The 55,316-nt window shown below is 55.7% G+C and carries 38 protein-coding genes (1 of these 38 only partly in view); 20 read left to right on the top strand and 18 right to left on the bottom strand.

Going from position 1 to position 55,316, the window contains the following annotated elements; all coding sequences use genetic code 11:
• Positions 1-205 precede the first annotated feature (205 nt).
• On the top strand, positions 206-499 hold the full coding sequence (locus IE099_RS15300; RefSeq protein WP_189571637.1) for an SdpI family protein: 294 nt from the start codon (positions 206-208) through the stop codon (positions 497-499).
• Between the two features lie 443 nt (positions 500-942).
• Entirely contained in the window at positions 943-1,266 is a 324-nt protein-coding gene (locus tag IE099_RS15295; protein WP_189571634.1) for a hypothetical protein, read from the top strand.
• A 139-nt stretch (positions 1,267-1,405) separates the two neighbouring features.
• Here IE099_RS15295 and IE099_RS15290 read toward each other — a convergent pair whose 3' ends face one another.
• Positions 1,406-2,002: a tRNA-specific adenosine deaminase gene (locus IE099_RS15290; RefSeq protein WP_189571631.1), complete on the bottom strand. Its 597-nt coding sequence runs from the start codon at positions 2,000-2,002 to the stop codon at positions 1,406-1,408.
• 165 nt (positions 2,003-2,167) lie between these two features.
• Between IE099_RS15290 and IE099_RS15285 the strand changes: the two genes are divergently transcribed.
• From IE099_RS15285 to IE099_RS15275, 3 genes are all read left to right on the top strand, one after another.
• Positions 2,168-5,875, top strand: a complete 3,708-nt coding sequence (locus IE099_RS15285) for a glycoside hydrolase family 2 TIM barrel-domain containing protein (protein WP_189571628.1) — start codon at positions 2,168-2,170, stop codon at positions 5,873-5,875.
• On the top strand, positions 5,872-7,047 hold the full coding sequence (gene galK / locus IE099_RS15280) for a galactokinase (protein ID WP_189571625.1): 1,176 nt from the start codon (positions 5,872-5,874) through the stop codon (positions 7,045-7,047). Before IE099_RS15285 ends, galK begins: the two co-directional genes overlap by 4 nt.
• Before the next feature lie 484 nt (positions 7,048-7,531).
• On the top strand, positions 7,532-8,497 hold the full coding sequence (locus tag IE099_RS15275) for a 6-phosphofructokinase (protein ID WP_189571621.1): 966 nt from the start codon (positions 7,532-7,534) through the stop codon (positions 8,495-8,497).
• A gap of 711 nt (positions 8,498-9,208) precedes the next feature.
• Here IE099_RS15275 and IE099_RS15270 read toward each other — a convergent pair.
• From IE099_RS15270 to IE099_RS15245, 6 genes are all read right to left on the bottom strand, one after another.
• Positions 9,209-9,913 carry a 3-keto-disaccharide hydrolase gene (locus IE099_RS15270; RefSeq protein ID WP_189571618.1) on the bottom strand — a complete coding sequence of 235 codons (705 nt, stop codon included), beginning with the start codon at positions 9,911-9,913 and terminating at the stop codon, positions 9,209-9,211.
• Between the two features lie 50 nt (positions 9,914-9,963).
• Positions 9,964-10,812, bottom strand: coding sequence for an aldehyde dehydrogenase family protein (locus IE099_RS15265; protein ID WP_189571615.1), 849 nt, complete (start codon positions 10,810-10,812; stop codon positions 9,964-9,966).
• Positions 10,813-10,905: 93 nt separating this feature from the next.
• Positions 10,906-11,148 carry a hypothetical protein gene (locus tag IE099_RS15260; RefSeq protein ID WP_189571613.1) on the bottom strand — a complete coding sequence of 81 codons (243 nt, stop codon included), beginning with the start codon at positions 11,146-11,148 and terminating at the stop codon, positions 10,906-10,908.
• Between the two features lie 68 nt (positions 11,149-11,216).
• Positions 11,217-12,665, bottom strand: coding sequence for an aldehyde dehydrogenase family protein (locus IE099_RS15255; RefSeq protein ID WP_189571610.1), 1,449 nt, complete (start codon positions 12,663-12,665; stop codon positions 11,217-11,219).
• Between the two features lie 206 nt (positions 12,666-12,871).
• Entirely contained in the window at positions 12,872-13,771 is a 900-nt protein-coding gene (deoC, locus tag IE099_RS15250; protein WP_189571648.1) for a deoxyribose-phosphate aldolase, read from the bottom strand.
• A 76-nt stretch (positions 13,772-13,847) separates the two neighbouring features.
• Positions 13,848-14,051: a hypothetical protein gene (locus tag IE099_RS15245; RefSeq protein WP_189571608.1), complete on the bottom strand. Its 204-nt coding sequence runs from the start codon at positions 14,049-14,051 to the stop codon at positions 13,848-13,850.
• Between the two features lie 104 nt (positions 14,052-14,155).
• On the opposite strand from IE099_RS15245, the gene IE099_RS15240 reads away from it, so the two are divergent.
• A complete protein-coding gene (locus IE099_RS15240; protein WP_189571606.1) occupies positions 14,156-15,523 on the top strand; it encodes an SEC-C metal-binding domain-containing protein in 1,368 nt (455 codons plus the stop codon).
• Here the strand turns inward: IE099_RS15240 and IE099_RS15235 are convergent, their stop codons facing one another.
• The 4 genes from IE099_RS15235 to IE099_RS15220 form a co-directional block, all read right to left on the bottom strand.
• Positions 15,524-16,531 carry a YihY/virulence factor BrkB family protein gene (locus IE099_RS15235; RefSeq protein ID WP_189571604.1) on the bottom strand — a complete coding sequence of 336 codons (1,008 nt, stop codon included), beginning with the start codon at positions 16,529-16,531 and terminating at the stop codon, positions 15,524-15,526.
• 355 nt (positions 16,532-16,886) lie between these two features.
• Positions 16,887-18,119, bottom strand: a complete 1,233-nt coding sequence (locus tag IE099_RS15230) for a peptidylprolyl isomerase (protein WP_189571602.1) — start codon at positions 18,117-18,119, stop codon at positions 16,887-16,889.
• 20 nt (positions 18,120-18,139) lie between these two features.
• A complete protein-coding gene (locus tag IE099_RS15225; protein WP_189571599.1) occupies positions 18,140-20,917 on the bottom strand; it encodes a NosD domain-containing protein in 2,778 nt (925 codons plus the stop codon).
• A gap of 147 nt (positions 20,918-21,064) precedes the next feature.
• Positions 21,065-21,751: a PEP-CTERM sorting domain-containing protein gene (locus IE099_RS15220; RefSeq protein WP_189571596.1), complete on the bottom strand. Its 687-nt coding sequence runs from the start codon at positions 21,749-21,751 to the stop codon at positions 21,065-21,067.
• On the opposite strand from IE099_RS15220, the gene IE099_RS21030 reads away from it, so the two are divergent.
• Entirely contained in the window at positions 21,750-21,884 is a 135-nt protein-coding gene (locus IE099_RS21030) for a hypothetical protein (protein WP_268244927.1), read from the top strand. The two genes, IE099_RS15220 and IE099_RS21030, sit on opposite strands and share 2 nt — an antisense overlap.
• Here the strand turns inward: IE099_RS21030 and IE099_RS15215 are convergent.
• The 3 genes from IE099_RS15215 to IE099_RS15205 all read right to left on the bottom strand — a co-directional run bounded on the left by IE099_RS15215 (position 21,862) and on the right by IE099_RS15205 (position 29,362).
• A complete protein-coding gene (locus tag IE099_RS15215; RefSeq protein WP_229809540.1) occupies positions 21,862-26,451 on the bottom strand; it encodes a right-handed parallel beta-helix repeat-containing protein in 4,590 nt (1,529 codons plus the stop codon). The genes IE099_RS21030 and IE099_RS15215 overlap by 23 nt on opposite strands.
• Before the next feature lie 302 nt (positions 26,452-26,753).
• Complete coding sequence (locus tag IE099_RS15210; RefSeq protein ID WP_189571590.1) at positions 26,754-27,449, bottom strand: LytR/AlgR family response regulator transcription factor; 696 nt, start codon at positions 27,447-27,449, stop codon at positions 26,754-26,756.
• Positions 27,446-29,362: a histidine kinase gene (locus IE099_RS15205; protein WP_189571587.1), complete on the bottom strand. Its 1,917-nt coding sequence runs from the start codon at positions 29,360-29,362 to the stop codon at positions 27,446-27,448. Before IE099_RS15205 ends, IE099_RS15210 begins: the two co-directional genes overlap by 4 nt.
• Before the next feature lie 357 nt (positions 29,363-29,719).
• Here IE099_RS15205 and IE099_RS15200 point away from each other — a divergent pair, with 357 nt between their 5' ends.
• The 4 genes from IE099_RS15200 to IE099_RS15185 are packed head-to-tail and all read left to right on the top strand — an operon-like array spanning position 29,720 to position 32,956.
• A complete protein-coding gene (locus IE099_RS15200) occupies positions 29,720-31,492 on the top strand; it encodes a 2-oxoacid:acceptor oxidoreductase subunit alpha (RefSeq protein WP_189571584.1) in 1,773 nt (590 codons plus the stop codon).
• 24 nt (positions 31,493-31,516) lie between these two features.
• A complete protein-coding gene (locus IE099_RS15195) occupies positions 31,517-31,732 on the top strand; it encodes an addiction module protein (protein ID WP_189571581.1) in 216 nt (71 codons plus the stop codon).
• Between the two features lie 7 nt (positions 31,733-31,739).
• Positions 31,740-32,039 carry a type II toxin-antitoxin system RelE/ParE family toxin gene (locus IE099_RS15190; protein WP_189571578.1) on the top strand — a complete coding sequence of 100 codons (300 nt, stop codon included), beginning with the start codon at positions 31,740-31,742 and terminating at the stop codon, positions 32,037-32,039.
• 26 nt (positions 32,040-32,065) lie between these two features.
• Complete coding sequence (locus IE099_RS15185; protein ID WP_189571576.1) at positions 32,066-32,956, top strand: thiamine pyrophosphate-dependent enzyme; 891 nt, start codon at positions 32,066-32,068, stop codon at positions 32,954-32,956.
• Positions 32,957-33,346: 390 nt separating this feature from the next.
• Here the strand turns inward: IE099_RS15185 and IE099_RS15180 are convergent, their stop codons facing one another.
• The gene (locus IE099_RS15180) at positions 33,347-34,753 is read right to left on the bottom strand and encodes a DUF4139 domain-containing protein (protein ID WP_189571574.1); all 1,407 of its coding nucleotides are present in this window, start codon (positions 34,751-34,753) and stop codon (positions 33,347-33,349) included.
• A 110-nt stretch (positions 34,754-34,863) separates the two neighbouring features.
• A complete protein-coding gene (locus IE099_RS15175; protein ID WP_189571572.1) occupies positions 34,864-35,931 on the bottom strand; it encodes an MlaD family protein in 1,068 nt (355 codons plus the stop codon).
• A 105-nt stretch (positions 35,932-36,036) separates the two neighbouring features.
• Here IE099_RS15175 and IE099_RS15170 point away from each other — a divergent pair, with 105 nt between their 5' ends.
• From IE099_RS15170 to IE099_RS15135, 8 genes are all read left to right on the top strand, one after another.
• A complete protein-coding gene (locus IE099_RS15170) occupies positions 36,037-38,724 on the top strand; it encodes an MGH1-like glycoside hydrolase domain-containing protein (RefSeq protein WP_189571570.1) in 2,688 nt (895 codons plus the stop codon).
• The gene (locus IE099_RS15165) at positions 38,711-39,052 is read left to right on the top strand and encodes a (2Fe-2S) ferredoxin domain-containing protein (protein ID WP_189571568.1); all 342 of its coding nucleotides are present in this window, start codon (positions 38,711-38,713) and stop codon (positions 39,050-39,052) included. Before IE099_RS15170 ends, IE099_RS15165 begins: the two co-directional genes overlap by 14 nt.
• A 96-nt stretch (positions 39,053-39,148) precedes the next feature.
• Positions 39,149-39,844 (top strand): AraC family transcriptional regulator, encoded by a 696-nt coding sequence (locus tag IE099_RS15160; protein ID WP_189571566.1) that lies wholly within the window; start codon positions 39,149-39,151, stop codon positions 39,842-39,844.
• Between the two features lie 63 nt (positions 39,845-39,907).
• Positions 39,908-40,912 carry an AhpC/TSA family protein gene (locus tag IE099_RS15155; RefSeq protein ID WP_189571563.1) on the top strand — a complete coding sequence of 335 codons (1,005 nt, stop codon included), beginning with the start codon at positions 39,908-39,910 and terminating at the stop codon, positions 40,910-40,912.
• A gap of 25 nt (positions 40,913-40,937) precedes the next feature.
• A complete protein-coding gene (locus IE099_RS15150; protein WP_189571560.1) occupies positions 40,938-42,026 on the top strand; it encodes a tetratricopeptide repeat protein in 1,089 nt (362 codons plus the stop codon).
• Between the two features lie 100 nt (positions 42,027-42,126).
• Positions 42,127-43,581 (top strand): SUMF1/EgtB/PvdO family nonheme iron enzyme, encoded by a 1,455-nt coding sequence (locus IE099_RS15145; RefSeq protein ID WP_189571555.1) that lies wholly within the window; start codon positions 42,127-42,129, stop codon positions 43,579-43,581.
• Between the two features lie 102 nt (positions 43,582-43,683).
• On the top strand, positions 43,684-44,505 hold the full coding sequence (locus tag IE099_RS15140; protein ID WP_189571551.1) for a hypothetical protein: 822 nt from the start codon (positions 43,684-43,686) through the stop codon (positions 44,503-44,505).
• A gap of 65 nt (positions 44,506-44,570) precedes the next feature.
• Complete coding sequence (locus IE099_RS15135; protein WP_189571548.1) at positions 44,571-45,170, top strand: N-acetylmuramoyl-L-alanine amidase family protein; 600 nt, start codon at positions 44,571-44,573, stop codon at positions 45,168-45,170.
• 4 nt (positions 45,171-45,174) lie between these two features.
• Here the strand turns inward: IE099_RS15135 and IE099_RS15130 are convergent, their stop codons facing one another.
• Positions 45,175-45,672, bottom strand: a complete 498-nt coding sequence (locus IE099_RS15130; RefSeq protein WP_229809539.1) for a hypothetical protein — start codon at positions 45,670-45,672, stop codon at positions 45,175-45,177.
• A 27-nt stretch (positions 45,673-45,699) separates the two neighbouring features.
• Between IE099_RS15130 and pabB the strand changes: the two genes are divergently transcribed.
• The gene (pabB, locus tag IE099_RS15125; RefSeq protein WP_189571542.1) at positions 45,700-47,091 is read left to right on the top strand and encodes an aminodeoxychorismate synthase component I; all 1,392 of its coding nucleotides are present in this window, start codon (positions 45,700-45,702) and stop codon (positions 47,089-47,091) included.
• Positions 47,092-47,168: 77 nt separating this feature from the next.
• On the opposite strand, the gene IE099_RS15120 is transcribed toward pabB, so the two are convergent.
• Positions 47,169-55,316 carry the 3' portion of an SdrD B-like domain-containing protein gene (locus tag IE099_RS15120; protein WP_189571539.1) on the bottom strand. Its footprint extends 6,492 nt past the window's final position, so 8,148 of the gene's 14,640 nt are visible here — the last part of the coding sequence; its start codon lies off the right edge, out of view; its stop codon occupies positions 47,169-47,171.

Below are 55,316 nucleotides of genomic sequence, written 5' to 3'. Positions count from 1 at the left end.
CTGATAAAGCACGTCCGGCATCTCTGTCGTTTTATTCTTCAAAGCAGCGACAGAGTGCCGGAATTTACTGATTTTGAAAAGCTTCCAATTTGTCCACACGGCCTAGACCTTCTACAAAGATATGATCGCACTCAGTTTCACATTCCTAATCTCGGGTGTTCTTATTTTTCTAGCTTGTCTCCCTCTTGTTCATAACAAGGTTCCGATGAATCGCTTCTTCGGTATGAGAACAAATCGAACATTTCAGTCTGACGATTCGTGGTATCATCTCAATGAAATTGGGGGCATGATTTTCGCCATGATTGGATTCCCTTTGATTCTCGCAGGCGTTTTTGGATTTTTCGTTCCTGAATCGTTACTCAACCAGTTCTCTTGGTCGGTTGCTGCTGTGAATCTTGCTTCACTCAGTGCTGCAATTTATTTCATGGTTCGATATTCTGCGCGTTATACTTCAAATCTTGGACCACTTTCCGATGGGCATTCAGTAGGCGATGAGTAGCAAGATTGGAAAGGGCCACAAAGATTCAATCGGCTAACTCAACTGGTGCTCCATTACCCTGGCGACGGCTACGACCTGTAGAACAATGCGCAGCACCACAAATCCGACCACGCTGGCGGGTTGGAGGATTGACTGGAGGAAGGTGCGAGGTAGAAGTATTGAAAGCGCGCTGAGTCGGCGCGGATTGGGGCTGCTGCGACGTTCGCTCTGGAATCATTGTCCCAAAATTAACCATGCTAGAGTTTATCCTCAACTTATTCGGTTTATCCCGCAGAGAGAAGCCACACTTGAAGGAGGCTCTAGCCTCTGAGCCATCGCCTGAGAATTTTGTAGGGGTCTATTTACTCGATACTTCGGAAGGGACGCCCGCTAACGAGCTTGGGTATGCGTCGATTAGTTCGGAAATTGAAATTCAGCCGGATGGTTCTTTTCAAGCGAGAGATGTGCCTGCTTCCGCAATGCTTGGACTGGACGAGAGACTGCGGGAAGTCGTTCTCGAACCCAACGCTTATCATCTTCATGGAAAGTGGGAACTCGGACAGCAGCTGAGCTCTGCGAGTCTTATCCTGACAATCGATGGCGCCAGTCACTCTTCGGGGCCTCGCAATCCAGATGTCAAACTGGAATCAGAAATGCCAGGCGTCATTCCATTCAATCACGCATTGGTTTTCAGAAACACCGAGCCGTTGACTCTTGGCTTTGCCTTGATGATGAGCGCTGAATTCGAGACCCCGGCTTTTCTCATCTACAAACCGAAGCCGTTGTAGGGACAAACAACTCTCTGCACTCAAACCCTGCGCGTGCGACGGGTGGGTTGTGGGCGCTGCTTCTTTGCGGGCAGGATTTGAGCGTTTGAGAGCGTTTGGGGTTGTCCGGCCAGAATGAATGCGTGGGTTCGCCGATTGGCTACTCCCCTCCCGCATTGTAGACCATGCCGCCGGAGTCGCGGTAGAGGGCGAGCACGGCGCGGGCTTCTTCGCGGAGAAGGTCGCGGGTCACCGAGACGTTGGGAAGAGGTTCGGGGCGGTTTTCTAACAAGTCGGGCCAACCGTCGGGCAACGGTCCTTCGTGGAAGCCGACGATGGACTCCACATCATCCGCGCGCGCGCCGATGACGAGCCCCTTGACCCCCGACCACCAGGTGTTGCCGAAGCATTGGATGCAAGGTTGCGCGGAGGCGACGAGTTCCATCGCAGGCAGACCGGCGGCGGCGAGGTCGTGGGTCTTGAGCTTTTGCTGCGCCAGCGCGAGGGCGACGGTTTCCGCATGGGCGATGGAGGTGTAGGCCGGAATCACGCGATTGACCCCTGCGGCGACCAGACGGCCGGACTCTTTCTCGAAAACCGCGGCGGCGAACGGTCCGCCAGACTCCTCCTCAATATTGCGGCGCGCCAGGGAGAGAACCCACGCCATCCTCTCTTCTCCCGCGGCCCAGGACTGCTCTTCATCGAGGGCGGCGACATCAGCCAGCAACCATGAGGGTAAAGAAATCTCGATTTTCATCGTTTAAAGAAGAGCAAGAAGCATTCCCGTTACCAGCCAATTCGCTGCCGGCCCCGGTGAGTCACCGCAACATTTCTGTCGAAAAGAGACTATCGGGGACGTCGGTTTGGCGATTACCTTTGCGGGACTGCTTGTCCTTCGCTAGCAATTTGGAATCTTATTTGAATGAAAGTCTTACCTCTGACCCTCCTCACCGCGCTGACCTTGCCCGCCTTTTCCCAGAACAAGGCGGATGAGAAAAAATCCCCTGACTGGGAGAACGAAAAGGTCTTCCGCATCAACAAGGAGGCGCCTTCCGCCACCAGAATGCCTTTCCCTTCGGCCGCCGATGCGGTGGCGAAAAAGCGCTTGGAATCTCCCTACTGCCAGCTGCTGAATGGCACTTGGAAATTCCATCACGTCGGGCATCCCGATCAGCGGCCCAAGGACTTTTTCAAGCCGGACTTCGACGTTTCCAGTTGGGACGACATTACGGTCCCCTCCAACTGGCAAATCGAGGGATACGGGACCCTCAACTACTCGAATGCGACCTATCCTTTCGAAAAAAATCCTCCCTACGTGATGGGAACGCCTCCCGGGAACTTCCTGACCTACCCCGAGGAAAACCGCAATCAGGTGGGCTCCTACCGCCGCTCCTTCACCGTCCCCGCAGAGTGGGCCGACCGCGAAACGTTCATCTCCTTCGAGGGGGTCGACTCCGCCTTCTACCTCTGGGTCAATGGCGAGAAAGTCGGCTACTCGCAGGACTCGCGCACCACGGCCAAGTTTCACATTACTGAATTCCTCGTGGAGGGCGACAACACCCTCGCGGTCGAGGTCTATCAGCACTGTGATGGCTCTTACCTGGAGGATCAGGACATGTGGCGACTTTCGGGGATTTTTCGCGATGTTTTTATCCATTCCACTGCGCCCACCGATTTGGCGGACCTCGAAGTCAACGCCACTGTCGCCGACGACTATGAAACCGGCCAACTGAGCCCGAAGCTGACCTTCCGCAACTTTTCCGATGAAGCCACGACCGCGAGCTACACCATCTGGCTGAATCAGCAGAAGCGGGTGGAATCCAAGGTCCGCGTGCCCGCGAAAGACACCGTCACAGTTGGGGGGGACAAGGTCATCTCTCTTCCCAAAGTCTCTCTCTGGACTGCGGAGACCCCCAACCTCCACCAGCTCACCATCCGGGTGCAAGCCGAGGGACAGGAGCCGACCTTTTACAATCATCAAATCGGCTTCAAACGCCAGGAGATCAAGAACGGACAGTTCCTCGTCAATGGTCAGCCCGTCCTCTTCAAGGGCGTCAATCGCCACGACCATCACCCCGAGACCGGCCACTATGTGACGGAGGAGAACATGCGCGCCGACATTCTCGCGATGAAGCGGCTCAATATGAACTCGGTGCGTTGCTCCCATTACCCCAACGATCCGCGCTTCCTCGAGCTCTGTGATGAACTCGGTCTCTACGTCATCGACGAGGCCAACCTGGAAGCGCACGGCACGGGCTGGGGTCACTGGGCGAAGGACTCCTTGGCCAAAGTTCCCTCCTGGAAAGAAGCGCACCTCGACCGCATGAAGAACATGTTGGAGCGCGATAAGAACCACGCCTCCATCGTGATGTGGTCCATCGGCAACGAGTCCGGCGACGGCGTCAACACCAAGGCCTGCTCCGCCTATTTCCGCGAGCGCGACCCCTCCCGCCCCGTCCACTATGAGCAAGCCGCGGACTTCCCGCACGTGGACCTCATCACCCCCATGTACAAGCCCCTCCCCAGCCTCAATGAATGGTGCCGCAAGGAGGAGAAGAAGCCCCTCGATAAGCAGCGCCCCATGATCCAGTGCGAGTATTCCCACGCCATGGGCAACTCCTCCGGCAACCTCGCGGACTACTGGGATATGTGGAGAAAGGAGCGACTGCTGCAGGGTGGCTTCATCTGGGACTGGATCGACCAGGGACTCAGCGCCAAGAAGCATGCCATCGACGTGTGTGGTCCCGATACCCGCCTGATGGGTGTCCTGACCAAGCCCCAGGGTCTTCCGGTCGGCGGCGTGATCATTGACTCCAAGCCCGGGCACACTCCCAAGAAGTCGCTCAAAATCACCGCCAAGGTGCGCGGCAACAAGGCCCCGCAAGTTGGAACGGAAAACAACAACCGCAACGAGTCCGATGGCTACCCCATCGTCACCAAGGGCGACACCGCCTACTCGCTAAAGATCGACGCCTCGAACAAGAACCTCGAGTTCTTCGTCTTCATCAACGGCTGGCAGAGCATCTCCTCTCCCCTGCCCAAGAATTGGCAGAGCGAATTCCATGAAGTGACCGGAACCTACGACGGGGAAAAATTGGTCCTCATCGTCGATGGCCAGGAAGTAGCCAGCAAGCCCGTCACCGGCGAAATCCAAGACAACGGTTTCGACGTCGCGGTTGGGCTGAATACCGAGAAACCTTCCCGCCGCTTCGACGGCTCCATCAAGTCGGCCAGCCTCGTCATTGACGAAAAGCCGGTCTTTGACTTCGACTTCTCGAAACTGGCCGAACAACCCAAGACCCGCGAGTTCTTTGCCTACGGAGGAGACTTTGGCGACCAGCCGAATGACCGCAGCTTTTGCCTCAACGGCATTGTTCGCCCCGACCTCTCCTGGAGCCCGCAGGCCTACGAAGTGCACAAGGTCCACGAGCCCGTGCATGTTTTTCATGACGGCAAAGTCGGCGACTACGGACAGCTCAATCTGAAGTTGAAGAATGAGTACGACTTCATCGACCTTTCCCACCTGCAGGCCGAACTGGAGATTCGCATCGACGGCGAGCTGAAGAGCACCGCCCCGGTCGAAATCCCCGCGTGCGCACCCGGCAAGATGGTTGACTGGACGGTCACCGCCCTTCCCCTCTCCGGCATCGACGCCCAGTCCGATTGTCACGTGCGTGTGGTCTTCAAGCTGAAAGAGGACACCGTCTGGGCCAAGGCCGGCTACATGATCGCCAACAAGGAGTTCCAGCTCCAAGCGCCCAAGGCCAGCCCCGCTCCGGCAGCGGTTCCGGTCGAGTGGAGCGAAAGCGACGGAATGATCACCGCCACCGCCGGCAAGGTGAAGGCCACTTTCCAAAAGCAAAATGGCTCGCTCCTTTCCTATCAAATCGATGGCAAAGAGCAGTTCGCCGGGCCCTTGAATCTCAACTTCTGGCGTCCGCCCGTCAACAACGACGAGGGTGCCAAGCTCCCCTTCAACCTCGCCCCCTGGTATGATGTCTCCAGCACCTCGAAGCCCAAGAAAGTCGAGTTTCAGGACAATCACCTTCACTTCGACCTCAGTCTGGGAGTTGGCAACAGCGACGCCACCATCGACTACCTTTTCCAAGAAAACGGTCAATTGGAGGTCACGGTGAAGCTCTGGCCGCGCGAGGCGCCCATGATGCCCCGATTCGGCATGCAGGTTCAGCTCGCAGCCAGCAATTGGGAGTGGTTCGGCCAGGGACCGCAGGAAAACTATCAGGATCGCCGTCGCTCGGCTTGGACCGGTATTCACTCCGGCAGCATCGCGGAGCTCTTTGACTACTACCTCGACCCGCAGGAATCCAGCAACCGCACCGAGGTGCGCTGGAGCCGCTTTGGCGACCTGACCTTCGAGGCCACTGGCGACCGCCTGCTGGAGGTTTCTGCCTATCCCCACTCCCCCCTCGATGTCGAGTTGGCCCGTCATCCCATCGACTTGAAAACCAAGGAAGAAAGCGGTTCGACCACTTTCGTGAATATTGATTATGGGCAAATGGGCGTCGGTGGCACAAACTCTTGGGGTCAGCTTCCGCTTGAAAAATACCGCCTACCCGCTAAAGGCCAGTATCAATACAGCTTCCGCATTAGCCCCAAGATTGCCAAATGACCCTGCATCCCAACGAACCACTCGCCGACCTCGCCTCCGACGCCAAGTCCCAGCTCAAGCACTTCTTCGGGAGTGAAGCGAGCTTCATCGCGGCAGCGCCAGGGCGAGTGAACCTCATTGGGGAGCACATCGACTATTGCGACGGGTTCGTTTTGCCACTGGCGATTGAGCGCTACATCGTGATCGCGGCGGCTCCCAATGGCCGCGACGAGGTGCGCTTGCGCTCGGTTGGTCAGCCCGAGGCCGTGATTCCTTTGGGTGAAAAGGTCGGCCTTGGAGAGCCCAAGTGGGGCAACTACGTGCGGGGAGTGATCGCGGGCTTTCAGGCACGCGGCCACCAGATTCCAGGCTTCGACGCCTGCTTCGTCTCCAGCGTGCCCAGTGGAGGCGGGCTTTCCTCCTCGGCCGCGCTCGAGTGTGCGGTCGCGACCCTCTTGGAAGGCCTGCTCGACACCACTCTGGACACCAAGGAAAAGGCGCTTTTGGCCCAAAAGGCCGAGCATGAATTCGCGGGTGTTCCCTGCGGCATCATGGACCAGTTCGCTTCTGCCTTTGGGAAAAAGGATCAGCTCATCCTCATCGATTGCCAGAGCGGAGAACCGGAATTGGTGCCCTTCATCAATCCCGACCTCGAGATTCTCGTCGCCAACACCTGCGTCTCGCACGACCTCTCGGACGGAGGCTACGCCGCCCGCCGCAAGGACACCGAAGACGGCTTGGCCGCGATTGGGAAGGACAGCTGGCGCGACGCCACCATGGCCGATGTGGAGGCTGCCAAGGAAGCCATGGGCGACCGCGTCTATCGTCGCTCCCGCCACGTGGTGGGAGAGATCGAGCGCACCATCACCGCCGCCGAATGCTTTAAAAACAACGACTACGCGGATATCGGGCGTCTCATGAAGGCTTCCCACGACTCTTTGCGCGACGACTTCAATGTCTCCTGCCCCGAGCTCGACCTGATGGTCAGCATCGCGGAGGAAATCGGCATTGGCGGAGGCGTCCTCGGTAGTCGGATGACGGGCGGAGGCTTCGGCGGCTCGACGGTGACTCTTTGCCGCCGCGAAGAGGCGCGCGAAATCGCGACCGCGATGCACGAGCGCTATCTGGCCAAGACCAACATTACTCCCGAGATTTTCGCCACCCGCCCGGCCCAGGGTGCGCATTTGCTGTAGAGGCGCTGGAGGGAGTCGAGGCAGGCTTGGTTTTTTGGGGGTCTTCGCTCTTTGGTTCGAAGAGTCCTTGATGTCGAGCACGCAAGCTTTGCTCTTCCAGGTGGACGCGAAAGAACCTTCCTCATCCCCTCCCAGAGCGGCAGCAAGCGGCGCGCACTCCAGAAGATCGAGAGGTGACCGCGAGACTTTGAGTCATTCCGCCCTCTCCTCTTTGATATTGTCTCCCCCCTCTCTCCGACTATCTTTCCCCCAATGGACAAGAAATTCCAATGCTAGGATCGGGTCGGTCGCCTAGCTGTCCGCGGCGTACTCATCATCGGAATTTCCGTCTTTGCCATCGCGCTCATCCTCAATTTTCAGCTCGTGATGGCTTGGATGATGGCCTTTGTAATCCTCGCATTACTCGGGGCTTCCGCCAAAGTGATGTAGCGGAAAAGGCCATCACAGGCTTGCACGTGGTTCACAGACTGCTACCAACAGCGCCATGAGCGAACGGGTAGCCATCATGACTTCTGGCGGAGATTCAGCGGGAATGAATCCCGCAATCAAGTGTGCAACGGACTACGCCATTGCCAACGGAATGGAACCCTACCTAGTCTACGACGGTCTGCGCGGCCTCATTGACGACAAGATCAAGAAGGCTGAGCCCGAGGATGTCTCGGGCATTCTTCACCGTGGCGGCACTGTCTTGCGTTCTTCCCGCTCCAAGCGCTTCTTCGACTACGACATGCGGGCCGTGGCCTACAAGAACCTGAAGGACAAAGGGATTGGCAAGCTCGTGGTCATCGGTGGCGACGGCTCCTTTAATGCCCTCAACCAGTTTCACGCCGATTTCGACATCCCCTTTGCGGGCGTGCCCGCCACCATCGACAACGACATTCCCGGCACCGACTACTGTCTCGGCGTCGACACTGCGCTGAATGTCATTCTCAACTCGGTCGATTCCATTCGCGACACCGCGACTTCCTTCTCCCGCGCCTTCGTCATCGAGGTCATGGGACGCCATTGCGGCTATCTCGCCATGGTCAGCTCCCTCGCTTGCGGAGCGGAAATTTGTCTCGTTCCCGAGATCGATTACGACCTGGATCAGATGGGTGAGCGTATGCGCTTGGAGAAAGAAAACGGCCGCACCTACCTCATCGCCATCGTGGCGGAAGGGGTCAAGATGGGCGACTACCTGACGCGATGGATTGGCGACACCTTGAAAATGGACGCCCGCCTCACCGTTCTCGGCCACACCCAGCGTGGAGGCTCCCCGACCGTGCGCGACCGCATCATGGCCTACCACTTTGCCACCAACGCGATTGACTCCCTGCAACGGGGCGAAACCAGCCGCATCATGACCTATCAGGACGGCGTCTACGGCACCACCAGCGTGCGCGAAGTCGCGGAGGGTAAAGCGGTGATGGGTGAAAAGCTCCTCAAGCTCTGCAGCCCTCTTTGCCGATAAGCAAAGCTCTCTGTGAACTCGTTTCAGTCTTCGCATTCCTCCCAATAATCGATTATTGGCATCCTCACCGCGGCCTTAGTCTCGAGGGCGAGACCAAGGCCATCGGAAGAGGAAGAAGAGAATCGCCAAAGGGCTTTTCCCTGAAGCCATCGCGCGAGTGGAGAGGACGTTTCGTCCACCCGACAATCGAAATGAGAGGACGAGACGTCCACTCCACCAACCCCTTCGCCAATCTAGTATCAAGCTAGCTCGCGTGGCATTCTTCAGACGGCCTCTTGGAGAATTCTCCCCTTTTTCTCATGTTTCTGGAAAAGGCGAAAAGCCATTCCGGTTGGAGGGTTCAACGCGGATTCACCACGTGCGATGGACTCGGAGAAGAGAATTTTTCCATTCCGGTCCCTGCTACCGAATGGCAACGCGCATCGCTTCCCCCAACTAAAAAAGGCCTCTGTCGCTGGCGAGCGGCAGAGGTTCTTTTTCCTAATCCTTGCCTGCTTCCAGCCCTCGACGGGTTACCCCAAGTTTCACCCCGTGCTCGTTGCGAAATCCTTCCAGGGTCCGCTCAAACTCTCCGTTGTCAAAGGCCCGGAGCCTGCCAGGCATTCGACAGCGCGACCAAGGCCAAGCTCAAAAGGGAGGCCCGGTTTTTAAGAACCCAATCTCACTTCGAATCAGATCACTTTCCTTGGGTGGCGCTAGGAGATTCATGTTCTAGGGCAGAACTCGAATTTTCAGATTTCGAAAATCAATTGGCGAGCCCTCAGATTCGAGACAAATCTGCCCGGTCGCGGGCTCCGCCTGATTGCCGCCCGAGACCTCTACCCCGTTCACCCAGAGACGGACTTCACCATTGATGCAGCGGATGTAGTAGTGGTTCCACTCGCCATGACCCTTGGTGGTCTCGGCAGTGGGAAAGGAGCGATTTTTGTTGGGAGAAAGAGGGGCAAAAGGAGTGAGCTTGGCCTCCGCAACCGGAAAGACATCTCCATGGCAAGTGAACCAATCGGCGACCTTGCCGTCCTTCTCGTAGTTGGTCTTGTAGTCGAGGTCGAGAACCTGCACCTCAATTCCGGCAGGAAGGGCGCGCTTGTCCTCACCCTCTTTCATCGCGGTCAGGATGCTCGGAATGCCCCAAACGAAGACTCCCGAATTCCCGGCTGGCTTGTGGTGGCACCACTCCACAATGAGCTCGAAGTTGGTGTAATTTTCCTTGGTGGCAATCACCCCCACCGGTTGGCCAGTGCAAGAAACCGAGTTGCCCTTCCACGACCAGGTGTCCTCCGCGCAATTGATGTTTACGAAGTCCTCGCTGGTCAGATCCACCCACCCCGGACCGGTGCCATCGATTGTGGGAAGAGCGGGCTCCGCAGAAAGCATCCCCCATGTGAGACCAAGAAGTAGGGCAATCGATTTCATGTTCACATGGCATACGGGGCGGAAGAACCCGAAGCTATCGAAAATCTCTGTTACACCCCAATGGGATGCCAGGTGGTCTTGGTCTCTTGCAGGTCCAGGATGTGATAGGGACTGCCTTCCAAAGGCCGATCCGGGTGATTGACGACCCGCTTGAGATTCTCGGCCGCCTCGAGGTCGACTGCCTTTTTCGCAGCCTTATCACCGGAACAAAGAACCACCGCATTGACGTCCATGTGGCTGGCGAAGGGCACCTGGAGTTCATCGCGCTTGCCGGTCAAAATATTGACCACTCCCCCAGGCACATCCGAAGTGGCGAGAACCTCGGCAAAGGAAATCGCGGTGAGCGGAAACTTCTCCGAGGCGAGCAGCACCACGGTATTGCCCCCCACGATGGCAGGAGCCAGCACGGAGACCAAACCTAACAGGCCTCCCTTGGTGGGAGCGATGAGCCCGACCACACCAGTCGGTTCGGGGACGGAAAAGTTGAAGTGCGAGCTCGCCACGGGATTCACCGAGGAGAAGAGCGCGCTGTATTTGTCACTCCATCCCGCGTAGTGCACCAGGAGGTCAATCGCTTCCGCGACTTCTTCGCCCGCCACGTCGGCTGTTAGACCTTGCGCCACCAGTTCGCTGACGAACTGCTCACTCCGGCCATCGAGGACCTCGGCGATGCGATAGAGAATCTGACCCTTGAGATAAGCGGAAGCACCCGCCCAACCCGCCTGAGCAGAGCGCGCGGCCACGATGGCATTGCGCAGATCCTTTTTACTGCCCCAAGAGACATTGGCGAGGAAGTCCCCCTTGCTGTCGTTGAATTCGATAAAGCGACCGGATTCCGTGCGAGGGAATTTGCCGCCGATGAAGAGCTTGTAGGTTTTCTTGATTCCGAGTCGAGACATGGGATTGGTTGTTAGTAATTTGTTAGTCGTCCAATTTAGTCCTCAATTCCTTGCAGAAATTCGGAGGGAGTCACGCTCGGGACTGGAGCGTTTTTAAAGTCTTTCAGATTCCAAGTTACGATTTGCTTTGCGGAGATGATCTCCCTCGCCCTTGCCTGCAATTCGCTCGGCCCAAGTTCGTGCCCCCGGAGCGGGTTTCGACCGCGTGGAAGGAGTGAAAGTGACGTGTGCGATACCATCAGTCACGCTCTCCACCTTGATCTGTCCAAAAATGACTTCCCCCGCATTGGCTGAGGGAAGGTCTTTCGTTGGGATATCAAAGAGTGTTTCGGACATAATCGGAAGAGTTTACGATGGCGGAAGAATGCTGTCAAAGAGAGGAGAGGAGCATTCCTCAGAAGTTTCTAAAGATCCAAGTAGGCTGCCAAGCCGTGGACGCCTCCTTCGCGGCCTATGCCGGATTCTTTGTAGCCGCCGAAGGGTGAGGTCGGGTCGAACTTGTTGAAGGTGTTGGCCCAGACCACGCCCGCGCGGAGGGCTCCGGTCATTTTGAAGACCTTGGCGCCTTTGTCAGACCAGACTCCACCGCTGAGACCGTAAGGAGTGTTGTTGGCCTTCTCAATGGCTTCCTTGGGAGTGCGGAAAGTCTGAATCGCGAGAACCGGCCCGAAGACTTCTTCCTGCACGATGCGATGGCTCTGCGCACATTCGGTGAAAAGCGTGGGCTTGAACCAGTTGCCTTTGCGAGGAAGTTTGCCCTCGGTCTGCCACATGCAGGCCCCTTCCTTCTGACCGGCATCGACGAGCACTTTGATGCGCTCGAGTTGTTCGGCCGAATTGATGGCACCGATGTCGGTGTTCTTGTCGAGGGGGTCTCCGACCACGAGGGTTTCCATGCGCTTCTGCAGCTTGCGGATGACCTGTGGAGCGATGCTTTCCTGCACAAAGAGACGGGACCCGGCGCAACAGACGTGGCCCTGATTGAAGAAGATGCCGTTGACGATGCCCTCAACCGCCTCGTTGATCGCGGCATCTTCAAAGACGATATTGGCAGCCTTGCCGCCGAGCTCGAGGGTGAACTTCTTGTCGGTTCCTGCGACCGCGCGGCGGATATTTTTTCCCACCGCGGTCGACCCCGTAAAGGCGACTTTGTTGACATCGGGATGTTCGACAAGCGCTTGGCCGGTTTCCCCCGCTCCGGTGATGATGTTGACCACCCCAGGCGGCAGTCCGGCATCTTGAAAAAGCTCCGCCAGCTTGAGAGCGGTGAGCGGAGTAGTCTCGGCGGGCTTGAGAACGACGGTGTTGCCACAAGCCAAAGCGGGCGCGATTTTCCACGCCGCCATCAGAAGAGGAAAGTTCCAGGGAATGACCTGTCCCACGACCCCCAGGGGCTTGGGCTTCTTCCCGGGGAACGCATAGTCGAGCTTGTCCGCCCAACCGGCGTGGTAAAAGAAGTGCGCGGCGACGAGCGGGATATCGACATCACGGCTTTCGCGAATGGGCTTGCCGCCGTCCATGGTCTCGATGATGGCGAACTCGCGGGCGCGCTCCTGGATGAGACGGGCGATGCGGAAAAGATACTTGCCGCGCTCGGCCCCGGTCATCTTTCCCCAAGGTCCTTCGAAGGCCTTGCGAGCCGCCTTGACCGCGAGGTTGACTTCCTTCTTCCCGGCCAAGCCGACTTCAGCAAGCACCTCGCTCGTAGCCGGGTTGGTGGTCTCGAAACGCGAGGAGGCCTTGACCCACTTGCCGTCGATGAAGAGGTCATACTGCTTTTCGAGCAGGACGTGATCGGATGATTCAGGAGCGGGAGCGAAGCCGCCGGATAGGAAAGGATGGGAGCCGGGCATAGGGAAAATGGGGTGCTATCTTTTTAGACAGGATGAACTGGATGGAACAGGATTGACGGGGTTTTGGAAGATTTGGACGGAATGAGACAGAATTTCGAGGAAGAGCTTGGACGGAACGTTTGGTTTTGAGTTTTCGTTTTTCCGCTTTTGCTGGGGCGAGTGAGGGCACCTGCGGTCCATGGCTTTTCGTTTTTGAAACGACGCTTCTAGTCTTTAGTGAAGTAGTCACCGCTCTGGTAGCGGCCGGTTTCTTGTTTGCGAATTTGCATGAGCAGGTCGTTGGTCAAGGAGCTGGCGCCGAAACGGAACCACTCGTTATTGAGCCACTTCTCGCCGAGAACTTCGCGCACCATGACGAGGTATTGCAGCGCGAGCTTGGCGTTACTGATTCCGCCCGCAGGCTTCATCCCGACCATGCGGCCGGTGCGTTCGTAGAAATCTTCGATGGCCTGCAGCATCACCAGCGTGACGGGCAGGGTGGCGGCGGGACTGACTTTCCCGGTGGAGGTTTTGATGAAGTCGGCTCCGGCGGCCATGGAGATGTCGCTCGCCCAGCGAACCTGGTCGTAGGTCGCAAGCTCACCGGTCTCGAGGATGACTTTCAGATGCGCTTCGCCACAGGCTTCCTTGCACTTGGCGACTTCGTCGAAGATGGCGCGGTATTCGCCTTGCAGGAACTGGCCGCGCGAAATAACCATGTCGATCTCGTCGGCGCCTTCGTTCACACAGTAGCGGATTTCCGCCAAACGCTCCTTGAGCCTCATCTGCCCGCTAGGGAATGCGGTGGCGACGCTGGCGACCTTCACTCCGCTGCCCTCGACCGCTTTGGCCGCTACTTTGACCATGCGGGGATAGACGCAGACTGCAGCAGCGGGTCCGACGGAAGGGTCTTCGGGAAGCGGGCGCATCGCCTTGGCGCACATCTGGCGCACCTTGCCCACCGAGTCCGCCCCCTCCAGGGTGGTGACGTCCAACATGGTGACCGCCAGACGCAGGCCGGATAGCTTGGTCTCCTTTTTCAGGCTACGGGTGCAAAAGCGTGCCGCCCGTTCCTCCACCCCCACTTGGTCGATGGCTGGGGAAAGCCGCCTGTCAGGGAAAGTCATTACCGCATTACTCACGCTCGGACCTTACGGGATTTTCCGCCGGGCCGAAAGAGGAAAGGTTGACCCCAAGGCCAGCTCAATACTCGTAACCCGGATCGTAGTAGGTATCGCTCGGCTGCGCGTCCCGGGTTATGGGCTTTTGAAAGCGCACCCCATCATCCCGCAGCATGTAGCCCCCCACCGCTCCCACTGCCAAGGGCACGCAGGACGTGGAAACCAACGCCAATCCGACCAACAGGAGAAAGCCCGGAAGCGATTTTCTCAACCTCTGAATTCTCATCACCGGATTAGACACCCTTCCCCCTCCCCCGTTCAAGTCGAGAGTCACCCCCACGGTTTTTGATTTGCTTTGAACCTGACAAAAACAGCCGATAGGCTCGCGCCATGACCGACGAAGAAATCAATGTCAAGCTGGCAAGCCTCCCCGAGCCGGAGTTCCTCAATCCCGATTGGCCGGACTACGCCGCGCTTGGATTTGGCGATGAGGACGTGGAACACCTTCTCGACCTGACCGCCGACTTCTATCTCAACTTCGAACAAAGCGACGAAGAATCAGCCGCCTCCATCCACGCCTGGCGCGCCCTGGCCCTGCGGGGCGACCTCGAGCTGCTGCCGGAGTTTCTTTCCCTTTTGATGGAGACAGATGACATTGAGGATGACTGGTTCGTGGAGGATTTCCCCCGTCTGGTCAGCTACATGGGAATGCCAGCCTTGCCGAATCTGCTGGACGCCCTCGAGCTCCATTCGGACTACCAATGTGTCACCAGCGGAATTCTGGAAGCGCTCCCCAAATTGAGCCAAGACCCCGCGGAACAAAAGGTAATCAAAGAAGCGCTCGCGAATCTGCTTACCAATGAAGACATCAGCCGCGAGGGCAAAGGCATGGCCGTGAATGGTCTCATTGAGATGAACGACAAGGATCATCACGAACAAATCAAAGAGGCCTACCAAACGAACAAGGTCGACCTCACCATCGCGGGCGATCTGGAGGAGGTCGAAATCAGCCTCGGCATCCGAACAAAGCGAAGCAACCCAAAGCCAAATTTTTTCGCGCTGGAAACCAAACTGGCGGTGCAGGAACGTCGGGATACTCTGGGAGAATTCCCAGCAGACGCTTCTGCCGAAAGCCAGATGCAGTACTTCCTCTCCCTTTACGAGCAGGACTCTTCAATCAACCGAATCGACACGCTGGATGGCTTTCTCCTTTCGGCTTCTCTTTGCCGGATTCCTCTTTCCAAAGTCGCACATTTCGTCTGGGACTTGTCGGGGGAAGCCCGGGACATTGCCCGACTCTTTGAGACCAAAAAGGAATTCGAAAAGTGGCACTCCCTCCTACGCACCCTTTACTCCCGCACGGAAGAAAGTCTCCGCGAGGGCGAGTATCAGCCGACCCTGTTAGTCTGGCCCGATGCGGACGAATCCTTGGACCCCGAGACCCCCTTCCTCACCCCATGGGTCGAGGGATTCATGCAGGGAGAAATGACCTTCAACGAGAACCCCACAAAGGAGGAGCTCTTCGAAATCGCCCGCTTGACCGAGACTGTCTTTGAAGTCGAAGGCGAAGGCACCCGCCTCTTGGAAGACGCGGAAGACAACCCCATGTATCAATTCATGGGCTACATCGTCAAACGCCACGCCGAAGACCGCTTCAGCAAGGAGTCTCCCGGCAAAGCAGGAAAAGGCAAAATCGATCGCAACGCCCCCTGCCCCTGTGGAAGCGGGCAGAAGTATAAGAAGTGCTGTCTGAACTGATCAAAGACCGCTCAGCGGATTTCCTTCTTGGTCAGGCTCCTCGCCCTCGGCCACTTCATCAGCTGAAGCCGCCCCCCGTTGCCCCCGGGCACGGGGTGGCCCAATCGTGGTATCGCGTCGTGTTTGCCGCTCGCTTTCGCAGTTGATTTCCGCCCCTAACAACACGACGAAGGCAGTGAGAAAGAACCACAGCAACAGGGAAACTACCGCTGCAAAGCTGCCATAGGTTTTCCCCATGGTGTCGTATTGGTCGACGTAGTAGGAAAAGGCCGCCGAACCCAGAAGCCAAAAGATCATCCCGAAGATCGACCCCGGGCTAATCCACTGCCAACGCGGGGTCGCCCGATTGGGAGCCCAGCGATACAGACAGGCAAAAATGAAGACGATGAGCAGCGCCAGAAGCGGCCAGCGCCCCCAGGTCAGGAGCGCCTTTATCGATCCCGAAAACTCGTAGTAGTTCAAAACCGCAGGCACCCCTGCGACCAGACTTAGCAAAACGATACCAGCCAAAAAGGCTCCCAAAGTGATCACTAGCGTGAGCGCGGTTTGGGCCAGATACTTGCGCGACTCTTTCTCGCCATAAGCAATATTCAGTCCCCGCACCAGAGCCCGGGTCCCCTTGTTGGCCGACCAGATACTGAGCAAAACCGTAATTACCAAACCCCATCCCAAAGACCGGTCGGACTTGGAGGCCACATTTTGCGCGATCTCGGAGATAACTTCCTGGCTCTGGGTGGGGAGCAGGCGACCCAACTCTTCCACCTGCGCCTCCGCCCCTGCCGGAGTCACGAACAAGCCATAGATCGAAATGGTGGCGGCCAGAATTGGGAAGACAGAGAGAAAGAAATAGAAGGCAATCCCCGCCGACATCAGTTGGAGCGCATCATTGGTGATCTCCTTCTGCACCCGCCGGATAATTTCCCACCAACCTTTCCAAGGAATCGCAAAGGGATGGCGCGCGTTTCGACCACGGGCTTGCCTCTCCTTCAGTTCTTTATTGCGACTCATTTCGCAAACTTAGGAAGCAATTGGCAATCCGCAAGTGATAGAAGTCGCCAATGGAAAGAGAAAAGAAATCGGTTTTTCAGTTTTAAGCTCAATGAGTTGGTCGGGAATGATGAGAACCGCCGTTTCATCGTAACAAAGAAGCCAATTACGCGGCGGTCCTCATCCCACATCCCAAAGAGTGTCAAAAAACCGTCGATACACTAAGACAAAACCGCTCCAGGCTGCAAACCTTCCTCGTTGAACGGTAGAATTCCTTTTTGACTGGCAAATTCTACGCGAAAAACGGTTCTTTTCAGAAGATTTAGTTCACCCAAAACACAGAACCTCAGCGCAATGGAGCAGCTGTTCACATTTCTCATTGGAGTCGACTGGGCCCAAAATCAGAGAAAATCACCTCACCATTCTCGTCAATCAGGTCCGTGACATGGCGACCGGAAAGCCCGGAGCCTTCGCTGATATCCCACCCCAAGGAAACCCGTTGCTCGCTCGAGCCTCCCAGTCCCTCGGCCGCAAGAAGTAAGGAAACGGAATAGGGCGTCGAGCTCATGAGCCCCTCCTCCACGACGAAATCTCCAGTGAGAAATGCGGGAAAGTCCGGGTCCAAGAACAATTCGAAGTCACCCGACAAGCCGGTCGAGTCGAAATGATAGTGAAGAAATCCGAGAGCCTCACCCTCCACTGAAAGCGTCCGATTGGCAAAGCTTGTTACCCCCAAATCCGACGCCCCCGCAGGATACTCTACCAGCGCCAGGCGAAAGAACTCTCTTTCAGCGAGAGCTTCAACTGGGGCCAATGCCAAGCCCAAGTCATCTTTCAAAATCGCTCGACGCCAACGAGGGTGCCACTCTAACAAATCGAGACTACTCGATCCCCAAAGCACTGAGTTTTTTGGCTGGGTAAAACCAAAATCAAATTCTCCCGCCGCAGTAACCCTGACAGAAGGAACTGCAGACGCAACGGCTGGCAAGAGGGCCTTCTGTTCCATAATCATAGCCCATTCCGCGCTCGTCGAAGTCACCTCCACCGAATGAACTGTCGTCGCTCCAGCGGAAGAGCTCAGAATCCGATCGACCACATCACGACCACCTCCAGACTGGACATGCCCCAAGACGGTATGGCTCTCATCTCGCTCTGTTAGATTATCGTTCCCGGTTAAATAGACCCTTCCGCCATTCGTATTGGGTCCACTGTTAGATAGCGCCAGCGTGTAGGGACTATGCGTCGCCTGTGGAGAAAGTTGGTCAGGAAAAACATAACCTAAATCCGAGTCGCCTGAAGCGTCGCTGCCTCCGACTACAAAAAACGAAACATCATCATTTGGCCCAAACTCGGTGACCACTCGACTCTCGTAATAACCTCCCTTTATCACCCTCCCAGACTCCGTATCCAGCCACTGCAACTGGTCTTCTGCCAACAATACAAAATGGGATACTGCCAGCGGAGCGGAATCAAGGAAGAGCTGAACGGTGAAGGTCCCCTCGGACGTCTCAAACTCCGCCTCCAAGGCCAGAACTTGCGAGAAGCCCAGCAGAAAAACCAAAGACCCAGTCCAGAGCCCAATCCGTTCTGACAAAATTTGAATACTCATCTTTCTGCACACCGTTTCCGTCACTCGGAAGAACCTGCGGTGAAGTAATTACTCCGCAAAATATTGTAATCCACAATATTCACCCCTCCGCTGCCATCAATATCTGCCCCTGAATCAGTTGTGAAGTAGCTATCCCGAAGAAGTGTGAAATCTTGCAGGCTAATCACATTATCTCCATTCAAGTCCCCCCCTCTCAATTGATTGGTGCCAGTGAAAGAAACAGTGCCATCCCCTCCCGAATCGAATGAACAGCTCAAGCGATGTCTCAAAGTCCATGCCGTCTTCGCTGACACGTGAGCTGTCCCCAACGGGACCGCTACCAACGATGCCATCCCGATCTGATTGCTGAACTCCATCGGAATTGTTCGCCTTTCCAGAACAACCTCAGAGGAGTCTGTAAACACAAACTCCACGGCACGATTCAATCCGCCCGCTATCCACTCTTGCCCCTGAACTTCAACCGCTAGAATCTGTCTGGCGACTTCAATGGTTCCCAACAGCAGACTCGCTTCATTCCCTGAACGATCGCTCACCCGCGCCACCACATTATAGAGCCCATCTTCGGTCGAAGCATCGATAGGCAGCTCAAAGGAAAAGTGGGTATAGAGTTCACCAGAAAACGTCACCTCCGTAGTCTCTACGAGAATCATCGGAAGCATGGAATCGCCTTCCAACCGCACAGAAGCCGTATCCAGATTCAGACCCGACAACTCGTCAAAAGCAGCAAAGGACACATCCAAGGTCCCCGCGCGGGTATAGACACCATCAATCGAAACATCCACGGGACCTTCTCCCAAGTCCTGAGTGACCGGCCATGGTTCCAGCGTCATCTGAGGCACCGTGCCATCGATGGTCAGAACCGATGAATTTTGGGTAAAAGGCTCGTTCAAATATTCGGCATCATCTGCCACCCACGCTGTTAGACGAGTGTCAATCAGAGGCATATCATTTGCCGGATCTTTTTCCCGAAAAAAGGCAACCGTTCGTCCCTCGGACATTGCCGCAACCAGATCAATCTCTCCAATGCGATTGTCTGTAAGACTCCCTTCCGGACTCTCATGATTAAATCCGAATCCGACCGCAGTATCCACTTTCCCAAAAACTGAAAGCGGCTGGTCATCGAAATAGAGCTCGTTGTCCCAGGGAGATGTCGGCCGGAACTCTGGCTGGGATAGATAGCCAGTGTGGTACGCCAAGAGAGCTTCCATTGCTTGAATCCTTTCAGTGAAGCCTCCCGATTCAATCGCAATGCAAACAGGGTCGCCCGGCTGCACATACAAGTTGCCATCGGCATCCAATGTCCGACCGTCCAGACCGGTCTCCAGCCAATTGAGGACGAGCCGGTTTCGAGTTTCGGCATCAGATTCCACATTCCCCCAGGACTCCGATTCAGTGACCACCACAGTGCCGGGGAAGACATTCAAATCGTCAACTCCATCATGGAACACATTGTGGAAGATCCGCGCCCCATCAACTGGCCCCAATACCGTCACTCCACTACCTCGAAAGTGGTTGTCAGCCACCAGAACATCGTTCGCTACGATAAAGAGATTCCCGTTCTCAACCCGGCATCTTCTCATCCTCAACGTAGCTCCGATATTTACACTGAGGTTAAAATCGCCCTCACCCAACAAGCTACACCCATCAAGGTCCAAACTACCAGTCACCGAGAGATTCACCCCATCCGCAATGTGGAAGTCGGAAACCAAGGCCAAGGTACTTCCACTGAAATCAGTATCATCCAGAATTTCGATCGAACCGAGACTGTGCGTGACCTCGAAGGTTCCCGCAATGACATGCGACCCTCCATCAGGCAGACCGAGAGTCAACTGCCCACCAACAACCCGAAGCACCGAATTGGGTTCCATCACCAGGTGCGCCAACTCCAATTCGCCGCCCTCAACAGAGTAGGTCACAGATTCACTCACCACGAGGTTCGATACCGAAACCCTCTCTCCCTCTCCGATAATTTCGTCAGCCGATACCCCATGAACCAAAGACTCCAATTCCCAGTCGGAATACCACGGACTTCGAATGGCTGGCCCCTCTATGCGATTGCCTCCTACAACCGGCGGAAACTGCCAGTTACTTGCCCAGTAATTGGATGATAGGTCCACCTCATCGAGACCAAGATTTCTCACCGCAATCTGATTCCCAACAAATCGATTTCTTGAAATCGTGGCCCCAGTCGCGGACGCAGAAAGAACCAGGCCGGTCGCAGTCTGCGCGCTAAAAAGGTTCTCTGTTAGAATCGCAGAATCAGCGGACCGGAGGACGACTCCATTGAGATTTTGCCCAAAGAAACAACCGTTCACCAGGCCCCGGTTGGCGCCATCCGCAAACCGTGCCGCGCAACTATCGGGCCCGGCGGTAGGCTGAGTGCCCACTCGCCCAAAGACCAGATTTCTCAAAGAGACATCTTCAGCCTCCACCTGGATTGCTACGAACTGATCGCTATAGTCGGCCCCGTTCTCAAAGGCTATCCCTTCAATCTGGGACCCCGCTGCACTTGCTGGAATCAGAATCCCTCCGCGCACAATGGCCTCAGGGTTTCGAAGAGCAATTCCAGTTTCTGCGGAGACGGCAACATTGGGACCCTGAATGGTTATCGCTTTTTCCAGAGTCACGGACTCCTCGTAAATCCCCGCAGTCAGAAGAATGACATCACCAGAATCAGCCGCTGCTACAGCGGAAGAAATGGAAGGATAAGTTTCTGCCGAGCCCACGGTTAAAGTCTCCGCACTACTAACAGAAGTCGATAAGGGAAAGAGAAAGAGTAGGAATTTGAGAAAGCGCATTGGTTCAGAGGACCTAGTGATTGAAAACATGCAAAAAGGCGAATCGCGACCAAGGAGGACAGCGCTTTCGCAGCGCCATCCCCCTGCCGAATCGCATCAAATCATCCCGGCAACAGAAACCGGAAGATGATGAACTGTTGTGAAAATCTAACGACGCCGACGCAGGAATCCCATCAGACCTACCGCAAAAAAGGCCATCGTGCCTGGCTCTGGAATCGGTGCCGCGGAGATGGTATAGATGTTCACCTCCTCAATCACACTCCCTTGTCCTGTCGGAGCCTGCAGAGTCAGTGTGGCGATATCAGGCGAGAAGTCACTGAAGCTCGCCTGCCAAACCGTTCGCTCCCACGTGCTCAGAGTTTCCACTGCCACTTGCTCACGATCAACGATGCTGGTGATTGGGGTCGCTCCCTCCAAAAAGAAGAGCGGCTCGGTCGCGATTCCGGCAACACTGAACCAGATGAACTCAACGAAGATATTCAGTTCCTGAGAGCTCAGTCCGACACGCGATCCGAGTGGCACGGAAATGGACAGGTATCCATCAACCCCTTCCTCGCCTTGACCCATATCCCAGGCGCCGGAATCCGGAGTGCGTGCGGCATCAATCGTGTTCGGCCTTTGCCATCCCGCTCCAAAGACGGGATCATCGACGACCGCAAGGGAAGGCGTTCCATTTTCATTTCGAAATTCCTCCGGTGGAGCCGTCTTGTTGTCGGTGGTGAAGGTGTAGTGGGTTTCCGTGGTGAACGGATCATTCTCCCACGTCGGGGTCAGCGCTAAAGCACCGTGGGACAAAGTCGTTAAAGTGACTCCAAGCACGGTGAAAAGACTCATGGTAGATATTATTCTCATTATTCTAAAGATGGGAGAGCCCCCCGAAAACGGCCGACATCATGAGCAAAACAAGCAGCACAACATCGGCCGAGTGGGGGGCTTGGACCTGATTAACGAGCTTCGCCAGCGGTGAAGAAGTTCGCTTTCAGGAGATTGTAATCATTGAGAATGACCCCACCACTACCAGTGATATCGGCCTCTGCAGCAGACGGGTCAAGGGACTGGTAGTTGTTTCTCAACCGAGCGTAATCGCGGGTATTGATGACGTTGTCGCCAGTCAAGTCGCCCCCGGGAAGAGCACGTCCTCCGTTGAAACTGGTCGAAGCCCATCCGACTCCATCCGCAATCACCGCATTGTTTCGGCGAAGGTTCCAAGCAGTCTTGGCGCTCAAGTTCGTCAGGTCTGCGGGTACGTTTTCCAAGCTTACTGAGCCAAGATGAGTCACCCCGTCGAACACCACGGTTTTCGTCCAGCTGACTTGGGAACCATGAACATCGGTTGCCACGAATTCAATCTCGCGAGACGCACCAACGAATCCTTCGAGTTCAATTTCAACCGCGATTTCATTCGCAATCACGAACTCACCCAGGTCAGTTAGATTCGAAACATTGCCAGAGCGATCTGCCACCGTTGCTTCAATGGTGTAAGTCCCCGTAGGCGTGGTGACAGGCACCTCCAACTCGACGGTATAGGTGACAACCCCGTTTCCATCATCAGACGCGTTCACCGAGTAGGAGCTCAAAACGTCCGTGCCACTGGTCGCGGTGAGACTGAAGTCATTGTCCAAATCAGTCGTGTCCAGGCCAGCCAAGCCCAAGTCTTCAGCCGTGAAGATGATGACCACGTCACTGCCATTTCGGAAGACCACATCAGAGGTATCCAGAACGTCAACAGCACTAGCTGCCGAAGCCTGAAGCTGGGATGCTTGTGCAGAAAGCGGGTCGATCACAGGAGCCTGGGAATCAATCACGAGACGTCCGGAGTTTATCGTGAACGGAGCCACGAACTCTTCGTCACCATCGACGTAGCGGGTGTCCTTCAAGAACACTCCATCATCACCATAATCTCCTGCTCCACGCGCAGTCTGAACTCGGAAGAAACCAAATGTCGCACCTTCCGCCACGGCCTCGAAGGTCAAGGTCGAGAGATCAAGAGGGCCCGTGATTGAACTCGGTCCACTCGTGAATTCGAGGGAAACCGCACTATCGAAAAGTCCGATCGTTTCCAAGGGATCTTCGACCGTCAGCAGAGCCAACTCCTCGAATTGCGCATCATGGGTCACACTCTGATAGTCGAGCTTCGTCGAATTGAATCCAAGGAGCGCTTCCACCCCGACTAGGCCAGTGGGAACGTTGAGCGCATCGACTTCTCCAACATGAGCCGCCAGCTCAACGGAATCGTTCACTTGGACGAAGAGGTTGCCATCACTATCCAAAGTTCGGTTCGGCCCCGATGCATCTTTAAAGTTCAAAGAGAACTCATTCTCGACATTCGCAATGTCAGTTACATTCGACCAGCCATCGACATCATCGAAGGCTCCGGTCGCAGGCGTGGCGTCCACGATTGAGGTATTGTTCAACACATTGTGATAGACGTGAATTGCCAAGTCGCCAAAGGCCGCGCCGATATCGGTATCGATTTCACAGTCGGTAAAGACGGAGTCGAACAACCGGGAATTCCCATTGGCCGGCACTGCCGAAGCCAAGGTGTCGATGTCGATATTGGCATCGGTCACCAGGCTACGAGCCATCGTCAAACGTCCGTTTGCAGCGACATTGAAGTCAAAGGAGCTGCCGGGCGACTGGGAGTCCAGCACGCAGCCGTCCAGAATAAACTCACCCCCTCCATTGACCGTAATGGCAGCACCAGGAGCGACGTGTATATCAGTCACCAGAGCTAAGACCTGAGCAACGCTGAAGGTTGTATTTCCATTGATATCCAGAGAGCCAAAGCTCTCGAAAATGGTGAAGGTGCCGCTGATGGAGCTGCCTTCTCCCATCCCGAGACTTCCTCCGTTGACTACCAGTTCGGAACCTTCACTGATCTGAAGATCGCCATCGACCTCGAGACTCCCGCCTTCACCAATTTCCACCGTTTCACCAGTAGGGATGAAGTAGTTGTCGGCGACGACTTCCTCCTCAATGGGGGCCTCGGTATTCGCGGCAGTCACGAGAACTGTGCGCGCCGCATCCGCATACCAGCTTTCATAGTCTCCCGTGCCTGCGAGTAGGTTATTGGGACTGAATGGACCACTGGTTGCAACAGAGGTTCCTCCCCAATAGTTGAGGGAAACTTCAAGGATAGAGGTTGCCGAATTTTTCACCCCGGCAGTCGCGAAAGTGCCCGAGAAACTATTCTCTCTGACCACACTCGCTGCAGCGGTATCGAATGAACCTCCGCCGACTAACAATCCGAGATCCGCCGTGCCGGTGAAGTCATTGTCCTCGACGGTGAAATCCTCTCCCGTGAGGCGCAACAAAGGAGCACCAGGCAAGTCGCCGGTATTTCCGCCGAAGGTGTTCCCTGTAAATTCACCACTTTTAGCGGTGATCTGAACACATCCCTGGCTGTTGTTCGAATCGCCCGTCACACCAGTCACGATATTGTTGGTGAACGTGATGTTCTGATGGCTTGGAACGGCAGTGTTTCCCCCCATGTAGACCAAGACGCGGGGCCAATTGGGCTCGACAAACTGACCTCCTCCTCCGGGGCCACCTGTGCCGGGCGCATTGAAGGTCTGCCCATCAATCACATTGCTGTCGATTGTGATGTTGGTATTGACCCGATTGTATTCAGTCAAAATGGCTCCATCTCCATTTGCCGTTATGGTATTCCCTAAAATGGAAATGTCAGAGTGGTCGCCCTGAACATAAATCGCGGCTTTCTCTAACCCTGGAGTTCCATCAATTCCCACGATCTCGAGTCCCTGAATCGTGATGCCACTGACACCCGGTTCGATCTCGATTGTGCCGAGCGCACTCGTAGCAGCGGTGACCTCAAGCCTTGGCTTGTCGATTCCCGCAGACTTCAACGTCAACCCGTCCTTGGTGAGGAAAACAGGGCCCTCGTAGGTTCCCGCAAACACTTCAATATCATCGCCTGCTGAAGCTGCATCCACCGCCGTTTGAATGGACATCCCTTCACCGACGAGCAAATCACCGGTAATCTCCGAAACAACGAAGGAGTCATCGTTGCTGTATTTCGCATTGTGCGCCACCCCAAGAGCAATGGCATCGCCTTCGGAACCATCGTCAAAGACCAGCATCGAGTCCGAGCCCGGATTGTAATCATTGTGAATACGGTGAGTGGCATTGAGGACAGCGACATTGCTATTGGAAATGCCGTCCTCGTCCTCGACGTAGAAGGTTTCCGCAACGCTATTGGCCGCGAAGTCGAAGCTCACATCGTTGCTTCCCCGATTCAGATAGGACGCCTTGGAGACGTATATGGCAATTCCTCCCCAAGCATTCCCCTCGGTCGTGCAGCCGGTAATATCCACTCCGTCACAACCGGTTATAGAGATCCCATTCCCCCAAACATTGTCCTTGGCAGTCAAATTGCTAAGCGTCACCCCATCATAGCCGTGGATATCGAAAGAAGTGCGGTAGCCTCCCTCGATCGTAATGTCGGACAAGTTCAGGTTCTGATAAGGCAGATCGTTGACTCCATCGAAGCTCGCATGAATCGCATAGCTGCCAGCCGTTGGAACTCCCGACCCATCCTTGGTAGTTGGAGGAATCAGGGTGAATCCGCTCAAACTCACGTTGTCCGCATCAATAGCAATTCCGTAGCCTGTGTTGTCAGAAGCATCGATTATCACCTGGTCCTCGTCTGACCCAACGATGGAAAGGGATTTATCTATGCTGAGGGTCCCTGACAATTTGTAGGTTCCGCCCGACAAGGTGATTGTATCCCCCGCCGACGAAGCGCTAACGGCATCCTCAATCGTTGCGTAAGTAGTCGCAGTCGTCGTATTGATCACTTCCGGGTATGCGTAGGACAAATCATCCCAGTAGGAGTCATAGCCCTCGTCACGATGCTGATCCACCCCCAAGGAGCTATCATTAAAGTTATACGACTGGACAATTAGATTCGTAAACTCAACTGTTCCAGTATCCGGAATTGTCGCGACCACCTCATTATCGAATTCAATGATGAGGTCGTTGCCGTCAATTGACATATCAAACCGGTTCCAGTCATCCGACTTGGCGGTAGACCCGGTATCCGCCCAAGCGTCCCCGTCCCAATAGCGAACTTTGGCCGTCCCATCGACATTGGCAATCCCGAGTATGGGGTAGAATGAAATGGCACCCTCCGCATTCAACGCTGTTCCCCAGACACTTGTGCTACGCCGGGCATTGGGATCAGCCCAGCTTGCAGGGGAATAAACTTTTGCGCCAAACGCCCACGTTCCTGCGGGCAAGTCGATTTTTCGCCCTTGGTAATTGTAGTATGAACTCGCATATCCTGTCCGCTCGTCAGCCCCATCTTCCGCCGCGACGGTCACTCTCAAAACGTTCTCGTCATTAAAATTATCTGCTCCAAAAAAACTGGCTGCATATCGGTCCGGATACCATTTCCCCGCCTCCGGAGACTCCGAAAGTAACACCGGTTCATCAAAAGTGAGCACGGTATTATATGTGATCTCGGAGTGTGCAAATCCCCCGAGACCGACGCAAAAGGCTCCAATGAGCGGCATTGCAGTTCGGCTTAATTTAATTGTTTTTTTCATGACATCGATTGCTTGAATCCCAGCCTTCGCTTGAAGACCGGGCGATCCGACAAGGGTTTCCACCTTGCAGACTACGTTCTCCAGCAACCGATTAGAAAAAACAACCGACTTCCGACGAGCGGCATTTCTCTTTTGCAAACGGTATAAAAATCATGAATTTCGGTAATGAAACATTACTGAATCCATTAATGAAAATACGTTTCCTTCATTCAAAGGAACTCAGAAAGAGGCATCTTTTACTAAGGAAAAAACAATCAATCAAAGCCTCTCTAGAACCGAAACTTCTGTCGCATTGCTTGCGCTTGTCGGCGGGAGAACTTGATGGATTGACCATTCGGAAGTCTACCCACCAGCAATCCTCCCTTCTCCTTTTTAATTGAATCCAGACAGTCCAACCTCACGATTTGTGAACGATTGGCGCGGACAAAAAGACTTTCCGACAAGAGGGGAGAAACCTCTTTCAGAGAACGAGTCAGAGTCAATTCCCGCCCGGACTCAGTATGAATAGTGACATAGCTTCCTGAGGCCTCAACCAGAGTGATTTCTCTCACATTAACCGGCCAACATTGACTTTGATCGCTAAATAAAACCACCTCTGAACTCTGACCCGAGCGAACTCGCTCACTCAGACGCACTATGCATCGACGAAGCCGCTCGTTGTCGAATGGCTTCAGAAGGTAATCAACGACATCGTAATCAAATGCCTCGCTCCCGAAGTTTTCATACCCAGTCACAAGAACTACAGGTATCTTCATAGCATGTAACTCCGGAAGATAAGTGATACCGTGACCACCAGGCATTTCGAGGTCCAAAAAGACCGCGTCGATCCCTTCAGCATCAAGAACAGGACGAGAGGTCAAAATGCTATCAGCTTCAAAACAAGTGACCGAGGGGAGCAGAGCTTGCACCTGAGCAACCAGGCCTTCTCTCGCAATCCGTTCATCATCAACGATAAGTAGATTCATGGAGTGGGGGGAATTCTGAGGATACACAATACTTTCTCATTGGGAATCTCTTCTATCGAAAAAGTTGCTCTCGCTCCATAGAGAAGCTCAAGGCGTTGACGGGCACCACTTAAACCAACTCCCTGATTATGAGCCGATTCCAATCGACCACTGTTAACTAGTTCCATGGTCACAATGTCGAGTTTGTCATCACCTGTTAGACTCAACTGAATCTCTCCTCCCTGCACCCGTTTCGCTATCCCATGAGTAAGAGCATTCTCGACAAAATTGAGAATCATCATGGATGGAACAACGAAATAGGCCGGGAGGTTGGTGAGTTTGATATCATACTTCAGACGCCCTTCGAAGCGCATGGAGGCGATTTCCAAAAGAGCTTTGATGTGCTTCAACTCGGAATTGAAGGGGATGACTTTTTTTCCAACATCATTCAAGGTCATCCTGAGAAGCTGGGCTAATGTGATCACCGCCTTTTCGGCTTTCACTGGATCCGTATGGACGAGCATTCGAATCATATTCAGAGAGTTAAAGAGAAAATGGGGATTCAATTGTGAGGTCAGCCCCCTGAGCTTCTCATTCTGATATTCAACCGTCAGCAGGGCTTCTTTCATCTGGTCCTTGATTGCGACATTGCGAATCAGACCAATGATTTCCTCAGGCTCACCGTCCCGATTGCGCGAGACCACCCGTCCGACAGACTCCCAGATGACATCCTTGGAATCGAGGGTATTGCTCGATACCCGGCAATTCCAAGTCGTCTCCATTTCCGCCAGAGAATCCCCTCTTTTCAGACACGACAGCCGGTAGATGTCCAGAGGTCCTCCACCAGCAATATTGGGTCCCCGCAGCTCGTCAAAGCGCAGGCCGAACTGCCTGCTCCAATGCCATGGAATCACTTCAGCGGCTTCCAACAGCAATGCGTTCTGTCGCACCCTCTGCCGATATAGAGAGGAGCCGTAGTTCACCCCGGTGATCGTGATGACGATGAAGAGATTGTAAAATGCGAGTTCGATGTGCGCGGGAGAAATCCCAGCCTCGCTTCCAAACGGGCCCTTCGCCATCCCGGAAAGAAAGAAGGACAGGAGACACCAGAACAACAGGAAGAAGGAAACCTGTGAACGTGTCACAAAGAGCGCCCCCATGACGAAAAAGGCGAATGGGATGAAAACCGCAATACGCGGAGAAGATATGTTGGGAAATGCCCCACTGAAAAACGCGAGCATCAGGATCTGGCTCCAGATACACACTCCCAACCCGAGAGCGGAGGTGGTAAAATCGGTTAAACGAAGCGTCCGCGCCTTGATCAACTCAATCCCAACCGGACCGATGGTCACCACTCCCAGATAATGAGAGATAAAGATCAGGGTCCAGATTTTATAGAAACTCTCCCAATTTTGCCCCATCACTGGAACCACTCCTGCGAAGAACCAAGTCGTGTTGATGCAAAAGGCGGCTATGGCGGCAAAAGGAATGAGGACCAGGGCTTGTGGCACGAATTCCGCAAGAATATCGCCCTGAGCACGAATGTGTTCCCTTAAGAATCGCTCGCGAAACCATCGCTCCGTTTTGTCCAAAAGAAATGATGAGACCGGGTAGTAGAAGGGAACGAAGAATAAGTAAGGGAGCTCGAATGGGTTGAAGCGCAACCAGAGACTGGCATACCCCAGAATACTTGGCACCCAAGCTCGACTGCCTGCCAGCCGGAAGGCAAGGAACACCACCCCCGCTGGGGCCCAGATCGGGGCAATAGTCCAAAAGCCCTGGTCGAAAAGAATGAACGAAATCTCGCAACTGAGAGAGACCGACACCGCTATGACCGCAAACAAAATCAATGAATGCGCTGCAGTCTTGGGTCTAAACTTCTCCCCCCAATCTATCGGACTGGAATCCTGATTCTGCTCTAATTTTGCTTCCAATGATTTGTGCGCTAGGTTTCCGCCCATTGCGAATCTGACAGTTTGCGTTGAATGGGGAGAAGCCCCAGCGGACACATCTGTGAAACTCGCCAACTTATCAGTCTAACAGACCCTATTCATTTCACCAGAGCGCGACCAATCCTTTTGGAGAAACTGGACGAATTTCACCGCGAACGGTCGCTCAAGGCCATTTTTTCGGTCATTTTCCTTCTTAAACACCAAATCCGTCGGGTTGAACTCTAACAGAAATCAGCCTCCAATCAGGTTTCCTCCCGATTTCGCCTTTGATCTTTTCATCGGGTTTCCGTTTGGCTAGTCTACTCCCCCTTTTCGCCGAGCGGAATATTTTCCAAGTCCATGAGCGCTACAGCTACTCCCACCTCGATCCGCAATGCGGTCATTCGTCTCGCCGGTCATTCGCAGGACGGCATCCAATCTATCGGAGCCTTTTTGGCCCAACTGGCCGGCTCCACCGCACAGGATGTGATGACCTATATGACCATCCCGTCCACCATCTCGGGAGGACCGTCCATTTTCCAAGTCCACCTCGGCTCAGGTGAAGTTCTGCACCCTGGTGACGAATCCGATACTTTGGTCGCCTTCTATCAGGACAGCTACGACAACCACTTGTCTGCGGTGAAAGACGGCGGCATCTGCTTCTATGATAGCGACAAAGTGGAAGAGATTCGCGAGGAGCGCGGCATCATCCACATCGGGGTGCCCTTCACCACCGCCACCATCGAGGCCATCGGCGGCAATGCCAAGTCGCGCGGAAAGAACATCTTCGTCCTGGGGATGCTCTGCGCGGTCTACAAGTTGGACCGGGACAAGATCTCCGACATCATCGCGGCCAAGTTTGGCAAAAAGTCGGAGGACGTCCTCCGCAACGCCATGCTGGCTTTCGACGCGGGCTATCTTTGGCCCGTCCACGACATCAATCACATGCCAATGGCACCCGGGGAGAACGACCTCGGCCAGGACCGCCTCTCCACCGACGGCAACACCATGTTGGGTCTCGGGCTCATCGCGGGAGGCTGTCGCTTCGGGGCTGGATATCCCATCACCCCCTGGTCCACCATCATGGAACAGCTTCGCAGCGAGTTGCCCAAATACGGCGGCATGTTCATTCAGACCGAGGACGAGCTCGCCGCTGTCGCGCTGGCAATCGGCGCGTCGTTCGCCGGCCACCTCGCCATCACAGGCTCCTCGGGGCCGGGTCTTTCGCTCAAATCCGAAGCGATGGGCTACGCCTGTATGGCGGAGCTCCCCCTCATCGTGGTGAACATTCAGCGCGGCGGTCCATCCACCGGGATGCCCACGTCGGTCGAACAATCCGACCTCATGCAGGCTATCTACGGCTCCCACGGCGATGCCCCTCGCGTGGTCCTCGCTCCCCGCGATGTGGAAGACTGCTTCTACACCGCATTGGAGGCCTGCCGCATTGCGAAAGAGTATTCCACCCTTGTGGTCATTCTCTCCGACCAAGCCATCGCCAGCCGGATCGAGGCCTTCCCCGAGCCTGACTTGGAAAAAAACTGGATCGAGCCCGTCCTCGACCTTTCCGAGCGCCCCGAAGACTTCAAGCCCTACCCCCTCGATGGCTTGACCCGCCATTCCCCTCCCGGTGCCAAGTCCGCGAGCGGCAAATACCCCGTGGTCACCGGTCTGGAGCATGACGAGTGGGGCCACCCCTCCGGCAGCCCGAAAATGCACGAGCAAATGAGCGCCAAGCGCCGCGAAAAGCTTATCCAACTTGCCGGCACCTATGGAGCGCCCGAGATCTACGGGGAAGAGTCCGGCGACTTGCTCATCGTCGGCTGGGGTTCCACCTACGGCCCCATCCGCGAAGCCGTGGATCGTCTCTGCTCCGAAGGGCACAAGGTCTCCCAGCTCTCCATCCGCCACATCCACCCTCTCAATCCGAATCTCGACGAAGTCTTCAGCCGCTTCACCCACATTCTGGTCCCCGAGATCAACGACCCCGGGATCTACGGGTTCGGTCAATTGGCCACCATGCTGCGCGCCAAGACCTGCAACCCCGCCATCCAATCCCTGAACAAGATTCAAGGCCTCACCTTCCGGGTGAAGGAAATCGTCACCAAGGCCGAAGAAGTGTTGGCTGGAAAGTAAGTCTACTTTTGCTATTTTTAAGGGATGAAACTCGTCGAACAGATCGAACAAGATATGCTGACCCTTTCGGTCCCCGAGAGAATGCGTCTCCTTGAGCGGCTTGGCGAGTTGGTCCCGGTTCCAGAAGGCGAAGAACAGGATTCGGTCGCCGAGGCCAAACGGCGTCTTGCTGAGATGCAGGCCGATCCATCCATCGCAATGTCGTGGGAGGAGATTAAAACGCAATTGGGACGCGGCTAGCGCAGCGATGAAGCCCGTCCTTTTTCACCCCAGATTTCAAACGGACCTTGCCGAAGCCCTCCAATACTATGAATCCGAAGCCGGACCGGAAACCGCCAACCGTTTCTTCCATTCCATCGAGATTGCCATCACCGAGATCTCCAAGAATCCCCGTCTTCACCACTTTGATGCCTCTGGGTTCCGGGGCTACAACTTCGCCCCCTTTCCCTATCACATCCTCTATTTCGAAACTCCCCGCCAAATCGCGATTCAAGTCCTAAAGCACAACCAACGACACCCAACCTTTGGGCTTCGTCGTCAATTTTAACTCTTTCACCCTCCATCGAATCAATCATGTCCACCACCGCTGAACCTAAAAAACTGACCAAGAAGGAACTCAAGGCCGATCACCCCACTTGGTGCCCGGCGTGTGGAGACTTCGCGGTGCTCGCTTCTTTCTTCAATGTCGTGCAAAAGCTCGGCTTCGATCACGAGAAAGTGGTCTGCGTCGCAGGGATCGGTTGTTCCTCGCGTTTCCCTTATTTCGTGAATACCCACGGGATTCACTTCATCCACGGGCGAGCCCTCCCTCTCGCCACCGGCCTCTCTCTTTCCCGCCCTGATTTGCATGTCTTCGTCTTTGGCGGTGACGGTGACGGCTACTCCATTGGAGGCAACCACCTGACCCATGCCGCGCGGAAAAACATCAATCTCACCTATGTGGTGATGGACAACTTCGTCTATGGTCTGACCAAGAACCAGACCTCGCCCACCACCCCGATTGGCCGCAAGTCCAAGACCGATCCACGGGGAGCCATCGACCGTCCCATCAACCCCATGTCGCAACTCGTTAGCAGCGGAGCGACCTTCATCGCCCGCACCCACGCCGCCCACGTGAAGCACATGAACGAGATGTTCGAGCGAGCCATCCTCCACAACGGATTTTCCGTCGTCGAAACCCTCTCCGAATGCACCATGTTCTACCCGGGAGCCTTCAACGACGCCATTCCACGCAAAGGCGGGGAGTTCAATCTCATCGACGAGGAAACCCACGACAAACAGGACCTCGCCGCCGCCATGGCGCTGACCCAGGATCTCACTCCCGGCAAGTTCGGTGTCTACTTCGAGACCGAGCGCGACACCAAGAACGAGCTCGAAAGCGCATGGGTCAAAGACGCCCAAGCCGCCCACGCAGGATTATCCGGTCAGGATATTCTACGCCAAAGCTTCGCCCGCCTGCGATAGAATCCGTCTCACAAAGCAAAGACACCCATCCCGGGATCCTCGTGGTCGAAAATCGAGCTCGACGGATAGGACCGAGCTCGAAAATTCGCGGCGAGCCTCACAATCGGACAAATTCTCTTATTTCAATCATAATGAGAGACTTACGAGCTGACGCCCACGAATCAAGATCATTCACGGGCTCAACGCTATAGAAAAACAGCTATTCATTTAGCTACCCCCTTAAAAGCAGCATAGCCCCCTCTCAATGGGGATCGAGAGGAGGCTAGTTTGCTACTTATTCCTTTGAAAACGGCCTTCGGTGAAGAATTCCGCCTTCAGGAGGAAGATAGCCACCCCCAAATAGATAGCAAGTTAAAATAGTAAATAATTCCGAACAAATCGAAATCCGGACTATTTCCAACTGTAGACAACCTGGTATTCAATGACCTGAACCTCATCAGGTTGCAAAGTCCGAGTGAATTCGATGGTGTTCGAGTCGGTCTTCTCAAATTTCTCAGCGCTTTCAACCTCCCAGTTGGACCAGCGCCAGAGGTGTTCTCGCGCAGTGATGGTCTGCACTTTCTTGGAGCGGTTTTTCAGCGTGATTTCAATGGTTTCCCTCGCCCAACTTTCCCGATCATTGTTTTGAAAATCGGTGACCTTGCGCTCACCCACCAAGTCAAAGGCATTGCCGGTGTAGATCTTGAGCTCTTCTTTGGATGGTGTGTGATCGATACGATTCTCGCCGACGAATTCCAAATTTCCGTCCGCGGAGTCTTCACGGTAGAACCTCACGGTTCCGGCAGGCATCGGCACGCCGAGCCCATTTTCTCCCGTGTTGCTGAAGTTCCAATAAATGGCAACGTCCTTGCTGGGAGATTCGATCAATTGACCTGTATTGCGTCCACCGTGGAAGCGGTGGGTGACCGGATCGTAGAGATAGCTCTTCTTTGCCACGACCTTTGCGGAGCGGAGAAACTCAACTTGCTTCGTCTCCTGATCCCGCAGTGTGATGGCTCGAGGCAAGGTGTAGAGGTGGAAGTCGTCAAAGGCTTTTTGCTCCACAGAGCCGGCGCCATCCATTGCCATGGACGCACGCATCATCATCTCGGACTTCATTTGGGGTTGCACGTTGACGTCGCCAGCGACCAGTTTGACTTTGGCCTTTTCGAAGGAAGTACCGGAACGATTGTTGGCAGTAATCCAGCCACTCAAGGTCACAAGTTCCCCTTCCTCTGGAGCGACCAAATTGTAGGAAGCTTCCCAAGTGAGTCCTCTCGAGAGATAGGAGAGTTGCGCGTCAAAGTTGACGGCTTCTCCAGCCCCCAGGGTCCAGGAAAGGGTGGGCCGAAGGATGGAATCGTCTCCCAAGGAAGGAAACAGTGGCTCACCCGGGAGCGAAAATTGCAGTCCCTTGTCAGTCTCGATCACTGGCGAGCTTTGACGCCCACCGGGTTGATAGCCTGAGCGAACCACCTTCCCTTTGATCATCTCGACCTTGCCATCGGGATACACCTTCTGGAACGGAACTTCTTTTCCTTCAAAGAGCGAAAGCAAGAGTCCCTGCGAAACCGGATCGTTGCGATAGGACTGCTCTTGCAAGGCAAACTGCGCCTTACCGGTCGGATCGCGCAGAACAACTGAGTCAGGGATCACCTGGGCGGTCGCCCGATCATAGCTCAGAGTGTTTTCACCCGCCTTCAGTTGAACCGGCAAGGTGTCGCGCACCACGGCAAGATTTTCGTTATAAATCGTCAACGCCACTTCGGCGCTGGCACCACCTGTTAGAGCCAGACTCATCATCAATAATTTCTTCATACCCATGAATATTGACACGCCAGCAGGGAATGTCTTGGAAGAAAAATCAGAAGACGCCAATCGGCAGAGATCCCACTCACCGTTGGAAGCGCGGCAGACTTCATCGCCTCCTACCGTCTGCGCCCGCGATAGCGTTCGCGGGGATCATCTTCCGGAGTCTCCTCATCTTTATATCCAAGGATACCGTGGCGGCGCAGGTTTTTGATGAAGGACTTGGTGTCGTCGGTCACTTCCTCATCTTTTGTGAGAGTCCCCACCAATCCCGCATCACCATTGAGGGTGTCGAGGGTCTCGCTTGCTTTGGAAAAAGTTTTCTCGGCCTCCACGACCGCCCCTTCGGCCTTGTCGGCAACTCGTTTGATGGAACGCATGGTCTCGGGGACTTCTTCCATGGCAGGTCCCACGTGAGCGAGTTGGGCATCGATCTCGTCAAAGGTTCCCTCGACCTTTTGCGCAAGCTCATTGACCTGATTGATGGCCTTCCGCGCATCGACTAGAACTGGCTTGAGGTCTGCGGAAGCGTTGCGCGCGCCGAGGGAGGCGTCCTCAATATTGGCCAGGGTCCGCCCAAGCGAAGACACATTCTCGTTGGAAAGAACCTTGGTATTGATCTGCTCCACCGTCTCTCCAAGTCGTCCTGCGACTGCCCGAATATCGTCGAGGGCACTGTCGAACTTCAAAAGACTCGTCCGCGCGTCGGCCATCAGGATCCGAGCGTCTCCGGCCACGGCCACGGCATCATTCTGAATCGCCTCCAAGCCACTGGCGCCTCCGCCATCAATGACCTCCTGGTCCGTCAGGAAAGTCGCGGAGGGAGCTTCTGGAATGGAGACCACGATCAGTTTGTCACCAAGCACGGTGGCACTCTGGATTTGAAAAACAGCATTGGCAGGCAACTTCCGGGTAGCATCGACACCTATGGGAACCTTGACTCGGGGCGGTGTGACGGACTCCAGAATCGGAGGACCAGTCACCGATCCGATGCGAACGCCGGCCAGACGAACTGGAGTTCCCTCAATCACTCCGCTGGCATCACTGAATCGCACCTGCAGGTTGTAAACCTCATCATAGCTATTCTGAAAGCGCCCGAACTGGAGCACCAACCAGGACAACACTGCGATTCCCACAAAAATGAAGAGTCCCACCAGTGTCGCGGTGCGTTGTTGTCCAGCGGCCATGCGGGGAGGATCTCACAGGCCTCCGCTGCTGTCAACGGGAGCGGGTGAACTCGCCACGAATCACTCGCGATTGAGCACGGTTCGTGCTAAGCCCTCCCCACAAGCATGGAAATCGAGAAGAAGCGGCTGGCGGAAGACGAGGCACGTGAAAAGAACTGGCGGCGGTGGGGCCCCTACCTCAGTGAACGCCAATGGGGTACGGTCCGGGAGGACTACTCCGCCAATGGGGACAGCTGGTCCGCTTTTCCTCACGATCACGCACGGAGCCGGGCCTACCGCTGGGGCGAAGACGGACTGCAGGGATGGTCCGACCGACAGTGCCGTCTGTGCTTCGCACCTGCTCTCTGGAACGGGCAGGACGACATCCTGAAGGAACGGCTTTTCGGTCTCGCTGGTCCGGAAGGAAACCATGGGGAGGATGTGAAGGAGTGCTACTACTACCTCGACTCGACCCCCACCCACTCCTACACCAAGGCTCTCTATAAATACCCCCAGGCCAAGTTTCCCTACATTCAGCTCCGCGATGAAAACAAGAGTCGCAGCCGGAATGAGGGGGAGCTGGAACTCGCCGATACGGGAATCTTCAACGACGGGCGCTACTTCGACGTGGTGCAAGAGGTCGCGAAACGCTCGCCACAAGACATTCTCTGGCGCATCACCGTAACCAACCATGGTCCCGAAGCTTCCGAGATCCATGTGCTGCCCCAACTGTGGTTCCGCAACACTTGGAAGTGGGGCAACGAATACGAGGAACCCCGCCACAAACCACTCATCCAACGCGAGAAGGACGGCCTCATTGCCGACCACGACCTACTGGGCACCTTCCGCTTCTTCGCTGAGACATCCGCCGAGACGAAAGGTCCGGTGCCTTGGCTTTTCACCGAGAACGAGACGAACTACCCACGCATCTTCAAGACCAAGGGACCCAGCCCTTACGTCAAAGACGCCTTTCATCGCTACCTCATTGAGGGGTTGGAAACGGTGGTCAACCCGAGCGAGAAAGGGACCAAGGCCGCCGCTCACTTCAAGCTAATGATACCCCCCGGGGAAAGTGTGACGATCTGCTGTCGCTTGCACGAGGAGGGCGAGGACAACGGGCTCGCGGGTTTGGATCAATTCGAGGAGACCTTTGCCGAACGCCTGGCGGAAGCCAACGACTTCTATCAAGCCATCATCCCGGACAATCTCTCCCACGCGGAAGAGCTCATCTGCCGCCAAGGCTACGCCGGCCTCCTGTGGACCAAGCAATTCTTCTACTACGTGATCAAGGACTGGCTCGAGGGTGATCGGGATGGGCCTCCCCCTCCCCGGGAGCGGCTCAAGGGCCGGAACTCGGATTGGCAGCATTTCTTCGCACGCGATATCCTCTCGATGCCCGACAAGTGGGAGTATCCCTGGTTCGCGGCCTGGGACACGGCCTTCCACATGATCCCGTTTGCGGCAGTCGATCCCTCCTTTGCCAAGCATCAGCTCCTGCTCCTTCTGCGCGAGTGGTATATGCACCCCAACGGACAGCTGCCGGCTTACGAGTGGAACTTCTCCGACGTCAACCCACCGGTCCATGCCTGGGCTGTCTGGCGGGTCTATAAGATCGCTGATGCCAAGGGGCACCGCGACCTGGACTTTTTGGAACGCTGTTTCCAGAAGCTTCTCGTGAACTTCACCTGGTGGGTCAACCGCAAGGATGTGGAAGGGCGTCACGTCTTCGGCGGAGGCTTCCTGGGCTTGGATAATATCGGGGTCTTTGATCGCTCCCATTGTCTTCCCAGCGGATCGATCCTGCACCAGGCCGATGGAACCGCGTGGATGGGTTCCTATTGCCTGACGATGCTATCCATCGCGCTGGAACTCGCCCCTACCCGGCCGCCCTACGAGGACATTGCCTCGAAGTTTCTGGAGCACTTTATCAGCATCACCGACGCCATGAATTCCCTGGGTGGCAATGGCCTTTGGGACGAGGAGGACGGCTTCTACTACGACAATCTCATCGTCGGACAAGACAAGCCCATTCCCCTGAAGATCCGCTCGCTGGTCGGACTCCTCCCCATGATTGCGGTTACCGTGATCAAGCAGAAGACCATCGACAGTCTGCCGGGCTTCCGCAAGCGCATGGACTGGTTCCTTGCCAATCGCCCCGAGCTCCTCAAATACATCAATGTCCGCAAGGCCGTCGGACAAAAGAATCCCGGCCGCGTGCTGTTGGCCATCCCACCGGAGGACCGCTTCATCAAGACCTTGTCGCGCCTGCTGGATCCCAATGAGTTTCTCTCTGATTACGGCATCCGCTCCCTGAGCAAAGCCCATGGCGACAAGCCTTTCGTCTTTTCCCACGATGGACAGAGCAACACCGTGAGCTACGTCCCGGGAGAATCCGACACCGCGATGTTCGGGGGCAATTCCAACTGGCGCGGCCCCATCTGGTTCCCCACCAACTTCCTCATCATCGAGGCTCTGGAGCGCTACCACTACTACTATGGAGACACCTTGAAGGTGGAGTATCCCACCGGCTCGGGCAACATTGCCAACCTCCGCGAAGTCGCCATCGACCTTTGCGATCGATTGATTTCCCTCTTCGTTCCCGATGAGAACGGCAACCGCCCCTGCTTCGGCGAGGCCCACCGTTATGGCGAAGTCGATCACTGGAAAGATCTTGTCCTCTTCCACGAATACTTCCATGGCGAAACTGGCGAGGGGCTTGGAGCCTCCCACCAGACCGGCTGGACCGCGCTGGTGGTGCGGCTGGTTCGCGAGCGCCGCGAGAAATTGACTTCGGAAAACAATGAGTGGGACTAACACCTCAACTGAACCCAAGGAGCGCCACATCTTCCTCTGCGCATTGCCCACCAAGGCGAAGTGCTGCCAGCCGGAAGTCGGCGAGCCCGCTTGGAATTTTCTAAAAAAGCGTCTGGCAGAACTGGGTCTCCAATCCCCGGGTCACCGTATCCAGCGCAGCAAGGCGGATTGTCTGCGGGCCTGCGTGGACGGCCCCATCGCGGTAGTCTATCCGGAAGGGATCTGGTATCGCCACTGCACGGTGGAGAATCTGGAGCGCATTATTCAGGAGCATCTGTTAGAGGGTCGCCTAGTAGAAGACCTCATCATCGAGCGTCCGGAATGCTAAGGGCCTCCCTCGAGAAAAGCTTTTCTTGTCCCGCACGCAGAAGGCATACTAGCCAGGTTGAGCCCCTCCCCCTTCCAGCAGCAATTCTTTGCCCAAATGAGCCATCCCCACTGGGGGGACGAGCTCTTCGATGAAGTGGCCGATACGGTCTACTTTGTGAAGGATCTTTCGGGACGTTATGTCGCCGTTAACGAGACCCTCGTGCGCCGTTGTGGGGCCGCATCCAAGAAGGACCTGATCGGCAAGACTGCCGCCGAGGTCTTTCCCGCCCCGCTGGGTGAAGACTACACCCGCCAGGACCTCGCCCTGATCCAAGGCGAGCCCGACATCACCAACCGCCTCGAGCTCCACCTCTACCCGGGGGGGGAGAGCGGATGGTGTCTGACCTGGAAGAAAGCCCTGCGAGGCCAATCCGGGGACGTCATCGGCCTATCCGGAATCTCCCGCGACGTGAACTCCACCCCCGATGATGTCGAAAGCTTGGAAGGACTTTCCAAGGTCCTGAGCCATATCCGCGACCATCTGGACGAGCCCCTCACCTTGGGCGACCTGGAACGGGCAACCCGTCTTTCTGCCTTTCAAATCAAGCAACGCATCAAGCGCCTTTTCGGAATCTCCCCCCGGCAGTATATCATGCGTTCCCGCATCGAGTCTGCCCGACACCAACTCACCTACACCAATCTGCCCCTCAGTGAGATCGCTCTCGCCTGTGGCTTCGGCGACCAGAGCTCATTTACGCGGCAGTTCAAGCGTTCGGTCGGGATCACTCCCAAGGCCTACCGAGACCAATAGAGGCCGCGAGGACGAAGAAGGACCTCCTTCTTGCTAAATTGCAAAAGAGAGCGATTCTGCTCCATGCCAACACTCTGCGCCAATCGCGACTGCAGCTTTCCCCGCTGGATGACGGTCACCCTCGTGGCGGCTGGCATCTACAATCTCGCATTCGGGCTTTGGACCATTTGCTGGCCGCATCTCTGGTTCGACTGGTCGGGGATGGAACGCTCCAGATATCCCGAACTGTGGCAGTCGGTAGGCATGATTGTGGGGGTGTTCGGAATCGGCTACTTGATTGCCGCCAGTAACCCAATCCGGCACTGGCCTATCGTTCTGGTTGGTCTTTTGGGAAAAATCCTGGGCCCGCTTGGGTTTGCCAAGGCCATCTACGTGGGAGCCCTGCCTCTTTCCTCGGCTTGGATCATCATCACCAATGATCTGATTTGGTGGCTGCCCTTTGCGGCGATTCTTTGGAAAACAGCACAAGCCAAAGTAGGCAAACCAATCACTCGGGAAGAACCCTACACCACCGAAGAAGCAGCCGAGGTGTATCAACTCTCGACAGGCGAAACCCTCGCCGAAGCTTCCAAAGAGCAGACCGTCGTTTTGGTCTTTCTGCGGCACTTCGGCTGCACCTTCACTCGCCAGATTCTTCGGGGCCTGCAGGATCTCAAAGCCGAAGCGGAAGCGAACAACGCCCGTCTCGTCCTCGTCCACATGCTGCAGCACGGAGACGAACAAGACTACCTCGCCAGCGCCCAATCCAGCCCCATCCCCCGCATCGCTGATCCCAACTGCGAACTTTACCGCGCCTTTGGCTTGGGCAAGGGCGGGCTCTTCGAGCTCTTTGGACCCCGCGTCTGGCTGCGCGGAGCACTCTCCCTCTTCAAGGGCTGCGGAGTCGGCCACCTGGCAGGCGACGGATTGCAGATGCCGGGTGCCTTTCTCTATCGGGATGGAGCCATTCGGTCCGCCCAACCTGCTCGCACAGCCTCAGACCTTCCAGACTTGCCCAAGCTGTTCAACCAATCCAAAGCCGACGGGAGTAGGATTGACGAATCGGGTCCAAATCGGGTAGTGATATGAGTTCATGGGAAGCTCAGAAAATCGGATGGGAATATTCCACACCTCCTGCTGGGTGTTAGGACTCCTCGCCTTCGTAGAACTGGCGGCGGTGGGACTGGCCTTCGGACGCGACCAACGGAGCATCGGGGAGACTGAAGCCGCAGTTCCTGAAACCCGCATCATTGAGAAAATCGAATACCGCACCCTGCCTCCCGAGAAGGAGACCGTGGTGGTCGAAAAGCCGATTTACCTGGAGCCTGAAGTCGCGGCCCTTCCCGACGGTCCTCCTCTCGATTATGAATTCGAGCCGGTGCAAAACCTCAAGCTCGGCACTCCACCCATCGCCAATCCCCTCGTCGAACGGCTGGTGGAGGAATCGCGCTCCCTCCGCATCGCAGGCGACTCCATGCGAGCCATGTTGAAGCTGGAGGAGGCCAGTAAATCCGCACCCGACGACGCCAATGTCCTTTACCAATTTGCCGAGGTCTACAGCACCATGGGCCTCTACGACAAGGCTGCCGACTACTACCAACAGGTCTTTGCCCTCGGCACGGTCAAGGCCGGCAGCCTCTACGACCTCGCCGCCATCAAGCTCAAGGACGGCATCGAACAACCCGAGGATATGGCCACCAAATTCGCGTTGGGACGGGTCCGGGTCTACGAGGACACCGACTTCGCAGGAGGCGAAAGAGTCATCCTGACCATCCCCGTCTCCGCCGCTCCCGATCTGGGACTCAATTCCGAAGAGCTGGACCGGGCCCTCCGCGTGGTGGTCAATCTATACGACGAACTGGATGGCAAGCCCGTCCTCTGGGATGAGAATACCAGCACGATGGAAACCCAGTGGGTCACTCCCCCCACCGATTGGAAGGAAAACGGCGAAGAACTCCTGCGGGTCACCTACGTCATCCCCCCCCAGAACGATGGGGCCCGCCACTTGCTGGGCCAGCGCAAGTATTTCGGTCAGGTGGTGGAGCTCTTTTACGAGAGCGCTCTCATCGACCGCCTGGCTTCCCCACGTCGTTTGGCAAAAGAAGTCAAAGCTCGGGGAGAAGAAATCTACTTCTATCCCGAGAATTACGTTCCTGATGATTTCAACTTCGAAAATCCGCTTCTCCCTCCCTTGTCGGACTAACACGTAATTGAAGTTCAATGCTTTCCTCGCCCTTTTTAACGTTGAGGACTGAATTGAAAGTTGCGGTCTACCAACTGCTCTTGCCAGACTCCTGCTACCCTTGAGCCAATCCATTCCACATCTCGAACCCGGTCTCCAAATCGGAGACTACCTGCTAACCCAACTCATCGAGACTGCGGTTGATCGACAAGTTTGGTTGGGCGAACAGATTAGCGTCAAAAGGGAGGTTGAGATCGTCTGTTACTTCGGTCCCGACCCTGAACGATTTCTCGCCGACATCCGGGTCAAGGCGATGGTCGAGGATGGCGTATTCGGCCTCGTCTATGAGGCGGTGCAAGCAGAAGAATTTATCGCCTACGCCGCAGAGGTTCTTCCCGAGCGTAGCCTCGCCCGGCTTGCGGCAGAACACCAGCCCCTCACCCCCCTCGAAGTCACCCAAATCATCGCCCAGGTCGCCGGAGCCCTAAGTTCCCTCGACAAGCGTGGAATCGCCCGCGAGGACTTTGGTCCAAAGGAAATTCGCTTCGGGCCCCACAACAACGTCCGCATCGCGAACGTAACGAACTCCGGCCCGCAAACGAATGATATGCCCACACGGCGAGCTTTTGTGGACACTCTGGTTGAGCGGATAGAATTTGGTCAGCCAGGCGCGACGCGGATGACCACGCTCTTGGAATATATCAAGGGCACCGAGACCCAGTCCCCGATTCCATGGAGTCAGGCAAAGTCCTTGGCCCTGCAGGTCCACGAGCAATTGAAGGCCTCGCCCATTGCGCCCCCTCGCTCGACCCCCGTTCTGGAAAGCCGCCAAAGCCTCCGTGGAGTAACCATTGCGGGTCTCATCTTTGGCCTCGTCGCCCTCATTCTCGGCTTTTTCGTCTTTCGCGATAGCAGCCCAAAGGTGGAAACTGGCCTCGTGGTCACCGTGCCCGCTGGACGTTATCCCCGCCCCAATGGAGGCTTGGTGGAACTGTCCCCGTTCCGAATCGACGCCACCGAAGTCACCATCGGAGAATACGCTGAATTCATGGTCGCATGGCAGATGATGACCTTCAGCCAACGCAGCGATCTCTGGCTCCCCGGACGGCCCGACGACAAAACCTCGATCCGCCCCCACGACTGGAATAGCTATTACCCCAAGGCCCGTTCACGGGGTACCTGGGAAGGCCGCAGGATTTGTCTCGAATGCCCCGTCTTTGGCGTCGATTGGTGGGACGCCGGCGCCTATGCCAAATGGAAAGGTGGCCACCTCCCTACCGAGCAAGACTGGTGGGCTGCTTCCTCCTCACTGATTGCCGCGACCGGCCAGAAGTCCTCTTGGGGACCAGTGGGCGGACCGGGCGAAAAGATCTACGGGCTCAAAGGCAATGTCACCGAGTGGGCCGGCAAGTTCTCAAAGGATCCCGCTTTCCCTATCAGCTCGCCCAAACCGGTAGCCTTGGGAGGCTCTTTCAAGAAGGCTAGCAAAGGCGCCCTGACCCGCGAATGGCTGGAAAGCCCCACCCTCCGCCGGGACGACCTCGGTTTCCGAGTAGCCTATGCTGTGGAACAATAAAGTCGGGGAACAAGACTTTCTCTTGCGGGTGGCCCTATTTTTTCTTTCATAGGGACTCTGAAAACGATCATCCATCGCCTTCTCGGTATCGCCCTGCTCCTTTTGGCCAGCCAAGGAGAGTCCTTCGGTCAGTTAGATGTCGACCTCCAGATTGGTCGTCGACAGTTCATTCCCCATGAGCCCATCCCGCTGTCCATTCAATTGACCAACCGGGCCGGACGGGAACTCCTCCTCCATGGCGATAGCCGCAAATCGTGGCTCAATGTCGTCATCTCCGACCAACGGGGCAATCCCGTCGCTCCCTACAAGCCCATGGCTTTCCAGGCAGCCAAGGTCCCGGTCGGTCGCGCGGTCGCCAAGCAAATCGACCTGAACTCCCTCTTCCCTCTTCACTCCTTTGGCAAATACACGGTCTACACCGTCGTGACTCTGCCTACCGGCGAGGCTTTCCAGTCTCCCCGCAAAACCTTCGATATCACGCGAGGCCGTACCGTTTACGAACAACGGGTTGGCCTGGGAGGCAAGGCCCGCGACTACCGCCTCATCTCTTTCGCCCCTGGTCGCACCTCGTATCTCTATTTCCAAGCGGAGCTGGTTGACGAGCGGCGCGTGGTGCTCACTTACCCCATCGGAGAACTTCTGCAGAACAAAGCCCCGGAGGCCACCGTGGACCGAGCTGGCAAGCTCAACGTTCTCTACCTGGGAGCCCCGGATCGCTATGTTCACGTCCTGATCGATTCCACCGGCAAGGTCGTCAAACGCACAATCTATAAGCGCGGCCCCAGCGGAGATCCCAGACTCACTGCCTTTGCCAACGGCGAGGTCAAAGTCGCTGGCGGCATGGTCTTCGACCCCGACGCACAGAAAGCTCGCAAAGCAAAAATTCGAAAAATATCTGAACGGCCATCCCTTTTGTTTGACTAAGTTTTTAAAATTAAATTGCCTAGTCGGTTAGTTTTTGCTAATTTTTAACAAATGTTAATGATTTTATGAATGCTTTTGCTCGCGCTATCGCCATCCTCTTGGCTTCCAGTCTCCTCAGCATCCTCAGTGGCAAGACCGTCATCATTGATGCAGGCCACGGCGGGCGCGACATCGGAGGTCACCTTGGGAAGGTCTACGAAAAGCATCTCGCGCTCGATACCGCGATGCGTCTGGAGTATTACCTCAAGAAAAAAGGTTACCGCACCGTGATGATCCGGAACAACGACACCTTCGTCCCCTTGTCCCAACGCGCCGCCATCGCCAACCGCTATCCCGGCGCCATCTTCATCAGCGTTCATTACAACTCGACTTGGAAAAAGCACGTTGAGGGCGTGGAAACGTTCTACTACTCCGCCCAAAGCAAGGGCTTGGCCAATGCCTGCCACAACGGAATGCTCAGCAACACCCGAGCAGCCAATCGCGGAGTCAAGTTTGCCCGCTATTACGTTCTTCGCCACAACACCCTTCCTGCAATTCTCGTGGAAGGCGGATTCCTCAGCCATAGTGGCGAGTGCGCCAAGGTCATGAAGGGCACATACCGCGACCAACTGGCCCGTGGCATCGTGGACGGCGTCGTCCGCTTCGACGCCAGCGGCCAGTGGTAGCAGACTACAAGGTCCGCGACTGCGTCTTTCCCGCGACCTCGTAGATCACGAGGCCATCGTCCAATCGCAGGATCTTTGGCGGCACCGCTGGTGCAATGAGCGCGGGCACCTTCGAGCGGTCGTCCAACTTGCGCAGCTTCGTCTCGGGCGCCCCAGCCAGATCAATCCGCCGCGACTTCCACGCTCCGGTGTAGTCATCCATCTGAAAGACCACAGTCTGAAAGCGCGAGCCATCGGGCGAATACTCATGCGCCAAAATGGTCTTTCCCGAAGGGCTGAAGCGCACTTCGCGAACCCCGGCAGGTCCTTGCGAAAAAAAGCGCGGCTGGGTCTGCAATGAAGCCAAGCGCGATCGCCTCACTCCCGGCATAGACTTTTCCTCCACCGACCAATACATTTCGTGCGGCCCATCCCCCGCCAAGGCAAGCACCGTCGGACCACCGGGAGAGGTCCAGGTCCAGCTCGGGCGGAACCCCTCCTTCACCGCGAAGCGCTCCGCCACATTTTGCTCTGGCGAAGCCAGCTCTCCTTGAGGACCACAACCCACCAGCAAGATCCCGCTCAGCAAAAGCACCCTTTTCATCCTCTCAGGCTACCTCGGACCACCACCCCGGATCCAGCGTGGGAACCGACAGTTGCCCAAAACCGTTTTCCCACTACAATAGCAGCACTGAAGACGCAGTCCCTCACCCTCCAAGCACTCGACTGGACCTCCTCACCGATCGAGGTTCTTGATGAGCTGAGCCATCTTCCCAACCCCGTCTTTCTCGACACCGCTGGCAACCTCCCCCAAGGCGCGAATTCCCCCCACTCCCTCGTCGGGGCCCTCCCCGAGGAGCTCATCACCGGCAACCTCCACGACGCTGCTGACTTTTCCCGTCTCTCCGAGAGATACCGCGAGACCCTCGTTTCGGGCCCCGACTCGGGATTGCCCCTTGGAGCGTGGATCGGCACGGTCGACTACGACGGCCGCTTCTGGTTCGGGCTCTATCGCAACCTGCTCCTCTTTTGCCATCAGAATGAAGAGTGGTACGAAGTGGGCGGCGAAGGCCTCTCCCGGCTGCGCCAAAACAACTCCCCTGCCCGTCCTCCCCAGATTGGAGAATGGACCTCCAACTTTACCCGAGACGACTTCGAGAAAACCGTCTCCGCGGCCCAATCCTACATCGCGGCCGGCGACATCTATCAGGTCAATCTCTCGCAGCGATTCTCAGCTCCCACAGAAAGTGGCCGCATGCTCTCCTACTACGAAAAGCTTCGAGCCGCCTCCCCTGCTCCCATGGCCGCCTACCTCGATACTGGCAATCGCGAGATTCTCTCCTCCTCCCCCGAGCTCTTTCTCCGCCTCTCTGGTAGCAGTATCCAGACCCGTCCCATCAAAGGCACACGCCCGCGTTTCGACGATCCCGCCAGCGATCTGCGCTCTTCCCACGAGCTCAAAACCTCGGAGAAAGAGATGGCCGAGCTTCTCATGATCACAGACCTCCTGCGCAACGACCTGGGTCAACTCTGCGAGTTCGGCAGCGTGCAGGTCGAGGCTCTCGCCCGACTGGAATCGCTCGCCCAAGTGCATCACTTGGTCTCCACCGTCAGCGGCACGCTCAATCCCGACCTCACCCACCTCGACGCTCTCGCCAGTTGCTCCCCCGGCGGCTCCATCACCGGTGCCCCTAAAAAGAGAGCCTGCGAAATCATCGCCGAACTGGAGCCCACCCCGCGCGGACTCTACACCGGCTCCATCGGCTACTTTGGCCTCAATGGCGAATCCCAGTTCAGCATCGCCATCCGAACTCTCATTCACGAGAACGGAAAAGCCCATTACCATGTCGGGGCCGGAATCGTCGCGGACTCAGTCCCCACAATGGAATACGAAGAAACTCTCCACAAGGCGCGCGGCTTGAGAATGGTCTTCGAGAGCTAGGCTTTTTTCTGAAAATAAAAAACCCGGGCGGTCACTGCCACCCGGGTTTTGAAAAGACTCAATCCTCTGCGCTTACTCTAATTGTCCAATTGGAAGTTCGGCAGCGTGTAGATATGGGGCTCTTTTTCATCCCCCTGTAACAGCTTCAACATCACCGAACGATGAGACTCAAGAATGAGTAACTCGTCTTGATCGGCTAGGAAGATGTCGTTGATATCCACCCAATTCTGCATCCCTCCACCATCGAGCAACATGTAGTTGTCATAACCCTCCGAGTAGCTCGCTCCATTGACATCAACCACAGCGTCGCCATTCCAGAAGAGCAATTCGGAGCTTTGCAGGGGGTCAATTCCACCATCAAAGCCAGCCAAGACAGTATAGTTCCGGCCATTGCTACCCGCCGGCTTCTGATCAAACGGCCACATCGCGCCAGCAAGGTTGAAGCCCTCGTTCAAGGCAACCGCCTGATCATGACTGGCGATCATCCCGTAAGAAATCTGCTCTACTGGCGAACCAGGATTGAGCGCATCTCCGGATGCCTTCGGGTGAATCCAGTTGCCCATCGCAGGATCAATCCGGTAGTCACCATCATCATCTACCGTCACTAGGCTCCGGGTCCAGACAGGGTCTGGGGTCGAGTCGATGAGCATCAGAATCTCAAAGGTCGGAGTTTCCAGTCGGCTGTTGTAAAAGAGCAAACGAGTTGCCTGGTTGGGGTCTCCCGTTTCCAGGCCAGCGTAGGTCGAATCCAAGTCGAACAAGTCAGCCACCGTTTGGTAACGGATAATCTGATAGCTCTCTCCATTCAGGAATGCATCGGCAGGTAGCTCGCTCGAGGTACTCAAGCTATCCACTCCATCGCTTTCCGAGAAAATATCAGGGTCGTAAACCAAGGTGATACTGTCCACGCCACCCGAGAGGATATCGAAGCGCTCACCTTCCAAAGGCCCGCTTGTGATTTGCAAATAGTGCGACCCATTGCTCCCCGCCACGCTGCTCAAGTCAGCGCCCCCGGCAGAATCACCCACGTCGAAAGTGACATTGCCATCCAGGTCGGTAGACAAACTGAGCGCTCCGGTCGCAGCGAAGGTGCCGCTGAAGGTCGGCTTTTCACTGAAGGGATTGCTGAAGGTTGCACACTCGTAGTCATTGTAGCCCACGCACTGCCAACCGAAGGCCTCGGTGTAGTAGCTGGTGCCATCAATTTCAACGCACAGACGCACAATTCCACTGGCGGTTCCATTTGCCAATTCAGTCGCATTCTGCAGATTGGTGTAAGTGACCTTCTCGGCCTCCGCCGGCACATCCGCATCAGTTGTATTGACCACTGGCGAAATGCTGGTGAGGTCCGACCATACCGTTGGAGTTCCGAGGGTATCGGCTCCCTGCAAAGTATAGGTCACGTCTAACAGACCACCACGACGACGCATGAACTGCGCGCTCACCACTCCTGTTGCCGGGTCCTTGGTAAGGCAGAATTCGCCGTGACCAGGAAGACCGCTTCCGGGGTTCAAGCACAGAGCATACTCCAACGCATTGTTATACATGTCCCCGTCGGGATTACCACTAGGTCCATCGTTGGTTCCGGGATTGGAAGTGTGATCCAACTCCGCATCCCAAGTGTCCTGCCAACCGGCGTAGGTGTTGTCCTTCGGACTCGTGAAGCCAAAGTCATAACCCGCCACCGCAGGCTCTGAAGAAGGATCCGCTTGTTGGTCGGTGCCTGTCTCTCCCTGAACCGGAATCGCAGGAGTCCCCGCCGGATCATTGCTGTCGGTCAAGCTGGTCGCATCTCCTGAACCAATAACCGTAGGCTCGGTGTCGGTTGGTGTCTGCACCGCCAGCTCGTAGGTAGGTTGAGTTCCCCCACCTCCAGTGTTGTAATCTTCGTCGAGAAGAAGGTTCCCAAATGAGTAATGGCCGTTTTCATCCGTGATATCAGTCACCGACACCTCGGTGCCATCAGGATAGGTGATGGTGAGAGTGACGACTGCTCCCTGAATAGGCGACTCTCCACTTTCTTGGACACCATCTCCATCAGCATCGAGCCAGACGTAATTGCCCACTGCGGCGGGATCTTTGTAGTAGCCAAAGTCTGCCGTATCGTTGTCCGGGTCAGCGGAATCGATGGTTACAGGATAACCACTGTCCACCTGACTGTTGCCATCAGTGCCCGGGCTTGGGCCTTCACTATGCCAATAACCGTCGAGCACGTTGTTCTCATCAGTCACCACCACAATGTAGTCTCCGAGAGGAAGGCCCTCGAAGAGATACTCGCCACTGGCATCCGTGGTCATAGTTCCGATTGAGGCATCACTTGGGTCAACAACTCCATCGCCATCGACATCACGATAGAGAACCACGGTCACTCCCTCGATTCCACTTTCGCCGCCATCGAGAATCCCGTCACCATTAACGTCATTCCAGATGGTCGTTCCAATGCTACCATTATCGGTTGAGACATAGCCAAAGTCCTGGTCAACATTGTCGGGGGTGGCACTGGTCAAGGTCACCACACTCACAGAGTCCGAACCACCATCATTGTCGAAGGTGTTGTCCAAGTCTTGCAAAACCCCACCGGAGTCGAAATTGCTATCGGCAATCTTCACCGTATAGTCGGCCCCAGCTGCTCCGCTCCCATCATCGAGAGGCAGGCCTCCGAAGTAGTAGCTTCCATCGGGTCCGGTTTCGGTCACCGCAATCAACTCTCCATTTTCATCATAGAGTTCGACTACCACTCCGGGAATGCCGGTGTTCGTTTCGTTCTGATCTCCCGCACCGTCGGCATCCAGCCAAACATAATTGCCTATGGAACCAGTCTCTGCTGCGGGTTGGAATCCGAAGTCCTGCGCATCGTTGTTGCGAGTGGACGCATCCGTAACATCCAAGCTCAATGTCGAGGAATCATCCGTTCCTCCATCGCTTCCACTCTCCGTGGGAACAGGATGATACTCGGGAGGCAGAGTCGAGGTATCAACTTGCACCGTGTAGGAAATCGCCGGGTCGGGATCGAGATTCGGGAAGTGATAATACCCATTCTCATCCGTAACCGTGGTCCAGGTCTCGGAACCATCGGTCAAGGTGACGGTCACGCCGACCAATCCCGGCTCATTTGTATCCTGCGTCCCATTGCCATCGAGGTCGGCATAGATCGTGTCGCCAATGCTTCCAACTGGAGCGCCCGGGGTAGCTGGCGGATAGCCAAAGTCCTGCGCCAGATTCACTGGTGCTCCGCCATCAACCGTGACCGCACTGCTGCTGTCACCATCATTCTCCGGGTCTCCGCTTGGATTCACATCATAGCCCTCCGGCAGAGTGGCGGTATCCACCACCACCGTGTAATCATCGAAAGGAAGATTCGGGAAAAGGTAGTTGCCGTTCGAGTCCGTAACAGTTGTCGCAATCAAAGTAGATCCGGAGGCATCGTAGAGCTCAACCGTGACACCGGGGATGCCCTGCTCGCCACTATTCTGGCTTCCATTTCCATCATCGTCCGCCCAGATGGTATCGCCAATCGCGCCGAGAGTGCCATCGGTTGGATAGCTAAAGTCTTGCGCTCGGTTGTCTGGAGCTGCCTCCGTAAGAAGCACCGGACTCGAAGAGTCATTATTCCCATCGCTGTCGTGCGTCGCGGTGGTTTGGTAGCCTGCGGGCAAGCTCGAAGTATCAACCTCAACCACGTAGCCTCCCAGCGGCAAGCCATCGAAGAGGTAGTTGCCGTCCGAATCGGTCACGGTAGTCGCAATGATATCAGCAGCATCAACGGAGCCATCGCCATTCACATCATCTGCCAAGCCATCACCATCGTCATCAGCATAGAGGTTGACTGTCACATCAGCGAGACCAGGCTCGTTGCCCTGCGACGATTGATCACCACCGCTGTTGTCGAGGTCGCCCCAAATGGTATCACCGATCGAGCCGAGCGCTTCACCCGTCGTGTAGCCAAAGTCTTGGTCCGTCACATCCGGTGTTCCCGAGTCAATCGTGGTCGCACTCTGGTTCGGAGTGCCAGCCACTCCATCGGCATCATGAGTCTGCTCCAAGCCGCTTAAAACACCCTCGGTATCGTTCACCCAGACAATGTAGTCGTCATAAGGCAAGTTATCGAAGAGGTAGCTGCCATCACTCGCAGTGGTTGTGGTATTGATAATCGGCTCACCCACATCCCAAACTCCATCGCCATCGAGGTCATCGATTAGGCTCACCGTGACTCCCCCGATACCAGGCTCACCGGCATCTTCAAAGCCGTCTCCATCGAGGTCGTTCCAGACGACATCGCCAATACTACCGAGCGGAGCAGTCCCCTCAGGTTGGTAGCCAAAGTCCGCATTCAAGAAGACATCTCCTGGAGCCAAGACGATAGGTTGGCTCGAATTGTCATTCGCTGCCGGACTAGGGTCCGTTGTAGCAAAGTGGTCCGGGTCGCCGGTCTGGGTATAGTCAGCTCCAAGAATATCGTGGCTCGCCGTCGCACTATCGGTCACTTCCACGACATAGGCATCAGGGACCAAACCATCGAAGTAATAGCGACCATTGCTGTCTGTTGTCGCCGTGGCAACGACAGTATCGTAGATCCCATTGCCATCAGCGTCTCCGTAGAGCGTAACCTCAACCCCCGCAACGGGTGCCTCGCCATCATCTTGAATGCCATCGCCATCAGCATCGATCCAGATGAAGTCTCCCAAGGCTGCCATTTCCGCACCAACCGTAGCGGTCGGATCGTTCACTTCCCCTGCCGGATTGATATTGTAGCCAAAGTCCGCCGTGCTGTTGTCCATTGGCTCGGTTCCGCCTAACAAGACGGGATAACCATAATCTCCCGCTCCCGGATTATCCGAATCATCCTGATTGCCGAAGTCGCCACCCATGTTGGTAAGCGGGCTTTGGGTAAAGCCAGTTGGCAAGGTCGTCTCATCGACATTCACGTAATACTCCCCGGCGGGAAGCTCGGTAAAGAGGTAGCCCCCATCAGCATCCGTGTAGGTCGTTGCAATCACATTGCCGTCTCCGTCGTAGAGGTCGACCTTCACGTTTGCGAGCCCCGGCTCACCGTCATCCTGGTAGCCATTGCTGTCCTCATCGTGCCAGATGTAGTTTCCGATCGTTCCAACCGGAGGACCAATCAATCCGAGATCGAGGTCAGTATCGGAGTCGCCCGCAGCCAAGGTGACGGTCTGGGTCCGTCCGGTGACGACATCGGCGTCACTGTCGGTATTGGTATCCCCGCCGGAATCATCCCCATCGACATTCTGTGCAGTTGGCCCATATCCGAAGGGCAAAGTCGCATAGTCAAACTCGACGTAATAGTCGCCAGCCAAGAGGTCATCGAAGAGGTAATTGCCTTGTGCATCAGTGGTCGTCACTCCAACCACGGCCTCGGTCGCCGCATCGTAGACCCGCACCGTGACGCCAGGCACGCCGGCCTCGCCTGCATCCTGTAGGCCGTCGCCGTTACCATCAATCCAGACCGTGTCACCGAGTGAAGCAAGGTCTTCCCCGAAGTTGAAGTCCACTCCGCGCTCTCCGCCAGCAAGAGTAATTCCCGTTATCGTATCTGAACCCGCCATTCCTTGGTCAGCAGTCGTGCTGCTCGGGGAGGCAGAGGTATCGATGACGTCTCCAGAATCCGTAGTGGTGGAGAACCAACCGGCAGGCTGGGTCTCAATCACATCATAAGTTCCCGGATTGATTCCCGCGAAGCTATAGTCGCCATTTTCATCAGTGACCGTGGCCAACTCTACTGAGTTTCCAAAGATATCAGTTCCAGTCAGAGTGATCGTCACCCCTGGGATGCCAGCTTCGGTGACATCAAGGTTGCCCAAGTTATCAGCACCCGCATCTCCATCGGCACGATCGTCATCGTGATAGACCTTTCCGCTCAAACTAGCGAGCTGCTCGAGAATCACGTCTACTTCCGCCGGGTCACTATTATCCCCCAGATCCGTCTCTGTGCTCGAAGTCGAAATATTTGCGATATTAACCTGAATCTCACCCCAGTTTGACGTCATGTAGGCCTGGTCCACCGCAAAGGTCACCGTAATCGAACCTGTCTCCCCAGGAATCAAGGTCCCGGCGGAATAACTGAAGTCGTTGGAGGAGCCAAGTGTTCCCGGCGACACAGACTGAATCACCAAGCCCGCAGGCAGAGTATCGGAAATCACCACGTTCTCGGCATCGCCATTGCCATTGTTGCCGTAGGTGATGGTGAAAGAACCGCTTCCATAGAGGTCGACCACCTCAGTATCCGCTACTTTCTCAATCCAAACATTCGCCAAGCCATTTGCATCGGTAATCACCGTGAGAGCACTTGCGTCGTTGTTGTCGTAGTCGGTCTCCTGCCGTTCATTTTCGATCGTGACCACGTTGTTCAGGCTATCACCAGCCACTCCGCCACTTTCCGTGACCTGAACGGTAAAGCTTCCACTCGCACCAGTTGGTTGATCTCCAAGGCTCCAGATCAGAGCCGTCAAACCGCTTCCCTGATAGTTATTATCCACTGTTGGCGATCCACTCGCAGCAACATAGACAGTATTGGCAGGCAAGACATCGGTCACCACCGTATTGATTGCACCTTGTGGTCCCAAGACCTCCCAAGCCACCGTATAATTAATGGTCTCTCCCGCACTCTCCTTTACCGCACCGGTATCCACGACCTTGGTGACAACCAAGTCCGTCAGGCGAAGATTGATGGAATCTTCCGCAGTATTATTGGCAAGATTATCATCGATCTCAGGAGTGCTCGTGGCAATCGAGATGGTATTGTCCACCGTGCTTTGACCTGCTGGAGCAGGATCATCCACTACCACTTGGAAGCTGAAGCTCGGCACTTCTTCCACCACATAAGTCGCCCGCCAGGAATTTAAACAAGCTGTCGCGGTCGCGTCCGTGCTAGTCATGGTTACTCGCAGGATCATATCCGTATTCGAAATATCGATGTCCGAGATGTCCGCGAATCCATCTTCCAGCTCATCAGGACCGAACAGTGAACTCGAACCGCTGCTGTCGAGAATCTCGTAAGTGATGGTAACAGCCTCGTCAGCATCAGCGCTGACCAAAAGCTTGTCCCAACTCGTAAGAGTGCCGTTCGCAGAAATTGGAAAATCTTCCGTGACCGAGGTGGCATAAGCATTGGTCCCTCCGCGAAGCTTCACCACGACCACCCCCGGATCGTCCACTTGCGATCCTTTACTTACCGTTCCAAAGGTCGGAGTGGGGACTCCACCAGGATAGGTGTAGGAGGGGTTGGCCGCACCGGTCGAGTAGAGAACTCCACCATTAGTTTGCGTTCCATAGAAGAGCTCGTTGATCCCGTCGTCATCGACATCGTAACTATTCATCCGCTGACCGCCGTTTTGACCCGGCAGAAAGAGATAACCGTTATTCTCAGTGGGACTGAGCTTCTGATACTCGCGAATCGAACCATCGGCGTTCGGGAAAATCACGTAGGTCGCCCCGAGATTGCTCGAGCTGCCCGAACCCACGCTGTAGTCATCATCATTCGCAGCAGAAATGGCGAACTCATTGATGCCATCGCCATCCAGGTCACCAATGACCGCGACACCATATCCCAAATTATCAGCATCATCGAGGGCTAGGGAACTCGAGGAAGTCGAGGAATACTTCACAACATCCGAGATCTCACCTGAGGTCTCTAAGAGCAGGAGATAAGCCGCACCTCGGTTTGCACCCCCGTCGTCATCTCCGGAGGCCCCAACCAAAAGATCTTCCGCGCCATTTCCGTCGATGTCGCCAACAAACTCGACATCATATCCGAACAGGTCGCTGGTTTGCAAAACTCCATCAAGCAATGGGTCCCGACCATCCTGCATCTTGATGAACTTCGTCACGTTGCCAGTCAAATTCCCAGAACCATCACGCTCCAGCCACATCATATAGTAGCCTCCGGAGTTAGTTTCACCGCTACCATCCAAGTTCACATCACCCGACACGAGGACTGACTCTCCGCTTCCTGCGAAGTCTTCGATATAGGTCAAGCTTCGGCCCAGCCCCTGTGAAGTGTCGTTATCCGCAGGAGTCAGACCATTGACTGTTACGAATCCCGCCGAACCCGAGACAATCTGCGAGGTCCCTTTCAGGGTTCCATCGTTGTTGAGATACAGGAAGGTTACCGAACCCCTATTCGTATTCAAAAGGTTCGTTCCATACGACCCAACCGCCACATCCGGCACTCCATCTCCGTCAGCATCGCCAATTGGTTCTACCGA

This window comes from Roseibacillus persicicus, from assembly GCF_014651675.1.
Classification (GTDB): domain Bacteria; phylum Verrucomicrobiota; class Verrucomicrobiia; order Verrucomicrobiales; family Akkermansiaceae; genus Roseibacillus; species Roseibacillus persicicus.
The sequence above is the reverse complement of the archived record's forward strand: the minus strand, read 5'-3'. Positions and strand labels throughout refer to the sequence as shown.

Excerpts from the sequence above, each read along its gene's own strand:
- galK (WP_189571625.1), top strand. The coding sequence starts at position 5,872 with ATGACCCTGCATCCCAACGAACCACTCGCCGACCTCGCCTCCGACGCC.
- IE099_RS15195 (WP_189571581.1), top strand. The coding sequence starts at position 31,517 with ATGAAACTCGTCGAACAGATCGAACAAGATATGCTGACCCTTTCGGTC.
- IE099_RS15170 (WP_189571570.1), top strand. The coding sequence starts at position 36,037 with ATGGAAATCGAGAAGAAGCGGCTGGCGGAAGACGAGGCACGTGAAAAG.
- IE099_RS15215 (WP_229809540.1), bottom strand. The coding sequence starts at position 26,451 with ATGCCGCTCATTGGAGCCTTTTGCGTCGGTCTCGGGGGATTTGCACAC.
- IE099_RS15135 (WP_189571548.1), top strand. The coding sequence starts at position 44,571 with ATGAATGCTTTTGCTCGCGCTATCGCCATCCTCTTGGCTTCCAGTCTC.
- IE099_RS15265 (WP_189571615.1), bottom strand. The coding sequence starts at position 10,812 with ATGTCTCGACTCGGAATCAAGAAAACCTACAAGCTCTTCATCGGCGGC.
- IE099_RS15300 (WP_189571637.1), top strand. The coding sequence starts at position 206 with ATGAATCGCTTCTTCGGTATGAGAACAAATCGAACATTTCAGTCTGAC.
- IE099_RS15255 (WP_189571610.1), bottom strand. The coding sequence starts at position 12,665 with ATGCCCGGCTCCCATCCTTTCCTATCCGGCGGCTTCGCTCCCGCTCCT.
- IE099_RS15155 (WP_189571563.1), top strand. The coding sequence starts at position 39,908 with ATGCCAACACTCTGCGCCAATCGCGACTGCAGCTTTCCCCGCTGGATG.
- IE099_RS15290 (WP_189571631.1), bottom strand. The coding sequence starts at position 2,002 with ATGAAAATCGAGATTTCTTTACCCTCATGGTTGCTGGCTGATGTCGCC.
- IE099_RS21030 (WP_268244927.1), top strand. The coding sequence starts at position 21,750 with ATGGTAGATATTATTCTCATTATTCTAAAGATGGGAGAGCCCCCCGAA.
- IE099_RS15150 (WP_189571560.1), top strand. The coding sequence starts at position 40,938 with ATGGGAATATTCCACACCTCCTGCTGGGTGTTAGGACTCCTCGCCTTC.
- IE099_RS15180 (WP_189571574.1), bottom strand. The coding sequence starts at position 34,753 with ATGAAGAAATTATTGATGATGAGTCTGGCTCTAACAGGTGGTGCCAGC.
- IE099_RS15190 (WP_189571578.1), top strand. The coding sequence starts at position 31,740 with ATGAAGCCCGTCCTTTTTCACCCCAGATTTCAAACGGACCTTGCCGAA.
- IE099_RS15175 (WP_189571572.1), bottom strand. The coding sequence starts at position 35,931 with ATGGCCGCTGGACAACAACGCACCGCGACACTGGTGGGACTCTTCATT.
- IE099_RS15270 (WP_189571618.1), bottom strand. The coding sequence starts at position 9,913 with ATGAAATCGATTGCCCTACTTCTTGGTCTCACATGGGGGATGCTTTCT.
- IE099_RS15235 (WP_189571604.1), bottom strand. The coding sequence starts at position 16,531 with ATGAGTCGCAATAAAGAACTGAAGGAGAGGCAAGCCCGTGGTCGAAAC.
- IE099_RS15200 (WP_189571584.1), top strand. The coding sequence starts at position 29,720 with ATGAGCGCTACAGCTACTCCCACCTCGATCCGCAATGCGGTCATTCGT.
- IE099_RS15160 (WP_189571566.1), top strand. The coding sequence starts at position 39,149 with ATGAGCCATCCCCACTGGGGGGACGAGCTCTTCGATGAAGTGGCCGAT.
- deoC (WP_189571648.1), bottom strand. The coding sequence starts at position 13,771 with ATGACTTTCCCTGACAGGCGGCTTTCCCCAGCCATCGACCAAGTGGGG.
- IE099_RS15165 (WP_189571568.1), top strand. The coding sequence starts at position 38,711 with ATGAGTGGGACTAACACCTCAACTGAACCCAAGGAGCGCCACATCTTC.
- IE099_RS15210 (WP_189571590.1), bottom strand. The coding sequence starts at position 27,449 with ATGAATCTACTTATCGTTGATGATGAACGGATTGCGAGAGAAGGCCTG.
- IE099_RS15285 (WP_189571628.1), top strand. The coding sequence starts at position 2,168 with ATGAAAGTCTTACCTCTGACCCTCCTCACCGCGCTGACCTTGCCCGCC.
- IE099_RS15245 (WP_189571608.1), bottom strand. The coding sequence starts at position 14,051 with ATGAGAATTCAGAGGTTGAGAAAATCGCTTCCGGGCTTTCTCCTGTTG.
- IE099_RS15230 (WP_189571602.1), bottom strand. The coding sequence starts at position 18,119 with ATGAGTATTCAAATTTTGTCAGAACGGATTGGGCTCTGGACTGGGTCT.
- IE099_RS15220 (WP_189571596.1), bottom strand. The coding sequence starts at position 21,751 with ATGAGTCTTTTCACCGTGCTTGGAGTCACTTTAACGACTTTGTCCCAC.
- IE099_RS15240 (WP_189571606.1), top strand. The coding sequence starts at position 14,156 with ATGACCGACGAAGAAATCAATGTCAAGCTGGCAAGCCTCCCCGAGCCG.
- IE099_RS15185 (WP_189571576.1), top strand. The coding sequence starts at position 32,066 with ATGTCCACCACCGCTGAACCTAAAAAACTGACCAAGAAGGAACTCAAG.
- IE099_RS15260 (WP_189571613.1), bottom strand. The coding sequence starts at position 11,148 with ATGTCCGAAACACTCTTTGATATCCCAACGAAAGACCTTCCCTCAGCC.
- IE099_RS15275 (WP_189571621.1), top strand. The coding sequence starts at position 7,532 with ATGAGCGAACGGGTAGCCATCATGACTTCTGGCGGAGATTCAGCGGGA.
- IE099_RS15225 (WP_189571599.1), bottom strand. The coding sequence starts at position 20,917 with ATGCGCTTTCTCAAATTCCTACTCTTTCTCTTTCCCTTATCGACTTCT.